We start from the raw sequence: 56,784 nt of genomic DNA, 5'->3' as shown, positions 1-56,784 counted from the left end.
CGTTCCTCGGCTTCAGCTTCCTGTCGAACAAGCAGGCAATGGTCCGGTTGGCTCCCAGGACGATTCAGCGTTTCAAGAAGAAAGTCCGGGAGATAACGGACCGCTCGCGCCCGCTGACGATGGAAGAGAGGATTCACCGACTGAACCGCCTCATGATGGGATGGATCGGTTATTTCCGTCTGGCTGCCGCCAAGAACCACTGTGGAGACCTCGACGCATGGATTCGCAGGCGACTGCGCATGTGTCTGTGGAAACAATGGAAGAGACCCAAGACCAGATTGTGTAATCTCCGTGCACTCGGCGTGCCCGAATGGGCGGCTCGGATGATGGCGAACTCACGCCGTGGTCCGTGGGAAATGTCCCGTAACACAAACAATGCCCTTCCGACCTCCTACCGGGAAGCGAAAGGGCTGAAAAGTCTGCTTTCTCGTTACCTGGAACTTTGTTAACCTTACGGAACCGCCGTATGCGGACCCGCATGTACGGTGGTGTGAGAGGCCGGGGGCTAGCCGCCCCCTCCTACTCGATTTACGCGTTCCGTTTGCCCAGCCGGATGACGTGCCACGAATGTTTCGGCAGTTCCGCCTCGAGCAGGCCGTCCCGCATCTGCGAGCGCCCGCCCGCATGCGGCTTCACCCGCTCGCCGTCGGGACCGTTCACCGCTTTCAGATCGTCGTGCTCCAGCACGAGATGCTCGAGCACGCCGTACCCCTCGAACCCGCGGATCGCGCACTTCAGTGTCAGCGCGTCGCCGAGGCTCCGGTTCAGCGCGAACACGGTCAGCTCGTCCTTCTCCGGATTGTGCACGGCGATGCTTTCGAGCGCCGGCACGTCCGTGAACTCCGCCGTGTCGTACTTCGGCGAGTCGATGACCGGCTGCAGCGCGATGCCCCGGCCGTATTTCGACGCATGCAGGAACGGATAGAAAATCGTCTGCCGCCATGCCCGGCCGCCGTTCTCGGTCATGATCGGCGCGATGACGTTGACGAGCTGCGCGAGGCACGCCATCCGCACGCGGTCGCTGTGCTTGAGCAGCGTGATCAGCATGCCGCCGACGAGCAGCGCGTCCTCGAACGTGTAGATGTCCTCGAGCTGCGGCGGAGCGATGCTCCACGGCTCGATCTTCTTGTCCGCCTCGTTCGAGTGGAACCAGACGTTCCATTCGTCGAAGCTGAGGTTCAGCGTCTTCTTGCTCCGCTTCTTCGCCTTGATGTAGTCGCAGGTCGCCTTCACCGTCCGGATGAAATGATCCATCTCGAGCGTCGAAGCGAGATAGGACGCGGTGTCGCCGCTCCGGTTGCCGAAATATTGGTGCAGCGACACATAATCGACGTGGTCGTAGGTGAAGTCGAGCGACACGGCTTCATATTCCGGGAACGTCGGCATCTTCGCGCTGGAGCTGCCGCAGGAGACGAGCTCGATCGTCGGATCGACCCACTTCATCACCTTCGCCGTCTCCTGTGCCAGCCGGCCGTATTCCGCCGCCGTCTTGTGGCCGATCTGCCAAGGTCCGTCCATCTCGTTGCCGAGGCACCACACCTTGATGTTGTGCGGCTGCTCATAGCCGTGCTTGCGGCGCAGATCGCTCCAATACGTGCCGCCAGGGTGGTTGCAATATTCGACCAGATTGCGCGCTTCGTCGATGCCCCGCGTGCCCAGGTTGACGGCCATCATCGCCTGGGCACCGGCGGCCTTCACCCAGTCCATGAACTCGTTCGTGCCGAATTCGTTCGTCTCGATTGTCCGCCAGGCCAGCTCGAGCCGGCGCGGCCGCGCTTCCTTCGGACCGATGCCGTCCTCCCAGTTGTACCCGGAGACGAAGTTGCCGCCCGGGTAGCGGACGATCGGGACGCCGAGCTCGCGGACGAGCCGCAGCACATCCTGCCGGAAGCCGCGCTCGTCGGCCTCCGGATGGCCGGGCTCGTAGATGCCGCCGTAGACGGCGCGCCCGAGATGCTCGATGAACGAGCCGTAGATGCGGGGATCGATCTCGGCGATGCGGAAGTCTCGGTCCAGTGTCATGCGTGCGTTCAGTGTCATGTCTCGTCTCTCCTTTTTTCTGGTTGCGGCCATGAGCGGCCGGCATTACGCCGGAATCGGCGTCAGCCCTTGATGCCGCCGGCGGTCATGCCTTCAATGAAGTATTTCTGGAAGAACAGGAACACGATCAGGATCGGTACGATGGCCAGCACCGCTCCGGATATCAGCATATCAAAATTGTTGCCGTATGGCGTAAGCAGCGTCGCCAGTCCGATCGGGATGGTGAGCTGCTCGTTCGTTCTCAGCACGATGAGCGGCCAGAGGAAGTTGTTCCATGAGAACAGCGACTGCAGAATGAACATCGACGAAAAAGCGGGCGCCATCAGCGGCACCATGATCCGGAAAAACATGCCGAACTCCGTGCATCCGTCCACCCGCGCCGCGTCGAGGAAATCCTTCGGCAGTCCGCCGGCGTACTGGCGGAAGAAGAAAATCGGCAGCGGCGCCACCATGAAGGGCAGGATGACGCCCCACATGTTGTTGATCAGCTTCAGCGAGATCGACAGCTTGTAAAGCGGCAGGATGATGATCTCCAGCGGGATCATCATCGTCACGAGCACCAGCGCAAACAGCGCGTTCCGGAATCTGAACCGGTAGACGGCGAGCGCATAGCCGACCATCGACGAGAACAGCAGGCACAGCACGGTGAAAATGGCGGTGATGACCAGACTGTTCTTGTACCAGGTCAGGTAGAGCGACTGATCCGAGAACAGGTAGGTGTAGTTCTTCAGCGACACCAGCTCCGGATCGAGCCGGAGGTTCAGACCGTAGCGCATCATCTCCTGCGCCGGCTTGAACGACGCGACGATCAGCGTGACGATCGGGAAGACCGCGAACAGGCCGAGCAGAACGAAGAGGATAACGAGCGCCGCGGTCAGAAAGCGGCGATGTTTTGCGTTGCCTGCGCTCATGTCAGTCCTCCCTCCGGAACATGCCCGTCAGCTTGAGCTGGATCATCGTGACGGTGAACGTGATGACGAGCAGGGCGATGCCGACCGCCGAACCGAGGCCGAGATTGTTCTGCTCCAGCCCGTTGCGGTACAGGTAGCCGACGATCGTCAGGCCGATGTCGTTCGGCGACCGGTTGCCGGCCCACAGCATGTAGCTTTCCGTGAACATGGCGTAGCCGCCGTAAATGCTGATCGTCAGCACGTAGATCGTGATCGGCTTCAGCAGCGGCAGCGTGATCCGGATGAACCGGTCCCAGGCCGTCGCGCCGTCGATTTCCGCCGATTCGTACAGTTCCCGCGGAATGTTCTGCAAGCCGGCGAGGAAGTACAGGATGTTGATTCCCATCCACCGCCAGGTCGCGAGCACGACGAGCGTGAACATCGCGAGCCCTTCGTGGCGCAGCCATTTCTGCGGTTCGAAGCCGAGGGCGGTGACGAACGTGTTCATGAGCGAGCCTTCCAGTTCGCCGAACGCCAGCCGGAAAACGGTGCCCGCCACGACGACCGACGTCAGCGCGGGAATGAACAGCGTCGACCGGAAAAAGTTGCGCAGCACCATCAGCTTCGAATTGAGAAACACCGCGAGCACAAGCGGCAGCGGAATGAGCACGAGCAGCGTGAAGACCGTGTACTCGGTGCTGTTCATCAGCGCCTTGCGGAACGTCGGGTTCCACAGGCCGCGGTAGTTTTCGAGGCCGATGTAGCGAACCTGGCCGGGCAGCACTTCCTGGAAGCTCATGTTCACGGCGGACAGCACGGGATAGGCGAAAAAGAGGGCGAACGACAGGATGAACGGCAGCACGAACAGCCAGGGCGCGGCCGTCTGCGAGTATGCCAGCCTCCGCAGCGGGGAACGCCGGACGGCCGTCTGCCGTTCCGTTGTCGGAACCGGGTGCGTCATCGCGTTATGCCTCCTTCCGTGAAACGGCGATGCACCGGTCCCGCTGTCCGGGCGGGACCGGCGCTGTGCCCGTTTCGGGCGTTACTGAATCTGCGACTGCGTCTCTTCCAGAACCTTGACCGGATCTTCGCCGTCCTGGAGAATCCGGACGAGCACCGAGGTCCGGAACGCGTCGGAGATGGGCGGCGTCTGCTCATTGACGATGACGCCTTCGATCTCGTCCTTCACTTCCAGCAGCACGTCGAAAATGTCTTCCCCGAAGTAGTCGGTGAATTTGTTCGGCTCGCGGAGCTCCGGCGCATCCCAGACATCCGAGCGCAGCGGGTCGAAGCCGAGGAACTTCCAGATTTCGATGTTGCCTTCGCGCGACAGCTTCGCGAACGCGAGGAACGCTTTCGCCAGATCCTGGTTCTTGGAGGTCGTCGTGATGACGGTGCCCGTGCCGCCCATGCCCGCCGAGCGCGGCTCGCCCGCGTTCCAGGCCGGCATCGGCTTGATGACGATCTTGCCCTTCAGGTCGGGCATGTAGTCGGTGAACCGGCCCATGTACCACATCGGCATCCAGACCGACGCGGCGCCGCCGTCGTTCATGAAACCGTAGTATTCCTCGGCGTGGTGGCCGCCGCCGGGCGCCGGAACCGCGATGCCCTGCTTCACAAGATCCTGCTGGAACGCGAGCGGTTTCACGACCACGTCGCTCGTCAGGTTCGGCTTGCCGTCCGCCGTCTGCAGGTCGTCGCTGCCGGGCGCCTGCGCCACCTGGGGCCAGATGGACCACATGTCGTTCAGCTCGACCGTCGTCATCGGCTTGCCGGTTGCTTCGAGCACTTTCTTGCCGGCCGCCGCGAAATCGTCCCAGGTCTTGATGTCATCGGGATTCACGCCGGCCTGATCGAGCAGCTCCTTGTTGTAATAGATGACAGACGCGCCGACGTGGAAGTCGATGCCGTAGTAGTTGCCGTCCTTCGCGTAAATGTCGAGCCGGGATTTGACGAGATTGTCCAGCTCGGGCTCGACGATGTCGTTGAGCGGGACGAGCTGCGGCGTGCCCTTCAGGAAGTTCGGGAACTTGTTCAGCTCCACGTCCGCCAGATCCGGCGCGCCCGTGCCGCTCTGCAGCGCGACGAGCAGTTTGTTGTGCATGTCGTCGTACGGGTAGACATTGGCTTTGAGCGTGATTTTCCGGTCGGGATTCTGCTCGTTCCACCGTTCGGCCATGTGCTGGTAGAACTGCTCGTGCAGTTCGTTGAACGTCCAGAACTCGAGCGTCGTGCCGTCGCCCGACGACTCTTCGCCGGATTTTCCGCCGCCGCCGGAGCAGGCGGCCAGGGCCAGCGACAGCGCAAGGATCAGCGCCATGAACAGGAATGAATGCCGTTTCACATGTCTTCCCCCTTCGAATCGGATGTTCATGCTATTGCTTAATCCCGCCCGGGCGGGACGTAAGCCGGAACTTGTGTGAGTCTTTTAATTTACAAATTACTAAAATAATTTATGGTTTCATGTTATTTGGGTGATTTTGTTTTGTCAATACCTAAATGAATGCGTTTACCTGGCGGTTTAACATTAAAAAACTTTAAAACAAAAGTCGAATCGCCGGGAAAACCGGCCATGATGCGGGCGGGAACGGCGGGAAGACGGGGGGAGAAAAATGTCGTTTGAAGGGGACGTCGTGAACGGATTGTCGGCATTTTGCGGAACACTTCTCAATCCGGCGGCTTTAATTTATAATAAGTTGAAACAAATTGCGGATGAGAGGATGCGACCCGTTGATTCATATCAAAGAGCTTAGGTCCGGCCTGAATCTGTTCAAGGCGCTCGGTTCCGAAATCCGGATCGAAATACTGGAGCTGCTGAACCGCTACAACAGTCTCAATCTGAACGAAATCGCCGAGAAACTGGGTCTGTCGAACGGCGCGGTGACGATGCACATCAAGAAGCTGGAAGAGAGCGGACTCATCGAAATCACCACTGCGGTCGGCAAGCACGGCATCCAGAAGATCTGCTACCTGAACGAGGATCTGCTGACGGTCGAGCTGCGGAGCAAAGGGCCGGAGAACGTCTACGAAGTCGAGATCAAGGTCGGCCACTACTGCGACTACCATGCGGAGCCGACCTGCGGTCTGGCGACGAAGGACAGCATCATCGGGGAGTTCGACAATCCGCGCTATTTCGCCGATCCGATGCGGATCGACGCGGAGATCATCTGGCTGACGCGCGGATTTTTCGAATACCGGATTCCGAATTACCTCAAGCCGAACCATCGGCTTACCGAGCTGCAGTTCATCATGGAGCTGAGCTCGGAGGCGCCCTGCTACAACAACGACTATCCGTCGGACATCGTGTTTCACGTCAACCGGGTCGAGGTGGGGACCTGGACGTCGCCCGGCGATTTCGGCGGGGAGAAGGGGACGAACAACCCGGACTGGTGGCCGCCGCACCTGAACCAGTACGGGCTGCTGAAGCTGCTCCGGATCAACGAGAACGGCACGTACATCGACGGATGCCCGATTTCGGACGTGAAGATCACCGACATTCCGTTCGACGGCCATTCGGACATCAAGTTCCGGATCGGTGTGTCCGAAAGCGGCCAGGTCGGCGGACTGACGATCTACGGGTCGCATTTCGGCAACTACAAGCAGGACATTGTCGCGCGCGTCCTGTACGAGGTCGTGGACAAAGGGTGACGCGAAGATGACAATCGGTGCGCGCATGCTCAAGACGGGGCTGGCGGTGGTGCTGGCCATTTACGTGAGCGGACTTTTCGGCTTCGGTACGCCGATCATCGCGACGGTCGCGGCCATCTTCACGATCCAGCCGTCGATCTACCGCTCCTGGCAGCAGGTCCACGATCAGATCCAGTCGAACATCATCGGCGCCGCGTTCGCGCTGGGCGCCGCCCAATGGCTTGGCGTGACGCCGATCTCGGTCGGCATCGTCTGCATCGCGGTTATTCTGCTCAATATCAGGCTCAAGACGACGAGCGCGATCGGCCTGACGCTCGTCACGGTCGTGGCGGTCATGGAGGCGCACGCGGAAGGGTGGCGATTCGCGCTCGAGCGGTTCGCCATGGTGCTGACGGGGATCATCTCGGCCTTCCTCGTGAACGTGCTCGTCCTCCCGCCGCGCCCGAAGCAGCAGTTCCGCGAACAGGTGCATGAAGCCTACAACATTCTGTCGCTTTTGCTCCGGACGGCCGTCTCGAATGAAATCCGGGAACGGGTGTTCAAGGAAGAGCATGAGCGGCTGGAGCAGATTTTCCGGCGGCTGGACGAGCAGTACACGCTGTTCAAGGAAGACCGGGTATTCCGGCCCGCCGGCCGGCGCAAGCGCGCGCGGCAGCTCTTGCTCTCGCGCCAGATGATCCGGACGCTGCGGCATGGTTCCCAGCTGCTGGATGCGGTCGAAGAGCATTTCTATTCGTCGCCGGACGCGGCGGAGTGGGCGGAGCGGTTCGACCGGCGGATCGAGGCGCTGACGAAATGCCACGAGCAATTGCTGCTCAAATGGGAAGGGAAGATCAAGCCGGTCGCGGTGATTCGTCCGGAACCGGCGGATGATCTCGCGAAGGATCTGTCCGCGTACATCGGCAAGCAGCCCGTGGAGCGAAGACGGCTCCTGTTCGTCGCGTCCGCGATGTTCGAGTACGCGTATCATCTGGACCGGCTCGGCAAGCTGCTGGATCGGATCATGCGGGACCAGTCGGCGGACGAAGGAGCGGAAGAAGGAGCGGACGAAGCGGCGGAAGAAGCGATGGGCGAAAAGCCCGGTCAGCGCGACGCGCGCGACAGATAGCGGGATTCAAGCTTCTTGCCGCCGAACCACATGGCGGCGATGACGACGACGGCCGTGACGATGCGCCAGGGCTGATGGGCGAGCTGGGTAATGTCGAACGACAGGAACGAAACCGAGAAAATCATGACCGCCTTGCCCATCAGGATCGCCAGCGCGAACGTGCCGAACCGCACGGTGCTCAGTCCGGAAGCCAGATTGACGAGGAAAGACGGCGCGAACGGGAAGCATGCGAGCAGGAAGATCGGCGTGAATCCCTTCCGTTCGATCCAGCGGAAGAACCGCCGGGTCGCGGGGAAACGGCGCTGCAGCCAGATGCCCGGCCGTCTGCCGATCAGCCGCGCGATCCAGAAGACGGAGAAGGCTCCCAGGCAGACCCCGATCCAAGAATAGAGGATGCCGAGCCCCAGGCCGTAAACATTCGCGTTGACCGCGATGAAGACGAACAGGGGCAGGAAGGCCAGAAACGCTTCCAGGAACGGCAGCAGAATGCCGGGCAGCGGCCCGTAGGCGGCATAACTCTGGATCGCCTGCCGGATTTCGGCTTCGTCCATTTGCTGCAGATCACGGAACCAGTCCATTATGCTTTCAAACATGGTGAATCAGCCGCTTTCTTGTTTTGACTTGCCGGTTATTTGCCTGCGGACACGCGGCCGGCAGGTTCCGCGGGCCGAAGCGGATACAGGAGATAGAACAGGCCGATCAGACCGAACAGGACGGCGCTCGTCCAGACGACGTCGGCTTCTGTGCCGAGCGACGCGATGATGCCGCCGGCCGCGGGGCCGATCATGATGCCGATCCCCTCCAGCGTGGAGAATATGCCCCAGCCGAGCCCCTGATGCGACTGCGGCAGATAGGATGCGAGCAGCGCGTTCCAGGCGGGCAGCACGGCGGAATAAGAGATGCCGAGCGCGCCTGCGATCAGCAGGCATTCCCAGAACGGCGGCGCCGTCGACAGCACGAGGAGCAGCGCGGAGAACGTGCAGAACCCGGCGGAGAGGAACGCCCGCTTGTGACCGACGCGGTCGGACAGCCGGCCCATCGGCATCAGCCCCAGCACGGTCAATCCGCCGGCGGCGAGGAGAATGAGGGAGTAGGTGCTGCTGCTGACGGACAACTCCTTCTCCGCGAACGCCGGCAGCACCGGCAGGAGCATGCCGGCTCCCGCCGTCTGCAGGATCATGCCGGGCAGAAGCGCCCGCATGCGCGACAGCTTCTCGCGCAGGAGCGCGACCTGCCGGGTGAGCGGAATCGTCTCGATCATGCGCTCGCGCCGGTTCGAAATGAACAGCGACAGCCCCCAGGACAGCGCCGTCACGAGGGCGATCAGACGGCCGGCCGCGGCAGGCGCGTGATCGAGCAGCAGATTGCATACGATCGGTCCGGAGCCGATGCCGATGAACCAGATCGTGTACAGCAGCCCCATCTGGGTGGCGCGCTTGTCTTCGGTCACTTTCATCAGGCAGACGATCCAGATCGGCGAGATGCCGATGCCGAACAGTGCGGCGGACAGGATGAACAGCCACGGAACGTCCGCAACTTGCATCAAGGCGACGCCGGCCAGCGAAACCAGCAGTCCCGCGTGGACGATCGTCCTTGTCGAGAACCGGTCCAGCAGCCAGCCGATGACCATTTTAAGCGCCGTATCCGTCAGAAAATGGGCCGTAATCGCCGTGCCGACAATGTCAAGCGACAGGCCCAGCATTTTCTCTCCATAGATCGGGATGAAACTTGCCGCGACCGCCCCCCGCACGAATTCGACAAGGAGCAGGATGACGCCCAGCAGCACGATTCCCCCCCGATTTGACCGATTGAACAGACCTTTCACCTCGCCTCTCCCGGTTCTGATTGAAAGCGTCCGCCCGGGCGGGAGGCTTCATTCAGCCGTCGGGATGGCAGTTTATGTCTTTCCGTACCATTATAGTCAAGATCGGTTGAAAAATCATCCGACGCGGGTCGGGGCGCGGCGATGTGCGGGGAAAGTCAGATCAGAAGGTTGAACAGATGCGGATCCTTGTTCAGCTCGATGAACTGGATGCCCTTCGCGCGCATGCGGCTCACGAGCGGCTCGTAATCCTCCGGCTGCTTCAGCTCGATGCCGACGAGCGCCGGACCGCTCTCCTTGTTGTTCTTCTTCGTATATTCGAACCGGGTGATGTCGTCCGTCGGTCCGAGCACGTCGTCGAGAAATTCCCGCAGCGCGCCCGCCCGCTGCGGAAAATTGATGACGAAATAATGCTTGAGCCCTTCGAAGATCAGGGAGCGTTCCTTGATTTCCTGCATCCGGTCGACATCGTTGTTCCCCCCGCTGATGACGCAGACCACCGACTTGCCGGCGATCCGGTCCCGGCAGGCATGCAGCGCCGCCACCGTCAGGGCGCCCGCCGGCTCGACGACGATGGCGCTCTCGTTGTACAGCTCGAGAATCGTCGTGCACACCTTGCCTTCGGGGACGGCGATGACGTCGTCGAGCAGTTCGCGGCAGATGGCGAACGTCAGGTCGCCGACCCGTTTCACGGCGGCGCCGTCGACGAACTTGTCGATCTGCTCGAGCGCCCGGACTTCGCCCGCCTCGATCGATGTCCGCATGGAGGGCGCGCCCTCCGGCTCGACGCCGATCACTTGCGTCTGCGGCGATACGCTCTTGATATAGGAAGCGACGCCGGCCGCGAGACCGCCGCCGCCGATCGTCACGAACACGATATCCGGCGGCGTCTCCGCGTCTTCCAGCAGCTCAAGACCGATCGTGCCGTTGCCGGCAATGATGCGCGGATCGTCGAACGGATGGATGAACGTCATGCCGTCCTTGACGCTGGCGTTCACCGCTTCCTTGTAGGCGTCGTCGAACGTGTCGCCGACGAGCACGATCTCGACGGCATCGCCGCCGAAGAACGCGACCTGCTTCACTTTCTGCCGGGGCGTCGTGCCCGGCATGAAGATCCGGCCTTTCACGCCGAGCGTGCGGCAGGAGAACGCCACGCCTTGCGCGTGATTCCCGGCGCTTGCGGCGACGACGCCGCGGCGAAGCGCTTCTTCGTCGAGCGTCCGCATCATGTGGTACGCGCCGCGGATTTTGAACGACCGCACGACTTGCAGATCTTCCCGCTTCAGACTGACGCGGGCGCCGAACCGCTCCGACAGCACGCGGCTGTACTGCAGCGGCGTCCGCACGATGACCTCTTTCAACAACTGGTGAGCCTTGACGATGTCAGCGAGCCCCGTGCCGTTTCCGGTCTGCGTCAACTTCTCCATTTGAATGCCCCCGCTCGTGCATGATCCTGCAATAATATTACAGTTATACGCGCGTCGGCGGCGAATGTCAACCGCGGCGATGTTCGTCTGCCCGGCGGCTGAGCAACGGAACGGCGCCTGCCCGCGACCCCGCATGCCCGGCGCGGCGCGAAAAGTCCGGCCCGAAAGCCGAAACCGATGGAACGGCGAGGCGGAATTCACGTATATATACCGTGGGATGCCAGCGAAACTTACGGTTTCCGGGGCGACAAACAATTGTCAATTGAAGCGCTTTCCAACGTCCGGTATACTGAATGCAGTCCGGATGTTTCGATGATTTCCAGATCCAGAAAGGCGGGAGACACCATGTCCGACATGTGGCTCACGTACACCGGCGTGCTGTTCGGCGTCGCGGTCGCCGCCGCAGGCGTGGTTGCCTATCTGCGCATGACCCGTGCGGAGAAGCGTTCGGACGAACAGGACGGCGGCCTGAATCCGCCCGGCTCGAATATGCCGAATCGGCGGGAAGATGGTTGAATTTTCGCAAATTTCTTTGCATATCGGCGCCCGCCTGCTATAATGGAAGCATGGGCGGCATATTCCCTCCCGGCAGACATGCAAGCCGCGGCTCTGAACGAAACGAGCGAGCGTCCGCGGATGTCCGCCGCAAACGGGTTCTCATATGCCGGCATCGTTCCGTTCCCGCAAGCGTATGTTGTACGGAACGGCCATTCAAGGATTCGGGAGGGATGCGGCTTGGCAAAACGCGGCCACAACGAAGTCAAGGAAAGCCTCAGGGAGATGGCGCGCATCTATCAGCCGAAGGACGCCCGGAAGTTCGTCCGGGAATACATCCGGAAATATCGGATCACCGGTGGTTACGAAGACGAGCTTACCATGATCGTCGAACACGAACTTGACAAAATCAATTCAGCAAGTTGATGCAGAAGACTTCAGCCAGGGACGCGTATGGACGCGTCCCTTTTTCGTCCCTGTGCGGGAAATCGCTTCCGTCAGCGGCGAAACGCTGGCAGCCGTCGTCCAGGAAGTCCTGAGATTCGTACAATAAATCTGAAATTCCAGTACTATTCTCTTGCATGATGCGCAAATTACAATGTAAGAAACCGAACAACTCTCGATTGGCTCGGTGGTTTGAAGCAATGGTTACAGTCGGCTGATACTGCACGAAAGGGATGATGAAGATGGGATGAACGCGCCTGCGGCTGAGACTATGAGAACGCTTCCAAAGAAAAAATGGAAAAGCCCGATCGGGAAAGAAACCCTTCCCGGGTATATTTTTATTTCCCCCTGGCTGATCGGCTTCCTGCTGCTGACGGCATGGCCGATCGGGCAATCGCTCTACTTGTCGTTCACCGAATACTCGATGCTCAGCGCGCCGCAATGGATCGGTACCGCGAACTACGAGCGGATGTGGAGCGACGCGACGTTCTGGAAATCGCTTCGCGTCACGTTCACGTTCGTCCTGTTCGCCGTGCCGCTGCGGCTCGCGTTCTCGCTGCTCGTCGCCATGCTGCTCAACCGCGCGATGCGAGGGATGAACCTGTACCGCACGCTGATCTATTTCCCGTCGCTCATCGGCGGCAGCGTGGCGGTCGCGGCGCTGTGGCGCAACATGTTCGGCGTCGACGGCTACATCAACTCGATTCTCGGCTTCTTCGGCATTCCGGGCATGGGATGGATCTCCCACCCGGATACGGCGCTTTACACGCTGATTCTGCTGAACACCTGGCAGTTCGGATCGACGATGGTCATTTTCCTGGCCGGTCTGAAGCAGATTCCGACGGAACTGTACGAAGCGGCTTCCGTGGACGGCGCGGGACCGGTGCGGAAATTCTTCAACGTCACGCTGCCGATGCTGTCGCCCGTCATGTTCTTCAACCTGGTGCTCACCGTCATCAACTCGTTCCAGATGTTCACGGCGGCGTTCATCATCACGAAGGGCGGCCCGGTGCAGTCGACGTACATGTACGCGCTGTTCCTGTACGAAAAAGCGTTCAAGCACTATCAGATGGGCTACGCTTCGGCGCTGGCGTGGGTGCTGCTCGCCATCGTCGGCATTCTGACGGCCATCAACTTCCTGGCCTCCAAGTACTGGGTATTCTATGAGAACGAAGGGGGCGGCAAACGATGAGAATCCGCGCGTCATCCGTTCTCAACCATGCATTCATGATTGCATTCTCCTTCATCATGATCTATCCTGTCATCTGGTGGATCGGCGCATCCCTCAAGAAGACGGAGGAACTCAGACTTCCGACCATCTGGCCGGAAGTGCCGATGTGGGAGAACTACACGAAAGGCTGGGAGTTCTCGGCGAACTATACGTTCGGCCATTTCTTCGCGAATACGCTGCTCATGGAAGTGGGCAACGTTGTCGGCGGCGTGCTGACGGCTGCGGTCGTCGCATTCGGTTTCGCGCGGCTGAACTTCCCGCTGCGGGGCTTCTGGTTCTCGCTCATGATGATGACGCTCATGCTGCCCGGACAAGTCACGATTGTCCCGCAGTATATTCTGTACAACACGTTCGGATTCGTCGACAGTTACGTGCCGCTGGTGCTGCCGCACTTCTTCGGCGGCGGGGCATTCTTCATCTTCCTGCTCGTCCAGTTCATCCGCGGCATTCCACGCGACCTGGACGAGGCGGCGAAGATCGACGGCGCCTCCATTTACGGCATTTTCGGCCGGATCATCTTCCCGCTGATCAAGCCGGCGCTGGTGACGGTCGGGATCTTCACGTTCATCTGGAGCTGGGACGATTTCTTCTCGCAGATGCTGTACCTCAGTTCGGTCGACAAATTCACGGTCGGTCTGGCGCTGCGGATGTTCATTGACCAGTTCGAAGTGCAATGGGGTCAGCTTCTGGCCATGTCGCTGCTCTCGATCGTGCCGTCCGTGCTCATTTTCTTCTTCGCGCAGAAACATTTCGTCGAGGGGATCGCGACCACCGGCTTGAAAGGTTGAGGCGAAGGGAGTGCGCTGCAGAAAAATGGGAAAAGCGACAGCCATGAGAAAAGCGGTCACATGGCTCGCTGCGGCCGTGCTGCTGCTGGCCGCGTGCAGCGCAGGAGAAGGCGATCGCGACAGATCTTCGGAAATGCGGCAGCCCGCCACCGGGCTGCCGGAAGCGGACATGAACCGCCAGGTCGAGCTGGGATTCATCTGGTGGGGACCGGAGGAACGCCACAAGGCGACGCTTGCGGCGCTGGAAGTGTACACGGCGCAGCATCCGAACGTGACGTTCAAGCCGGAATACATGGCTTGGGAAGCTTACTGGAAGAAGCTTCCCTCCCTTGCCGCGTCGAAAACGGTGCCGGACGTGCTGCAGATGGATGCGGCCTATATCCAGGACTACGTATCGCGCGGCATCATGGCCGATCTGTCGGACATTGATCTTACGGGCATCGTTCCTGATCAGATTCTGGAGAACGTCAAGATCAACGGCAAGCTGTACGGCGTTCCGCTCTCGTACAATGCCCAGGGCATCGCTTACAATCGCGCGGAACTTGAAGCGGCGGGCATTCCGCTGCCGTGGAAGGGCTGGACCTGGGAAGAGTTTTTCGACTGGGCGCGCGATGCGAAAACGAAGCTGCCTCCGGACCGCTATCCGATCGGCGACAGCACCAGCGCCTGGGACTGGTTCCAATGGTATCAGGCCTCGTACGGCGGCGGGGCGATCATGTCGCCGGACGGCCGGGAGTTCCATCTCGACCGGGAGCTGTTCTTCGAATACCACACGATACTGGCCGATCTGCGCCGCAGCAATGTCGTGCCCCCCGCGGACGTCTCGCTTACATTCCTCGAGAATGATCCGCTGGCCGATCAGATGACTTCGGGCAAGGTCTTGACCCGCGGCGCGACGGTCGGCTCGATTGAGACGCTCGAGCAGCTCATGCCGGGCAAGGTCGACGTCGTCAATGTGCCGGTCGGTCCGGCGGGCGGCGGCTGGGCGCAGCCGACAATCTTCCTTGGCGTCTATGCGGACAGCGACGAGCTTGCGCATGCGAAGCGGTTCGTCAAATGGTTCATCACCGACAGGGAGGCGGGCAGGACGCTCGGGCTTACCCGCGGCATCCCGATCTATGAGGAGATCTACAAGGAGCTGGAACCGAATCTCGAGCCGAAAGACCGGCTGGGCAAGGTGCTGGCGGACGTCGCTGCGGAATACGCGATGCCGTTCTACGCCGCCGGCGCCGGCTTCACGGAATGGGTGGACGCATATAAACTGACGATGGAAGCCGTCATGTTCGGCCAGAAGTCATTGGAGGACGCCTACGCCGAATTGAACGCGCTCGGCGAATCCATCGCGAAGCAGAACCGAAACCGGTAAGCCATTACCACACGGAAGGAAGATCGGACGATGAAGCTGGCGGAATTTTTGGGCACGAGACCGAATCAATTGTGGCGGCTGGGCAGACAGATGGGGCTGGATTATGCGGTGACGGGGCTTCCTTTTGATGAAAAGCACGAGAAGCCGTGGGACCTGATGCCGCTCATCCGGATGAAGCAGCGGTTCAAGGACGCGGGTTACGAGCTGCTCGTCATCGAGTCGATGCCGCCGTCCAACAACATCAAGCTTGGCACCGAAGGCCGCGACGAAGAGATCGAGATCTTCAAGCAGTTCATCACGAATATGGGCGCAGCCGGCATTCCGGTGCTCTGCTACAACTTCATGGCGCAGTTCAACTGGTTCCGCACGTCGACGACGACGGTGACGCGCGGCGGCGCGCTGGTCTCCAGCTATGACCATTCGCTGATGGAAGGCGCACCGCTGACCGAGGCGGGCGAAGTGTCGGAAGACCGGCTGTGGGAAAATCTGAAATACTTCATGAAGCAGATCGTTCCCGTGGCGGAGAAGGCGAAGGTCAAGCTGGCCCTTCATCCGGACGATCCGCCAATCTCGCCGATTCGCGGCGTGTCCCGCATTCTGCGCAGCGCCGACGCGCTGCAGCAGGCGATCGACCTGGTGCCGAGCGAGTACAACGGCATCACGCTGTGCCAGGGGACGCTGGCGACGGCCGGCGAGGACATTCCGGCGACGATCCGCCGCTTCGCGAAGCAGGACAAGCTGTTCTTCGTTCATTTCCGCGATGTGAAGGGAACGCCGGAGAAGTTCGAAGAGACGTTCCATGACGACGGCAAGACGGATATGTATGAAGCGATGAAGACGTATTATGAAGTCGGATTCGACGGCCCCGCCCGTCCGGACCATGTGCCGACGATGGACGGCGAGACGAACGAAAACCCGGGCTACGAGACGCTCGGCCGCCTGTATGGCGTCGGCTACATCAAAGGACTGATGGAAGCGGCGCAGAAAGAGCTCGGCCTGAACCGGTAAGTTGGCTTTGGGAGTGACAAGCGAAGATTCTTCCTTTATTTCGCGGATACGGGGCGTTCCGTCCGAGATTAGAGGAAGATTCTTCGCCTAATTTTTTGAAATCGTTTGATATGCGCCGATTCGGGAAAAATAAGCGAAGCTGCTTCTTCTATTTCGGCCGGATTGTTGAAATCCGACAAAATAGGCGAAGCTGCTTCGTTTATTCGCGGGCGCCGGCCATCCCGGCGTCCGGATCCGGCAAGTCTCTACCATTAAATATGATGTGCAGTCTGGTTTCATTGCGCGCCGCGGGCGGCTTTCCGGGCTTTCAGTTCCCTGAGCGGAGTCGGCATCGTCTTGCCGCCGGCGAACTGGTGTTTCACCAGTGTGTTGAACGCGTCGATCCAGGGCGCAAGCGACCGTCCGGCCCAGGCTTCCTTCGCGTATTCGTTCAGTTCGTTGACGAAATCCATGTTGGCGGAAATGTGCACTTCTTCGACCCGGGGCGCAAGACCGCGGGTGCGGCCCGCGATCGTCTGCTTCAGTTCCTCGGACAGTTCATGATGATCGTTCACGGTGAAATACGAATTGTAGGGCGTCGCAGCCTGGCTGCCGTTCCAGTACGGGCTCCCCGTGTCGAAGTTGTACACGCCTTCGCCGGAGCCGCCCATGTTCTGGTCGGTGCGCCTGTCGCCGCCGTTCTTGATCGTGCCGACGCCCGTCCAGTCCAGCATGATGCCGACATACGCGTTCTTGTCCGTCAGCATGACAATGGCGGCCGCCACGCCGTTCACCCGCGACACTTCGTTCGAAAGCAGGCTGCTGTATTCCACCCAACGGTTGTCGTGCTGCCGCGGGTCCGCGGTCTTCGAGCCGTACATGCGCGCGCCAAGCATCTTCGGATCGTTCGGCTTTCGGGAACCGTAGTCGTATGTGCTGCTCTCGAATTTGTTCTTGTAAGCCGTGCACCCGGCCGGAAGGACGGCGAGCGCCGCGGCCAGAACGGCATAAGCGAGCCTGAGGGTCATGCGTATGCACCTCCGGATATGGGCCTCATTCTTGGATGTAGGTTTCGCGGGCGGACAGGCGGAATATGCGCGGGGGCGGCATACATAATTCGCCATGAAAACAGCGATAATGGAACTGTTGAAAGGCGAGCCGGAGCGTCCTGTCCACGGCCGTTCGAGCAGCTTCCGGAGGGCTCGTCCGGATGTCCGGAAACGGCGCTGCGGCGCCATTTTTGACGGCTTTGAGAACAATTTGTGAACTTGCCCGGTATCGTTGACAATCGATGGACCAAACTCTTATATTTAATAAAGTGATTGGCCTGTGAGAATTGTCACAGAAATGCTGTGTGAATTATCACAGAATATCTGTGCGAAATGTCACAGAACGACGGGAAACACGCAGTTTGCCGCCAGCCGCGCCAAGACAGGCAACTGTGAATACGGAAGAAGCGGGGTTGATTTGTGTATGAAGAAACGGTGGCTTAAGTGGCTGCGCCTGACGACTCTGCTTGCGGGAGCCGCTCTGCTCCTGTCGGCATGCGGGCGCGCGGATCTGTCGGCGCTGAATCCGCAAGGTGCAGTGGCCAAAGAGCAGCTTGATCTCATGAAGCTTTCGATCGCGATCATGATGCTGGTCGTCGTCGTCGTCTTCACGATCGCGATCTACGTGCTGTTCCGTTTCCGCCGCCGTCCGGGGAACGACGGTATCCCCGTCCAGGTCGAGGGGAGTCATAAATTGGAAATCGTATGGACGGTCATTCCGCTGATTCTGCTTGTTATTCTCGGCGTTCCGACCGTGCAGACGGTATTCGCGCAGGCGCAGGATCACAGCAAGGACGAGAACGCGGTTGTCGTCAAAGTGACCGCGCATCAATATTGGTGGGAATTCGAGTATCCGGAAGAAGGCATCGTGACCGCGCAGGAGCTGGTCGTACCGATGAACAGCCGGATCGTCATCGAAGCGAAGACGGCAGACGTGCTGCACTCGTTCTGGATTCCCGCGCTGGCGGGCAAGATCGACACGAACCCCGCCGGCAACGTGAACCGCATGTTCTTCGATACGCCGGACAAGACCGGCATCTTCCTCGGCAAATGCGCCGAGCTGTGCGGTCCTTCCCACGCCTTGATGGACTTCAAGGTGAAGGTCGTGGATGATCAGTCGTACGCGAACTGGATCGCCGCAATGAAGGCGCCGGCGGTGCTGCCGGAAGATCCGGCCATAGCGGAAGCGTTCAAGAGTAAATGTCTCTCCTGCCACGCGGTGGGCGAGCTCGGCGGCCCGGTATTCCCGAACCTGACGGGCATCGGCGACCGCGAGACGATTGCGGGCATTCTGGTCAACACGGACAACCCGCAATATTGGAATGAAGGCTCCGTATATGAGAACATCTACAGATGGCTCGAAGATCCGCAAGGAATCAAGCCCGGCAACCTGATGCCGAAGGTGGAACTGACGCAGGAAGAGCTTGAAGGCATTGCCCGCTATCTCGCGGATTACAAGCTCAACTACGAGTCCGAGGAACTGAAGAACAACGACGCCACTTCCGACAAGGAAGAAAGGCAATAATACAGCGGGGATTCAAAGGAGGTTCTACCCTTGGCTCACGGTTCGCACGCGGTGAAGCGATATACCGGCATCATGGATTGGCTGACCACCGTTGACCACAAGAAGATTGGCATCCTGTACCTCATGGCGGGAGGCTTCTTCTTCCTGATCGGCGGTCTGGAAGCGGTCCTGATCCGGATCCAATTGTGGAAACCGTTAAACGATTTTGTCAGTCCCGACACCTTCAACCAACTGATTACGATGCACGGCACGACGATGATCTTCCTGGCGGTCATGCCGCTCATCTTCGGACTCATGAACTGCATCGTACCGCTCCAGATCGGGGCGAGGGACGTGGCGTTCCCGTTCCTGAACGCGCTCGGCTTCTGGACGTTCTTCTTCGGCGGCGTGCTGCTGAACGTCAGCTGGTTCCTCGGCGGTGCTCCGGACGCCGGCTGGACGTCTTACGTGCCGTTGGCGAGCACGACATTCAGCGACGGCCCGGGCGTGGACTACTATGTGCTCGGTCTGCAGATTTCCGGTATCGGTACGCTGCTCGGCGGCATCAACTTCCTGGTGACGATCATCAACATGCGCGCACCGGGCATGAGCTTCATGCGGATGCCGATGTTCACCTGGGCATCGTTCGTGACGTCCATGCTCATTCTGCTCGCCTTCCCGGCGCTGACGGTCGGTCTGGTCGCGCTGATGTTCGACCGGATCTTCGACGGCAACTTCTTCGACCCGAGCGCGGGCGGCAACATCATGATCTGGGAACATCTTTTCTGGATTTTCGGACATCCTGAAGTTTATATTCTGATCCTGCCGGCCTTCGGCATCATCTCGGAAGTTGTCACGACGTTCTCGCGCAAGCGGCTGTTCGGTTACAGCTCGATGGTGTTCGCCACGGTCCTGATCGGCTTCCTCGGCTTCATGGTCTGGGCGCATCACATGTTCACGTCGGGCCTCGGTCCGGTCGCGAACGCGCTGTTCTCGATCGCGACGATGCTGATCGCCGTTCCGACGGGCATCAAGGTGTTCAACTGGCTGTTCACAATGTGGGGCGGCTCGATCAAGTTCACGGCGCCGATGCTGTTCGCCATCGGGTTCATCCCGACCTTCGTCATGGGCGGTGTCACCGGGGTCATGCTGGCGGCAGCGCCGGCGGACTATCAATACCATGACTCGTACTTCGTCGTCGCGCACTTCCACTATACGATTGTCGGCGGTCTGGTGTCCGGCCTGTTCGCAGGGGTGCACTACTGGTGGCCGAAGATTTTCGGGCGCAAGCTCAATGAGACGCTCGGCAAGACGACGTTCTGGTTCTTCATCATCGGCTTCCATATGACGTTCCTGATCCAGCACTTCCTCGGACTGCTCGGCATGCCGCGCCGGATCTTCACGTATCTGGACGGTCTCGGCTTCAACGAGATGAACCTGATCAGCACGATCGGCGCGATGCTGATGGGCATCGGGGTCATCTGCTTCGTGATCAACGTCATCGTCACGTCGGCGAAGCCGAAACACGCGACGAACGACCCGTGGGAAGACGGACGGACGCTGGAATGGGCAATCGCATCGCCGGCTCCGGAGTACAACTTCGCGCAGCTGCCGCTTATCCGCGGGTATGATGCCTATTGGAAGGAGAAGCGGGAGGGCAACAAGGAAATGCAGCCGGCCGAGCCGCTCGGTCCGATCCATATGCCGTCTCCGTCGATCCTGCCGTTCATCATGTCGGTTGGCTTGTTCATCTCCGGCTTCGGCTTCATCTTCCACCAGTATGTCGTAGCCGGCATCGGACTCGCCATCACGCTGGGATGCATGTTCCTGCGTTCGGTCATTGAAGACCATGGTTACCATATCGAACCGGAAGAAATTCAGGCCAAGGGGGTTTAAAGCATGAGCGGACACTCGCATGCAGACGGCGTTCTGCCTCACGAACCGGAGAAGGCGACGCTTGAAGGCCGCAACAAGGTGCTCGGCTTCTGGCTCTTCCTTGGCGGTGAAACGGTCCTGTTCGGTACGCTGTTCTCGGTATTCATCGCCCTGCGCGATCAGGTGAACGGCGGCCCGACGGCCAACGAACTGTTCTCCCTGACGATCGTCGCCATCGCGACGCTGATCCTGCTCACCTCGAGCTTGACGAGCGTCTTCGCCATCCAGGCGATGCATCGCAATGAGCCGAAGGCCATGGTGGGCTGGCTGCTCGCAACGGTTCTGTTCGGCCTCGCGTTCCTCGGCCTCGAGATTTACGAGTTCGTCGAATATGCGCATGAAGGCCATACCTTCGCGGCCAGTGCCTTCAGTACCTCGTTCTATACGCTGGTCGGGTTCCACGGCGGTCACGTTGCATTCGGCATTCTCTGGATCTCGCTGCTGATCTGGCAAGTGCTGAGACGCGGACTCACCGTCGTCACCGCGCCGAAGATTTACATCGCCGGTCTGTACTGGCACTTCATTGACGTCGTGTGGGTTTTCATCTTTACCGTCGTCTATCTGATGGGTAAGGTGGGATGAGCAAATGACAGCCGAACATGCAGCTGCCGTCGAGCAGACGAAGAAGCGCGTCAAGCATGAAGGCCCGAAGAAACATATCATCGCCTACATTTTCTCGCTGATCCTGACGATTCTCGCGTTCGCGACCGTCATCACGGGCGAAGTGAGTGTCAACTTCGTTTACGTGATGCTGGTGCTGATGGCGGGCGTACAGGTGTTCATTCAAATGGCGTTCTGGATGCACATGAAAGACCGCGGACACCTGTTCCCGATCGTCGGGATTCTGAGCGGAGTCATCATCGTGTTTACGATGATCATCATGGCCGTCTACTGGGCATGGTGGTAATGCGGCAATGGAGAAGAGGCGCGTCTTGGCGGATCGCCTCTTCTTCTTTATTAAAACCCGCCCATGAGGACGGCGCCAGCCGTTTTTTCTTAGACAAGGAGGTGCGGATTTCCGATGTTGCCGGACCTGTCTTATTTCACCTTCGAAGAGTTGTGGAGCCCGTTCTTCTTTTTCGGGGTGGCCCTCACCGCAATCGGTTATCTGTACTGGATCGGCCCGTGGCGGGAGAAGCATCTGCCCGATGAGCCGGCGGTGCCCGCATCGCGGCGGATGCTTGCGCTGTGCGGATTTGCGCTCTTCTATCTCGCGCAGGGCGGACCGCTGGAACTGCTCGGCCATCTGAATTTCATGTTCCACATGATCAACATGTCGCTGTCCTATCTGATCGTGCCGCCGCTCATCCTTCTCGGCACGCCGGCGTTTGTATGGCGCAAGCTGTTCGGCGCCGTCTTCTGGCGCAGGTTCAGATGGGCCGCGAACCCGATTTTTACACTGCTGCTCTTCAACGGCCTGTTCTCGTTCTATCACGTTCCGGTTGTGCTTGACTACATTATGACGCATTACGCGGTGCACGCCGTCTATTACGCCGTCCTGCTCATCGCGGCTTTCCTTATGTGGTGGCATGTGACGAGCCCGGTTCCCGAGTGGAACCGCCTTTCCGATCTGCGCAAAATGGGCTACATTTTCGCGAACGGCCTCCTGCTCACACCGGCGTGCGCGCTGATCATTTTCGCCGGGGAGCCGCTCTACAGGGTGTATACGGATCCGGCCATCTGGGCCAGCGCCATGGGCTATTGCGTCAGCGGCAACGGCGAGGCGCTGCTCGCGCTGGTCGACGGTCCGTCAGCCTTCACGATGCTCGGACCGTTCGAGGACCAGCAGTCCGGCGGCATCATCATGAAGCTCGTGCAGGAAGTGATGTACGGCTCCATTCTGGCCTACGTGTTCTTCCAATGGTACCGGAAAGAGCGCGACGCGGAAGAAGGCGTGTCCGCCGCGGCTCCGGCCGGAAGCCGGGGGAATCGTTCCTGACCATTGCAACCGCAAAAGCCCTGTCAACCGCTGTTCCGGTTGGCAGGGCTTTTTGCATCTCCCGGATGGAAAAATTTCGAAAAGGGATTGACGAAAAGTGTGCTCTGCGTGTATAGTGTGTATAAGGATATACACAGTATACACGACAGAAGCAAAGGAGGTTGAACGGATACGGCATGTGGCAAGATGCATGGCGGATTGCAAAATACGAATTCCGCATATCCTGGCGCGGCTATCTGATCACGCTGCTCTTGCTTGCGTACACTTCGTTTTTCTCCAGCGTGATGCTGTACGGACACCTGGTCAACGATGAGGAATTCCGGATGGAATGGAATATTGATCTCGGCTATTTGTGCATGCTGCCGCTCTTCGGGTTTCTGATGAACCAGACCATGTTCCGCTACTGGAAAGAGGACACGTATTCCCGGAAGCTGGCGGAATGGCACACGATGCCGATCGGCGTCAGCCAGATCATCGCGGGCCGGATGCTGCTGCTCATCCTCGTGCTGCTTGTGAACTGGATCTTGTTCTTCGGCATTCAGTACGCGGTCCTTGAAGAACTGCGCGCACGGCTCGATCCGGCCGAATTTGTCATCTACGCCTTGATCTGGCTCGGCTACAGCCTCTTTGCGGCCGCTGTGGTTGTGTACATGGAGCTCGGCTTTCCCGGGCGCGTCTACTTCTTCCTGTGCTTCGTCTATGTGTTCGTCATCGGTCTGGTTACGCTGACCCTGGCGCTGAGCGGCAGAAGCGCAATCGTGATGAGCCTGGAGGCGGCTGCCGACCGAAGCTGGGAGACCGCCGCGCTGTCGCTGGCGGCCGCGGCAGTGGGAGTCGCCGGACTCGTCGCGCTGCTGCACCGCCGCATCCGCAGGCGAAGCCTCTGGACATGAAGGACGGTGAGCCGCGGTGTGGATGTCCATTCAATTGAACGAGTACAGCGCCGAACCGCTGTACCATCAGATTGAAGTCCAGCTTCGGGCGCTCATCGTGAGCGGCCAGCTGAGCGAAGGCACGATGTTGCCGTCCATCCGGGAGATGGCGCAGCATCTGAAATGCAGCGTCATCACGATCCGGCGCGTCTATCAGGATCTCGAAGCGGAAGGACTGCTCGTTACCCGTCAGGGTACGGGAACGTTCGTCGCGAAGGTCAACCCGGAGGAGCGCCGCCGGCATCGGCTGGATGCGGTGACGACGGCCATGCGCGAAGCGGTGGCCGCGGGGCTGCGGGTGCAGTGCAGCGACGACGAGCTGCGGGAATTGTTCGAGACCGTGCTGCATGAGGCGAGGGCGAATCGTTCCCCGCCGGGGGAAGAAGGATATGGAGACAGCGGGAAGGAGGATGAGGGATGAACGGACAAGGCGGAACGGCGGTGCGCATGACGGGCGTGAGGCTGAGACAGCCGCATTTTCAACTCGGACCGATTCATCTGGAGGTGCCCGCGGGCTTTGTCACGGCGATCGTCGGACCGAACGGCTCCGGCAAGAGCACGACGTTTCGGCTCATGCTCGATCTGACGAAACCGGACGAAGGCGGCATCGAAGTGCTCGGCCGGACGATCGGGAACGGCAAGTCGATCGAGCTGCTGAATCGCGTCGGCTACCTCCCCGAAGAGCCTTACCGCCACGACAACGTCATCCGGGGCATGGACAAGGCGGAATTCTACAAACATTGGTATTCCGACTGGGACGTCAACCATTACCGGGAGCTGCTGCGGCTGTTCGAGGTGGATCATTCGATCAGGCTCGGCAAAATGTCAAAGGGCATGCGGCGGAAATTCGATCTTGCGCTCACGCTCTCCCATCACCCGGACCTGCTGCTGCTCGACGAGCCTTCCTCCGGACTCGACCCGCTCGCATGGCGGACGATGATCGAGCTGCTGCATCGCTATATGGAATCCGGGGACCGCACGATTCTGATCGCCTCGCATGTCGTGGAAGAAGTGAAGCGGCTGGCCGACTACATCGTGTTCATGGTGAACGGCAAAGTGCTCGGCATGTTCGAGAAAGACGAACTGCTCACCGGCTGGCATCAATTCTACTTCCCGGGCGCCTATGAAGCGTGGCGCGGCATCCTGTCCGACATGCCGGGGCTGGCCGGACTGGAGGACGCCGGCGGCGTCGTTCGCGCGGTGACGAGCGCAGCGCGGGAAGCCGAAGCCTGGCTCGCCGCAAGGGATCTTGCGCCGGCCGGAAGGAAATCCATGGAACTCGACGATATCCTGGCCGTACTGGTTGACAGGGAGAAGCTGCAGAGACAACTGGGAACGAAAGGAGTCATGCAATGAGTACGTTGCAAGTCGAACGGATCGTAAAGCAATTCGGCGACAAGACGGCCGTGAACGGCATCAGCTTCAAGGCCGAAGCCGGCGAAATCTACGGTCTGCTCGGTGCGAACGGCGCGGGCAAGACGACGACGATGCGGATGGTGCTCGGGCTGATCATGCCGGACAGCGGCAGCATCCTGTATCACGGCAAGCCGTACAGCCGCGAGCAATTGCGGGACCTCGGCTATCTGCCGGAAGAACGCGGCCTCTATCCGAAAGTGAAAGTCAGCGACCAGGTGATCTATCTGGCGAGGCTCCGCGGCGTGTCCGCGAAGGAGGCGGACCGGCGGCTCAAGGAATGGCTCGAACGGTTCAATGTGCCGGAATACTTCGACAAGAAGGTCGAGGAACTGTCCAAGGGCAACCAGCAGAAGATCCAGTTCATCTCCGCCGTCATTCACGATCCTTCCATTCTCGTGCTGGACGAGGCGTTCAGCGGCCTCGACCCGGTTAACGTCGAGCTGCTGAAGGCGGCGGTGAAGGATTTGCGCGACAAGGGCAAGACGATTCTGTTCTCGACGCACCGGATGGAGCATGTGGAAGAGCTGTGCCGCAACATTACGATTTTGCACCGGTCGAACGTCGTGCTGCAGGGCAGCCTCCGCGAGATCAAGAAGCAGTTCCCGCGCGAACGGGTGATCGTGCGGCTGGAAGACGACCGGGCCATCGAAGGCCTGGAGACGATTGCGGGCGTCCGGAGCGCCGCGAAGCTGGAATCGGGCTACGAGGTGCTGATCGACCGGCCCGATGCCGCGCAGGCGATTCTCGATCACGCGCGGCAACAGGGAGATGTCGTGCGGTTCGAGCTGATGGAGCCGACGCTGAACGAAATCTTTATCCGATCGGTGGGTGAGAACATTGAATAATCTTTGGACGGTCATGTCCTTCAGCATGCGCAACAAGCTGAGGACGAAAAGCTTCATCGTCACGACGATCATCATTTCGCTCCTTCTGTGCATCGCGGTCAATCTGCCTTACATCATTTCGAAATTCGCGAAAAACGACGAGCCGGACCGCATCGGCTTCGTGGAAAATGAAGCACCCGCCGTGACGGAAAGACTGCAGGCTTATTACGGCAGCCAGGAGAAGCCGGATATCGAACTGGTCGGCTACCCGGACGCCGGTTCGGCCGAAGCGAACGACGCCGCGATGAAGGAGCGGGTCAAGAACAAGGAAATCAAGGGCTACCTCGACTTTGAAACGGAAGGACGGACGTTCCCGGCCGTCACCTACAAGTCGGAGAAACTGATGGACACGGGCAGGACGTCTTCCCTGTCGGGCGCGCTGCAGGCGATCAAGGCCGACATCATTCTGTCGGACGCGAATCTGACGGAAGAACAGCGCACGGCGCTGGCGGAGCCGGTTCGCGTCGAGACGGTGCAGATCACCACGGCTGAAGGCGCGGGCTCGATCGGGGATCAAGGCAAGACGGTGGAGGAACAGGCGCTGGCGTTCGGTCTGGTCTATGCGCTCATCATCGTGCTGTTCATGGGCATCATGATTACCGGCCAGCTGATCGCGACGGAGATCACCGCCGAGAAAAGCTCGCGCGTCATGGAAATTCTCGTGACGAGCGTGGCGCCGCTGACCCAGATGTTCGGCAAAATCTTCGGCATGTTTCTGGTCGGGCTGCTGCAAATCGGCATCTATGCCGCGGTCGTCGTCATCAACGTCATGCTGCCCCACAACCAGGAGATGCTCAAGGAGCTGGACCTCAATCTTTCCAGCGTGGACCCGATGCTGCTCGTCTTTGCCGTCATCTTCTATCTGCTGGGGTACTTCCTCTATTCGACGCTGTACGCCGCGGTCGGTTCGATCGTGAGCCGGACGGAGGAGCTCGGTCAGGCGGTCGTGCCGTTGACGATGCTGTCGCTTGCGGCATTCTACATCGGCATTTTCGGCATTCAGCAGCCGCAGTCGAGCTTCGTGGAAGTGACGTCGTTCATTCCGTTCTTCACGCCGTTCGTCATGTTCCTGCGGATCGGATTGGCCGACCCCGCCCTGTGGGAAGTGCTGCTGTCGCTGGGCCTCCTTCTCGCGTCGATTCTGGTGCTCGGCTGGCTGTCGGCGAAAATCTACCGCACCGGCGTGCTGATGTACGGCAAGCGTCCGTCCATCAAGGAGCTCATCAAAGCGATGAAGGCCTACAAAGTCTGACGGCGAAAATGTTGCAGCCATTCGGCAATCGCCAACGGCCGGCCCCCTTCGCGGGGGCCGGCCGTTTCACGTTTTGTTATGAATCTGATGTTTTTGTTATCTACCGGGAGCATGGGGGCAGATATAATGAAATTATGAAGGCTCGCGGTCAGTAGACGAACCCGCCGAACAGGAAGCGGTACTCCCAATGGGTGCCCGCGATGCTGTCGACCCGGACGCCGCCGGATTTCTCGGAATAGGTGTGCAGCACTTGGCCGTCGCCGAGGTAGATGCCGACATGGGTGATGCGGGCATTGGTTTTGTCGACGTTCGCGTAGTCGGCTGCCTTGCTTCCCTGGTAGGACATGAAGAACATCAGGTCGCCTCGGTTCAAGGCTAGCCAGTCGTCCTTCGTCTTGCCGACCTCCTTCACGTAAGCACCCTGGCTGCGGGAGTCGCCGGGCAATCGGAGGCCGATGCCGTCCAGGTATGCCTGGCGGACGAAGTCGGAGCAGTCGAACGTGCTCGTGTCGCTGCGGCTCGAGCCGAATTCGTACGGCGTACCGAGGTATTTGAGACCTGCGTTGATGGCCTGTTCGGCTGCAACGGCGCGGTCCAGCTTCTTGTAGGGCTCGACATAGCTGGTCGAGATATATTTGGCGCTCGTGCTGACATAGCCGTAGACGCCGCCTGCGTCTTGCACGTAATACCAGTAATCGTTGTGTTTGTTCACGACGGCCAGTTTCTCGCCCGCATACATATAGCGGATGCGTTCCGCGGACGTGCTCGGGCCCTTCCGGAACGTGACCGTGCTGACGATCACCGCGTTCGGCTCGAACTTGTATGCCGGTTCTTCCGGCTGATCGATCAGGTCTTTGTCCGTCTCATCGGGATCGGCCGGAACGGAAGGCTCGTCCGGCAGGGCGGGACCCGGGTCCTCAGGCGTATCGACCGGCGGCACGAACGATGTGCGGATATATTTCGGGTTCGTGCTGGCGTAGCCGATGACCTGGTCCCGGTCGGCGACACGGTACCAGTACTTGTTGACCTGCTCGAGAATCCAGACCGGCTCTCCCTTCTTCAGCATCCGGATGACGTCCGAATCGGTGGACGGACCGGTGCGCAGATTGACGCCGTAGATCACTTCGCCGTTCGGATCGGTCGTCACGGCGGCAGTCCTGATCTCCACATATTTGTCCAGGGAGGAGATATACCCGACCGTGCCGGACGCATCGCGGACCTTGAGCCAGTAGGCGTTCGTCCGCTCGATCAGATCCAGCACTTCGCCTTTGCGGAGATAGCGGATCCGTTCTCCTGATGTGGAGGGAAGGGTGCGGAAATTGACGGTGTCGATGACATGGACTTGCTCCGCGTTGTATGTATGGGCCAAAACCGCGAGCGGCATCGAAGCCAGCGCGATGCATGCGGCAAGCGCCGCAACCAGCAGGTTCCTTTTCATGGCGAACCTCCGTCACACAGGATGATTTTGCCGCGGCAAGACAATCTTAGCATAGCTGAATTTGCCATAAGCGTTGTAAAACTTGCCAGATACATTTCGTATCCGAACGAAAAATGGTAAACCATTCGCTGGATTTTGGCTGCGGATAGTCCGATATTCGCACGCTTCGAGCATGTTCTTCGGCAAAGAATAGGACGATCGCAATAACGAACGAAAACCGGCGGCGACCGGGCGGGGCAGGAGCATGAGAGGAAAATAAGCCTAACGGCACGGTCGGAAATTCGGCGGGGAAAGCGAGCGGAAGGCGTTTGTGCCGCATTTTGGAGCATGAGAAGGATACAGGGGGAGTTCACGGGATGAGCAGGATGGGCAGGACGGCGGGATGGATCTTGAGCCTGATGCTGATGTTCGGACTTGCGTCCGGATGTGCGGACGGCGGGAACGAGGCGGAGCGCGCGCCGGAGCATGCGGAGGCGGCCGGTTCCGCGGGCAGCGGATCGGATGCCGGCGATGCGGCGGGCGGAGAGGATGGCGAAGGAATGTGGAATGCCGGGGAGCTGGTCTATGACGGCGAGGATATCAAGGTCAACCAGGTCGGCTATCTGCCCGACGCGCCCAAGGTGGCGGTGCTCGAAGGCGAGGCTGAGGCCGAGCGGTTCCAGGTCGTCGATGCGGAGACGCGGGCGGTCGTCTTCGAAGGAGAGGTCGGCCGGGCCGAAATCGACGCGAATTCGGGCGAGCGGGTGCGGCATCTGGATTTCAGCGCCCTGCGGGAAGAAGGCGAGTATGCGGTCGTCGTGCCCGGGGCGGGGTCGTCGCGGAAGTTCCGCATCGCCCGGAACGTCTATTACGCGCCGTTCTTTGACGCGCTGCGCTCCTATACGCTTGGCCGCGCAGGGCTGGCGATCGACGACCCGATAACCGGGCTGAAGCACGAAGCCGGACATCTGCAGGATGCCGAGGCGCGGCTCGACATCGACCATCCGCACGCGCCGGCGGGCACGCCGGTCGACGTCAGCGGCGGATGGTACGATGCCGGCGACTACGGCAAGTACGTGACGCCGGGCGCGGTGACGGCCGCCCAGCTCCTGCTCGCGTACGAGCTGAACCCGGAGAAGTTCGCCGCCGGGCAGCTCAAGTTCCCGGCCGGGTTCGCGAGCGATGTGCCGGGGCTGCCCGACGCGCTGGCGGAAGTGAAATACGAGCTGGACTGGCTGCTCAAGATGCAGCGGCCCGACGGCGCCGTCTACCACAAGGTGTCGGGCATGACATGGCCGGGCATGATCCGGCCGGAGGACGACACGCAGCCGCGGTACGTCTTCGGCATGACGACTTACGGCACCGGCATGTTCGCCGGCGCCATGGCGTTGGCGGCACGCGTCTACGAGCCGTTCGATGCCGAATACGCCGGAAGGCTGCTCGAAGCAGCCGAGCGGGCCTGGCGCTTCCTCGAAGCGCATCCGGAGCCAATCGTCCTGAAGAGCGAGCGCCAGGACAACGGTTCGGGCGGCTACGACAAGAACGGCGACCAGGACGACCGGTTCTGGGCGGCGGCCGAGCTGCTGAAGACGACCGGCGATGCGCGGTACGCGGCGTACATCGGCGAGAAGCTGTCTCATCAGCTTCAGCGCGAGCCGGTCATCATCGGCTGGGGCTCGACGCTGGCGCTCGGACAGTTCGCCTACGCGACGGCGGAAGCGGGCGATCCGGCCGTCAAGGCGTCGCTCAGGCAGAAGCTGGTGAAGGCGGCGGACGACATCGTCGGCCGGATCGAGCGGGACGGCTACCGTTACGCGCTGTCGCCGAACGAGTACACGTGGGCGTCCGCCAAGAACGGCATGGCGAAGGCCGAGCTGCTCCTGCTTGCGCATGAGCTCGAGCCGAAGGAAGCCTATGTGCACGGAGCGCTCGACCAGTTGCATTACACGCTGGGGCGCAACGCGCTCGGCACGACGTATTTGACCGGTTCGGGGACGGAAATGCCGGACTATCCCCACAGCCGGATGATTACGGGAACGGGCACGTACATTCCGGGGCTGCTCGTCGGCGGGCCGAACAAATTCGGCGGCGATCCGGAGCTGGACAAACTGCTGGAGCGCGAGTCGCCGCCGCCGGCGAAGGCTTACCTGGATTCGCCCGGATCATGGGCGACGAACGAGTACGCGATCGACTACAATGCGCCGCTCGTATTCGTGCTGACATACTTTGCAGAGCCTTGAACAAGCATAAGGACGGCCGGTCGGGTGTCATACCCGGCCGGCCGTTCGGCGTCTTGCGGCGGCGGCGTCAAGCCTTTGGCGGCGCGGCCGACGTTCCCGCCACCGGCACGGTGGCCAGCCGGATATGCTCGATGGGCCGATCCGGCTGCGCCATCCGCAGGGCGAGCTGTTCGAACGCGCGGGAGCCGACGCGCACCGCGTCGATCCGGACGGACATGAGCTGCAGGCCGTCCGGCAGCGGGTCGGTGTCCGTCTCGATGGCGTCAAAGCCGGTGACGGACAGGTCTTCCGGGACGGTGAGTCCCATCCGCCCCAGCGTCTGGATCGTCCGGACGGCGACGACATCGTTCGCGCAGACGAAGGCGGTCGGCAGAGCCGGCATGGCGGCGAGCGCCTCGGCGATCTCCGCGCCGTCGTAATAGTGGCCCGGCTTCGGTGCCACGGCGCAGCAGGCCGGATCGACGGGGAGCCCGGCGTCCATCATCGCCCGCCGGAAGCCGTTCCATCGTTCCCTGAACGACAGGCAGTCGGCGATGTCCCCGATGAAGCCGATGCGGCGGTGTCCGAGCTCGATGAGCCGCGCGGTCAGATCGCAGACGCTCTGCTCGCTCTCCATCAGCACCGTGTCGAAGAGGGCGTCTTCGGCCCGCGCCGCGCTGTCATGATCGATCAGCACGGCCGGCATGCCGAGTTCGGCGACGGCCCGCACGTAGGCCAGGCGGGTGATGCCGGCCATGATGACCCCGTCCACATGCGCTTCCGTGAGCGAGCGGGGCAGGCGCAGCGACTCCAGGTCTTCCTGGTGGACAAAATGCAGCACCATGTTCCAGCCGCGGCGCCGCGTCGATTCTTCGATGCCCTGCAGCACGTCCACCCAGTAGCCCTTGCTGCCCGAACGGGCGAGGCTCGACCGGATCAGACAGGCGATCGTGCGCATGGCGGCGCCGGCCGCTTCGCGCTGCTCCGCACGGTTTGCCTGGTCGGCCGGCCGGTAATGCTTGTAGTGAAGCTGCGCGGCCATATCGAGTACCCGCTGCCGCGTGGAAGGCGGCACGGTCGGATGGCCGTTCAGCGCCTTCGACACCGTCGTGCGCGACAATCCGAGCATCCGGGCGATGTCGCTGGTGGTTGCTTTTCGTTTCATGGGAGCGCAAAATTCACCTGCCAGTTTTCCGCGGAGGGTATTGTCAACAAGAATGATCAATTTGTTCATTTTGTTAAAATTATAGCACAGGCATCGGAAGAATACCAGTAAAGATCAAAATTTTCTGCGCAAAAGTGAACAAAATGAACAAAAATTGCCCGGAATTCAATTTACCTATTGAACAAGCTCGTGTATAATGTGTGTGAAAATCAGCAGAATCTGATCTGCCGGGAGGACGTTATGAACGCGGTTCAACGATTGACAAGCAACTGGCAATTCCGGGGCGTCGGCGACAAGGATTGGCTGCCGGCCGTCGTGCCGGGCTGCGTCCACACCGATCTGCTCAAGAACGGCAAGATTCCGGACCCGTTTCACGGGACGAACGAGCGCGATCTGCAGTGGATCGACAAGCAGGACTGGGTATACGAGACGACGTTTGACGTGTCGGCCGAGGTGCTCGGCGAGTCCAGGGTCGATCTCGTGTTCGACGGTCTCGACACCTATGCCGATGTGACGCTGAACGGCGAACATGTGCTGTCTGCGGACAACATGTTCCGCACATGGCGCGTCGAAGTGAAGCGGCTGCTCAAGGCCGCGGGCAACAAGCTGCACATCCGGTTCCGTTCGCCGATCAACGAGGATCTGCCGAAGCTGGAGAAGCTGGGCTACGCCTTGCCGGCGGTGAACGACCAGTCGGAGAACGGCGGCCTCGGCGACAAGAAAGTGAGCGTCTTCGCGCGCAAGGCGCCGTATCATTACGGCTGGGACTGGGGTCCGCGGTTCGTGACGAGCGGCATCTGGCGTGAAGTGCGGCTCGAAGCCTGGTCCGGTGTGCGCATCGCCGACCTGTTCATCCGCCAGCGCAGCGTAACGGCGGCAGAAGCAAAGCTGACCGCCGTCGTCGAAGTCGAAGCCGAGAGCGCATGGAGCGGCACGCTCCGGCTGTCGGCGGACGGGCGCGTCTGGGAGCGGGAAGTGGCGCTTGCGCCCGGCACGCAGACGATCGAGCTGGATGCGGCGATCGAGCGCCCGAAGCTGTGGTGGAGCCGCGGGCTCGGGGCCCAGCACCTGTACACGTTCCGCGCGGAGCTGCTGGCATCCGGCCGGCAGGCGGCGGCGCGGCAGGTTCGGACCGGCCTCCGCTCGATCCGTCTCGTGCGCGAGAAGGACGAATGGGGCACGTCGTTCTATTTTGAACTGAACGGGGTCAAGGTGTTTGCCAAAGGCGCGAACCATATCCCGCTCGACAGCTTCGTCACCAGAGTGACGCGGGAGCGTTACGAACATGAGATCGCGTCGGCCGCGCTCTCGAACATGAACATGCTGCGCGTCTGGGGCGGCGGCATCTACGAGGACGACACGTTCTACGAGCTGTGCGACGAGTACGGCATTCTCGTCTGGCAGGACTTCATGTTCGCATGCAGCCTGTACCCGGGCGACGAAGCGTTCCTGGCGAACGTGCGCGCCGAAGCGGAGCAGAATGTGAAGCGGCTGCGCAATCATCCGTGCATCGCGCTCTGGTGCGGCAACAACGAGATCGACACCGCCTGGTCGCACTACATCGAGGACGCGGGCTGGGGCTGGAAGAAGGAGTATTCGCCGGAGCTCCGGGAGAAGCTGTGGGCGGATTATGAGGCGATTTTTCACGAGCTGCTTCCGGAAGTCGTCGGCCGGCTGGCGCCGGAGGCGGACTACTGGCCGTCTTCGCCGATGCAGGGACTGACGCGCGACGCGAACCAGCATGCCGGCAAGCGGACGACGTCCGGCGATATCCACTACTGGGGCGTCTGGCATGAAGTGGAGCCGTTCGAGCGCTACACGCTCAACCTCGGCCGGTTCATGAGCGAATACGGATTCCAGTCGTTCCCGGAAGAGCGCACCGTCCGCTCGTATGCGCAGGATCACGAGATGGAACTGCTCTCCGACGTCATGCTCAGCCACCAGCGGCATCCGTCCGGCAACAAGCTGATCAAGCAATATCAGAGCATGTATCTGCCCGAGCCGAAGGATTTCGTCTCGTTCCTGTCCGTCAGCCAGGTGCTGCAGGGCGAAGCGATGAAGTTCGCGATCGAGGCGCACCGCCGCCGCAAGCCGTTCTGCATGGGCACGCTGTATTGGCAAATGGACGACTGCTGGCCGGTGGCGTCGTGGGCGTCGATGGACTACTACGGCCGCTGGAAAGCGATCCAGTACTACGCGAAGAAGAGCATGAAGGACATCATGGTGTCGATCGACGGCACGAAGGAAGGCGAAGTGGACATTCATATCGTCTCCGACGTCCTGCAGCCGATCGACGGCACGCTGCACGCAGCGCTGTATGATTTCGACGGCAAGCTGCTCAAGCAGTTCAGCGTACCGGCGAAGGTGGAGGCGAACGCGACCGCGGTCGTCTGGTCGTCTTCCGTCGACGGTCTGCTCGAAGGAGCGGATCCGAAGCGCACGGTGCTGAAAGCCGATCTTGCGGCGGACGGTCAAGTGCTCGACAGCAAGCTGCACTACTTCGTCCCGGCCAAGGACATCCAATTGTCCAGGGCGAAAGTGACGATCCGGGAAGTGGCAGGTTCGAACGGAACGGCGTTCACGCTCGAGACGGACACGCTCGCGAAGCAGGTCGCGCTGTTCGCCGAAGCGGAAGGCGTCTTCAGCGACAACTGGTTCGACCTCATCCCGGGCATTCCGGTCACGGTCGAGTTTCTCGGCCGGGGCGCAGCCGGACGGGCGTTCGCGCCCGCTGCGCCGGGACGGATCACCGTCCAGTCGTTCGCGGACTGGATCGGGCTGTAAAACCGATGATCATAAGGCCCCTTGCCAGGCAAGGGGCCTTGTTTTACACTGAACCCGAACCCACCGTCTGGAGAGGAGATGCTCGACGTGGCTCAACCTTACGATCTTCCATTAAGCGAGCTGGAGAAGTACAAGCCCCCGCTTACGCGGCAGCCCGATTTCGACGCGTTCTGGGATCGGACGCTCCGCGAACTGGCGGAAACGCCGCTGTCGTATGAACTGACGCCGCATGATTACCCGGCGCGGGGCGTGCGTATGTTCAAGGTCGTCTATTCGGGCTTTCGCGGCGCGACCATTCAAGGCTGGCTGGCGCTGCCCGAAGGCGAAGGTCCGTTCCCGGGGCTGATGCTGTACCACGGCTACAACTGGGCGATGGAAGGCCAGATTCACGACACGGTGAATTGGGCGCTCCACGGCTATGCGGCGTTCCTCATGCTGTGCCGCGGTCAGCAGGGCGAAAGCGCTGACAACACCGTCTACAGCCACGGCGCCCAAGCGGGATGGATGTCGAAAGGCATTCTGTCCGAGGATGAATATTACTACCGCGGCGTCTACATGGACGCGGTCCGGGCGCTTGAAGTGCTCGCATCGCTCGATCAGGTGGACCGCACGCGCATCGGCGTGAGCGGCGGCAGCCAGGGCGGCGCATTGACGCTGGCCGCTGCGGCGCTGTCGGACATTCCGGTCGTCGCGGCCGCGGATTATCCGTATCTGGCGCATTTCGAGCGGGCGATCGACATTACGCCGAGCGGTCCGTACCTGGAGTTGAACGAATTTTTCCGCCGCAACGGCGATCCGGAGATTGAAGCGCGGGCGAAGCGGACGCTGTCCTACTTCGACGTCATGAACCTGGCGCCGCGCGTCAAGTGCCGGACATGGGTGTCGATCGGCCTCGTCGACACGATCACGCCGCCGTCGACGGTGTTCGCGGCGTACAACCATCTGAACTGCGAAAAATCGATCTCCGTGTTCCGCTACTTCGGCCATGAATACATTCCGCGCGCGCACGAGCAGCGGCTGCGGCTGCTGCTGGAAACGCTTCAGCCGTAAGCGCCGCGCGGGAAGAAGCCTTCCGTCCATCCGTCGGGCGGGAGGCTTTTTTTGGTTCATTCCGGAAGTTCCGCCGCCTGAAAACCGCCCGCGGCGGCAGATGACAGCCTCCGGCGCGCCGACACGGTCCGGGGCGGGGTTATTTCCGCGTATTTCGCCTTTTCCGCCGTTTGACGCGTGTTTACGCCAGGCCTACACTTGGTCTAACGCACTTTTGGACCCGGAAGGAGACGCATTTCATTGAACACAGCCGTTCAAACCCGCATGGCCGTGCAGACCGCGACGGTCTATTCGATCCTGTTCGCCGTCAGCGCAATCCATATGCTCAACGACTCGATGCAGACGGTCGTGACGGCGTTGTTCCCGGTGCTGCGCGATTCGCTGGCGCTGACGTTGTCGCAGATCGGGTGGCTCAGCTTTGCCCTCAATATGACCTCATCCGTCATGCAGCCCGTGGTCGGCCTGTATTCCGACCGGCATCCGACGCCCGGCATGCTGCCGGTCGGCATGGGGATGAGCCTGCTCGGCATCGCCGGGCTGGCGTTCGCGCCGAATTACTGGACCTTGCTTCTGGCAACCGTCTTCATCGGCATCGGTTCGGCGGTCTTTCACCCGGAAGGTTCGCGGGTTGTTTATTTCGCCGCGGGCGAGCGGCGAAGTTTCGCCCAATCGATCTATCAGATGGGCGGCAACGCCGGTTCCATGCTGGCGCCGCTCATGACGATCGCGATCTTCATTCCGCTCGGCCAGCGCGGCGCGGCCTGGGGGATGCTGCTCGCCGCCGCGGCCATCGCCGTCGCGCTGTACGTCGTGCCGTGGTATCGCACGCAGCTCGCCGCATACGGGGTGCCGGTGAAGCGCAAAGGCAAGGCGGCGGACGGCCGGACCTTGCACGACGGTCTGTCCGGCCGCACGGTCGCCTTCGCGCTGACGCTGCTCGTCCTGATCGTGTTCGCGCGTTCGTGGTACGCCGCGGGCATCAACAATTTCTACCCGTTCTATCTGGAAGACAAATTCGGGGTGTCGAAGCAGACCGCCCAGCTCGCCCTGTTCCTCTATCTGGGGGCCGGCGTGGCGGGCACGTTCTTCGGCGGCATCTGGGGCGACCGGTTCGGCCGCAAAAATATGATCATCTTCTCGATCGTCGGCTCGGCTCCGTTCGCGCTGGCGCTGCCGTATCTGCCGCTTGAGGCGATTTTCCCGGTCGTCACGGTGCTCGGCTTCATCATGATGTCCGGATTCTCCGTCAGCGTCGTCTACGCGCAGGAACTCATGCCGCGCAACGTCGGCATGGCGTCCGGCCTGATCGTCGGCCTCGCGTTCGGCATGGGAGCGCTCGGCGCCGTCGTCCTCGGCGAATGGATGAGCGCGATCGGCGAGAACCCGATCCCGGTCATCGACGCGGTCAGCTATCTGCCGCTGATCGGGCTGCTGGCGTTCCTGCTGCCGAAGGACCGGCGCCGTTGAGGCCGGGAAGCCGCGGGACTCCCCGGACATATATAAGCCCGTCTGCCGCATTCGGTGACAGACGGGCTTTCCGCATGCTTGTCAGGCCATCAACTGTTCCCACTCCGCGAACGCGGCTTCCAGCGCGGCGCGCTTCTCGTCGAGCTGCTGCTGCTTTTCCTGCACGAGCGTGTAATCCAGATACACGGCCGGGTCGGCGAGCTCCGCTTCAACGGCCGCGATGGCCGCCTCCAGCGCTTCAATCTCCGCTTCCAGCTGCTCGATCCGCCGCTGGCGCTGGCGCTCCTGCCGCTTCGCCTGCTTCTCGGCTTCGTAGGATGACCCGCCGCCCGCGCCGCTGCGTGCCCCGGCGGCATCCGCCGCTCCGCCGCCGTCCGTCCGATCCGCCGTACGCTCCGCCGTCTCGCCGGCCAGCCGCAGCTCCTCCTGCTCGCGCTTTTTCTCCAGCATGTCGTCGTAGTTGCCCAGGTAAACCCGCACGCCGTCCGGCGTCAGCTCGATGATGCGCTCGGCCATCTTGTTGAGAAAATAGCGGTCGTGCGAGATGAACAGCAGCGTCCCCTCGAAATCGATGAGCGCCGTCTCGAGCACTTCCTTGCTGTACAGGTCCAGATGGTTCGTCGGCTCGTCCAGAAAGAGCACGTTCGCCCGCTCGAGCATCAGTTTCGCCAGGGCGACCCGCGCCTTCTCGCCGCCGCTCAGCGAGGAAATCTTCTTCAGCACGTCGTCGCCGCTGAACAGGAAATTGCCGAGCACGGTGCGGATGCGCACTTCCTCCAGATGGGGAAAAGCGTTCCACACCTCGTCGAGCACGGTGTTGTCGGGATGGAGCTGCGACTGCTCCTGATCGTAGTAGCCGATTTTCACGTTGGCGCCGAACCGGACCGTGCCGGTCTGCGGCTTGATCCGCCCGAGCAGCGCCTTCAGCAGCGTCGACTTGCCGATGCCGTTCGGGCCGGCGATGGCGACGGTCTCCCCGCGCTTCAGTTGGAACGAGACGTTCCGGAACAGCGGACGGTCGCTGCCTTCGAACCGGACCGACAGATCCTCCACGTCCAGCACGTCTGCGCCCGTCTGGCGGTCGATCTCGAAGGCGAACGACGCCCGCTTCACATTCCCGGCCGGCCGCTCGATCCGTTCCATGCGCTCGAGCATTTTGCGCCGGCTTTGCGCCCGCTTCGTCGTCGAGGCGCGGACGATGTTGCGCCGGATGAAATCTTCCATGCGCGCGATCTCGTCCTGCTGCTTCTCGTAGGCTTTGAGCGCGGACTCGTATTCGGCCGCCTTCCGTTCGATGTATCGGCTGTAATTGCCGGTGTACCGCTTCGCGGCGTGCCGTTCGATCTCGATGATGCTGTCCGCCAGCGCATCGAGGAAATAGCGGTCGTGGGACACGGCGAGAATGGCGCCCGGATAGCCGCGCAGATAGTCTTCGAGCCAGGAGAGCGTCTCGATGTCGAGATGGTTCGTCGGTTCGTCCAGAATGAGCAGATCGGGCGCCTGCAGGAGAATGCGCGCCAGCGCGAGGCGCGTCTTCTGCCCGCCGCTGAGCGAGGCGATCGGCGTGTTCGGCGGATACTGACCGAACCCCATGCCGTGCAGGACGCTGCGGATACGGGTTTCGATCTCGAATCCGCCGCGCTCGCGGAACGTATCGGACAGCGCCGCATACCGGGCCAGCAGCTCCTCGTAGCGGGTTTTATTTTCCATCTCCTTCGGATCGGCGATGCGGACTTCCATCTCCCGAAGCTCCCGCTCCATCTCGAGCAAATCCGCGAACACGGCGCGCATCTCCTCGTCGATCGTCCGGTCGGACTGCAGCCCGCTGCTTTGGGCCAGATACCCGATCCGCATGCCCTTGCGCCTGCTCACCACACCGTCATCCGGCGACAGCTCGCCGGCAATGATCGCGAGCAGCGTCGACTTGCCCGCGCCGTTCACGCCGACGATGCCGATCCGCTCGCGTTCATTCACGTGAAACGAAATATTGGACAGCACCGGTTTGGCGCCGAAACTTTTCGCGATTCCCGATAGTTGCAGCAACATGTCGATCCTCCGCAGCCTTCTCCCATGCAGGCCGTTCTCATGCGCCGCGCAACTCGCGGCCACACAGAACAGTGTACATGATTCCGGCGCGGAGCGGAACCTGCGTGTCGAATGCGGATGCGCCCGATCTATTCGTCCTTGTCGTGCAGCGTCAGCAGATAGTGAATGAGCGCATCCTGCTCCCGGCGCGTGAAGCCGGTCGTCTCATCGACCCAGTAGTTGTGGCCGATCCCTTCGACATTCGCTTCGCGCAAGTCCTTGTCGGCCTGGTTCGCCTTGACGACCCGCTCGCGCAGCCGCTTGTCGACCAGCGCGCGCAGGCTTTCGGCCGGGTCGGGCAGGATGCCGGCCTTGAACGTGCCGGGGATGCCGTATTGTCCCGGCTCGGGTCCGGCCGCGACGCCGCCGTCGTGCAGGTACGGAGCCGACCAGTAAAGTCCGTACAGGCTCGGCGTCTTGTAGCCGCCCGGCGAATTGCCGTGCGCGAATGCCAGCTTGATCTGTTCTTCGGACATGCCGTTCAGCGGCATCCGGTGCAGCTTCATCTTCTTGGGCAGCGGCACGGGCGTATCGTAATCGTACATGAGCGGCGGTCCCCAGAACTTCTCCGTCTTCTTGAACGACCGGGCGCGCGACGGGTTCGTGCCGAGGACATCGGTCGCGACAATCCGGTTGTTCGTGAGGTACGGTCCGGCATGGCAGGTGATGCACCCGGCCCGCCGGAACACCGCTTTGCCCTCCGCCGCGAGTTTCGCGTCCCTTTTCAGGTGCGAACGCGGCGGCTTGAGCGTATTCTGGTAGGCGGACATCGCCAGCGTATGCCGGTTGATCGGGTATCCGGGAACGGATGACAGGACGCCGGATACCGATACGAAGGATGAACGCGGATGGGCGGGCGACGGCACCGACTGGATGATGCCCGGCGAGTCCGGCGTCGGGTCGACGGCCGCGAACTGTTCGGACGGCTTCGTTCCCTTGGCCGGGTCGTAACGATATTTGGACGAGGCCGCCCGCTGCAGCAGAATCCCCATGTACACTTCCTTGTCGAGCCCGAAGAGCGGCTTGCTCAGCCCGGCCTGCGCCAGCGCGTCCATATTCTGCGCGTTCGGGACGCCGGAGAACGTCATGAGCCCTTTGAACGGACCGGCGAAAGCCGTGCCGTTCCAGTTGTACGGGTGATCGCCGAGCGTGAATGAATCGGGAATCTGGACCGGGTTGTTCTCCATGTCGATGGTTGTGTCGATGGAACCCGGCGGCCATTTCATGAGTTGTTCGTCGACCAGCCGTTCGAGCTCGTCCGGATCCGGCAGCGGCGTGCGCTTCCCTTCGCTGTCCGTTACCCAGCTTTTGGCCTGTTCCTTGAAGCGGATGAGGCCGCGGATCTGCTCCGTCGTCACGCCCGTGTGGGTGAAAAACGCGGCCGAGTTGTTGCCCATGGCGAGGAGGAGGCCGACGTTCAGATCGGTGTTCGGCGGACCTTCGACGACCTTGCCGCTCACCGGATCGTAGACGGCGTGACAGGCGATGCAGCCGACGCCGACCCGCGGCTTGCCCTTGTCCAGCGAGACTTTCAGGCCAAGCGGCACATACGACCCCTTCGCGACGTCCAGGCCGGTGTCGAGGAGATCGCCCTTGCGGATCGTTCTTCCGCCGATGACGGCGTCCTTCTCCGCCGCCACCCGCAGATTCGTCGTGCCTTCGCCTTTCAGCGCCGCCGTCGCCTTCAGAATCCCGCGTATCGTCAGCGGTCCGTCCAGCAGCCCCATGATATCCATAAGAAAATGTTCATTGCCGAACGTCTCGCCGTAGAACGCCCGCCTGCCGAGATCGAGCGTTTCCTCGTCCGTCGGCTCCGGGTTTTCCGGCGTCTGCGCCGTGCGAACCGTCGCGGCGGGACGGCGCGGGTTCAGGACGTGCTCCCGATCCGGTATGTAGATGTAACTCGGATGTGTATATAACAAAAGGATTGCAGCCAGACCGATGCCTACGGTCGAAAGCAGGATGCCGGCTGCCAGCCGTCTGCTTCTTCGCTTTTTGTTCCGTTCCAACTTCAGTCACCGCCTTCGAAATCCGGCCTTCGTCTCCCCGGGGGAGCGGCCGGAAAATATACGCATAGTATCCGCCGCGCTGCGGGTTTACATGCGCGCCGCGCCATTGGCGAATTGCGCGGCGGAATGGTAAACTGATGACAGGATTACCGCAAGATGACGGGAAAGGCGGATGTCTTTCGTGAAATACGGCAGCCGGCATGCCGGCAAGGCGGCGCTGCGTCGGGAAATGGCCGCGCTGCGGGACCGCATTCCGGAACCCGAACGGCACCTGCGGTCCGAACGGGCCTGCCGCCATGCCGCGGAGTGGCTCCGGGAGCGGGGTGCGGACTGCTTCCTCGCCTACGCCTCGTTCCGCTCGGAGCTGGACACACGGCCGCTTCTCGAGTGGGGCTGGCGCAGCGGACTGGCTGTCCTGCTCCCCGTCTGCAACACGGCGGACCGGTCGCTCGAACTGTACCGGGTGCGAAGCTTCGATGAACTGAAGCGGGGCGCTTACGGCGTGCCGGAACCGGATCCGGCGCAAGCGGAGCGATGGCAGGATGCGCGGAGCATCGGAGCCGTCTTCGTCCCGGGGCTTGCCTTCGCGCCGGACGGAAGCAGGCTCGGCTACGGCGGCGGCTATTACGACCGGTTCGCCGGGCGGATGCGCGCCTCGGGCGGCGCTGCGCGATGGATGGGACTGGCCTTCGGGGTGCAGATCGTGCCCGAAGTGCCGGTCGAACCGCACGACGCCCGGCTGGACGGTTACATAACGGAAGACGGCGTCTACAGGTTGCCGAGGCGGGGAGGATGTTCGGATGGCGGACGGGAAGCTGACGCATTTCAATGAGCAGGGCCGGGCGAGGATGGTCGATGTGACGGACAAGGACGTGACGGCGCGGGCGGCCGTGGCCGAGACGACCGTCAGGATGCGCCCGGAGACGCTGGAGGCGATCCGTTCCGGCCGGGTCGGCAAAGGCGACGTGCTGGCCGTCGCGCAGGTGGCGGGCATCATGGCGGCGAAGCGGACGGCCGAATGGATTCCGATGTGCCACCCGCTGCAGCTGACCGGCATTGATATTCAATTCCGCGAAGCCGGGAACGACCGGCTGATTATTGAAGCAACCGTGAAGACGACCGGCAAGACCGGCGTCGAGATGGAGGCGCTCACCGCCGTATCGGCGGCGGCGCTGACCGTCTACGACATGTGCAAGGCGATGCAGAAAGACATGGAGATCGGCCCGACGCGGCTCCTCCGCAAGACGGGAGGCAAAAGCGGCGATTACGCAAGACCGTCCGAACAGGCGTGAAGATCCGCGGGGCTGATGGATTTGCGGATGTCGGATTTTCTTTGCTGTCGGTTTTTCCTTACAGGAGGGGGAAACGGATGCGTTGGAAGGTTGCGATTCTGACGGCGAGCGACAAGGGGGCCGCGGGAGAGCGGGAAGACACGAGCGCACAAGTGATCCGCGAATTGATGGAAGAAGAAATCGGCGGCGAAATCGTCGAATACCGCGTCGTGCCGGATGACCAGGATGAGATAACGGCGGCGTTGATTGAAATCACCGAGTACTACCGTCCGGATCTGATCGTGACGACGGGCGGCACGGGACTCGGGCCGCGCGATGTGACGCCGGAAGCGACGGAGCGCGTCATCGAGCGGAAGGTCCCGGGCCTTGCGGAAGCGATGCGGATCGGGGCGATGCACAAGACCCGCGCGGCGATGCTCTCGCGCGGCATCGCCGGCATCCGCGGCCGCACGCTGATCATCAATCTGCCGGGCAGCCCGAAGGGCGTCCAGGAGAGTCTGATGGCGATCATCGACCAGCTGCCGCACGCGCTGGCGATTCTGACCGGACGGGAAACGGAACATGTGTGAAGCGGAGGCGGAGCATGAAGACGAGACTGCGCGAAGTGCCGGTCGAGGAAGCCGTGGGCCTGGCGCTTGCCCACGATCTGACGCAGATCATACCCGGGCAGTTCAAGGGCCGCCTCTTCCGAAAAGGGCACGTGGTCACCGAGGAATACATTCCGAAGCTGCTGGACATCGGCAAGGCGCACATCTACGTGCTGGAGCTCGGCGAAGGCGATCTGCACGAGGATGATGCCGCGCTGCGGCTGGCCTCGGCGCTTGCCGGCGACGGGATCACGTTCGGCGAGCCGGGCGAAGGCAAGGTGACGCTGAGGGCCGAGCGGCGCGGCCTTGCCGTCCTTGACGAGGCGTTCGTGCGCAGCGTGAACCGGATCGGCGACATCGCGCTCGCGACGGTCCGGCGCGACCAGGTGCTGCAGCCCGGCGGCGCGATCGCGGCGGTGCGCGCCATCCCGCTCATCGTGCCGGAGCGGAAGATCGCGGAAGCCGAGGCGCTGGCCGCGGATTGGCGGGCGCGGCACGGGAGCGCGCCGCTCGCCGTGCGGCCGCTCCGCTCCGTACGCGCCGGTCTGCTCGTGACCGGAGGCGAAGTGTACAGCGGCCGGATCAAGGACAAGTTCGGCCCGGCCGTCCGCGCCAAGCTGGAGGCACTCGGCTCCACGGTCGCCGAGCAGCGCTTCGCGCCGGACGATCGACAAAGAATTGTCACGGAGATTCACTATTTGCTGGAACGCGGGTATGATATGATATTGGTAACCGGGGGCATGTCCGTCGACCCGGACGACCGGACGCCCGGGGCAATCCGGGAAGCCGGAGCGGACATCGTCAGCTACGGGACGCCGATGCTTCCGGGTTCCATGCTGCTCGTCGGGTATCTCGGAGATGTTCCGATCCTCGGATTGCCCGGCTGCGTCATGCACGATCCGTACACATCGTTCGACGTCCTGTTGCCGCGCATTCTCGCCGGAGACCGGATCACGCGGGAAGAGATCGCCGGCATGGGCTGCGGAGGATTGCTTCACGGATAGCCGGCGCCGCTTGACAAGCGCCGGAACACACGAACATTCGGCCCGGCCGAATCCGCCTGGAGAAGCGGATGGACGCGGCTTGAAGGAGGAACGACAGACCAATGGCCAGTGGTATTGGAGTGACGGGGTTCATCCTGCTCATCATCGTCGCGCTGCTGCTCTTCGGTCCGAGCAAGCTGCCCGAGCTCGGCAGAGCGTTCGGACGGACGCTGCGCGAGTTCAAGATGGGCGCGCGCGAGATCGTGGACGACATCGAGCGCGATGAGAGTAAAGGCCGCCTGGAAGCGGGGCGCCCGGAGAATCAGGATTCAGCGGACAAGAAGCGGCTTCCGGAATAACCGGAATACGCTTTTTTTATGGAAGATGATGCGGATTTGAATGGGCCTGAAGGAGGGGGACAGGCATTGGCGGATCACGGCGTTCGGCCCTTGGGAAGGCCTCAGGCTTCCAAGCCGGACGAAGAGAAACAGATGCATCTGCTTGAACATATCGGCGAACTCCGGCGCAGGCTGATTTACGTGCTGGCGGCGCTGTTCATCGGACTTGTCCTGGGACTGCTCGCCGCCGAACCGGTCTACGACTATTTGATGAGTGTCGAGCCGGCCAGCAGACTGACCGAACTGCATGCGTTCTCACTGTGGGACGGCATCGGCATGTACATGAAAATCGCTTTCGTGATCGCGCTGCTGATCGTGCTGCCGTTCGCGTTCTATCAACTGTGGGCGTTCGTCAGTCCCGGCCTCAGAGCGCGCGAGCGGAGAGCGGCGCTGGGCTATGTGCCGCTTGCGTTCGTCATGCTGGCGGTCGGGCTTGCTTTTTCCTATTTCGTCGTCTTTCCGCTGGCCTTCGATTTCACCACCCATGTCTCGCGTCGGCTCGGCCTGGAGGAGACCTACGGAATCGCGCAATATTTTTCGTTCATGTTCAACATCATTGTGCCGATCTCGCTCCTCTTCGAGCTGCCGATTCTCGTCATGTTCCTGACGCGGATCGGCATTCTGAACCCCGCGCGGCTGCGCAAGATGCGCCGGTACGCTTATTTCGGGCTCATTTTCGTCGGCGTGCTCGTGACGCCGCCGGATTTCATCTCGGACATGCTTGTCGCGCTGCCGCTCATCTTGTTGTATGAATTCAGCGTCTACATGGCGTCGTCGGTGCACCGCAGAATGCAGCGCCGGGAAGGGCGTCTGAAGGAAGACGAAAACTGAAATTTTTTGCGGTCCCGACGTCGGATCCCCCCTTGCATTGGAATATCAACTTGAGTATTATAAGAGTTGGTTGTTAGCACTTGAGCATGTCGAGTGCTAACCTGCAGCATATCTTTCATTACGAAGGAGGCGCATTTACATGATCAGACCTTTGGGTGACCGCGTACTGGTCGAACCGATCGCAAGAGAAGAAACGACTGCAAGCGGCATCGTTCTGCCCGACACGGCGAAAGAAAAGCCGCAGGAGGGCAAAGTCGTCGCCGTCGGCAAGGGTGCGTACAAAGATGGCGTGCTTGTTGCTCCCGAAGTGAAAGTCGGGGACCGCGTGCTGTTCTCGAAGTACGCCGGCACGGAAATCAAATATGAAGGCAAAGACTATCTGATCATGAGGGAAAGCGACATCCACGCGATCTTCGAATAATTCGGATCGTCTGGATTCCCATGCATGGGCCGCCTGACGGCCGCATATACGGACGGATTTCGATCCGCTGTCCGGATGCGTTATGCATCGTACACAACGTGCAAGTCGATTCTGAACGGTTCAAGGAGGTAATCACGCTATGGCCAAAGAGATCATTTTCGGTGAAGACGCCCGCCGCGCGATGCTCCGTGGTGTGGACGCGCTCGCCAATGCCGTTAAAGTGACGCTCGGTCCGAAGGGCCGCAACGTCGTGCTCGAGAAGAAATTCGGCAGCCCGCTGATCACGAATGACGGCGTCTCGATCGCGAAAGAAATCGAGCTCGAAGATCCGTTCGAGAACATGGGCGCCCAACTGGTGAAGGAAGTCGCCACGAAGACGAACGACGTGGCCGGCGACGGCACGACGACGGCTACCGTTCTGGCTCAGGCGATGATCCGCGAAGGTCTGAAGAACGTAACGGCCGGCGCGAACCCGATGGTCATCCGCCGCGGTATCGAAAGAGCGGTCAAGACGGCTGTCGAAGAGCTGAAGAAGATTGCGAAGCCGATCGAAGGCCGTCAATCCATCGCGCAAGTTGCGGCCATCTCCGCAGCCGACGAAGAGCTCGGCCAACTGATCGCGGACGCCATGGAGAAAGTGGGCAACGACGGCGTTGTCACGGTTGAAGAGTCGAAAGGCATCCAGACGGAACTGGAAGTTGTCGAGGGCATGCAGTTCGACCGCGGCTATACGTCCGCTTACATGGTAACGGACACGGACAAGATGGAAGCCGTGCTCGACAACCCGTACATCCTGATCACCGACAAGAAGATCTCGAGCATCCAGGAAATTCTGCCGATCCTCGAGAAAGTTGTCCAAACGAGCAAACCGCTGCTCATCATCGCGGAAGACGTCGAAGGCGAAGCGCAAGCAACGCTCGTCGTCAACAAGCTGCGCGGCACGTTCACCTGCGTTGCGGTCAAGGCTCCGGGCTTCGGCGACCGCCGCAAGGCGATGCTGGGTGACATCGCGGCGCTGACGGGCGGCCAGGTCATCACGGAAGAACTCGGCCTCGACCTGAAATCGGCGACGCTGGATCAACTCGGCAGCGCGCGTCAAGTCCGCGTATCGAAGGAAAACACGATCATCGTGGACGGCGCGGGCGACAAGAAGGACATCGACGCTCGCATCGCGCAAATCAAAGCCCAACTCGAAGAAACGACGTCCGACTTCGACCGCGAAAAACTGCAAGAGCGCCTCGCGAAGCTGTCCGGCGGCGTAGCCGTCATCAAGGTCGGCGCCGCTACGGAGACGGAGCTGAAAGAGCGCAAGCTGCGCATCGAAGACGCGCTGAACTCCACGCGCGCTGCGGTTGAAGAGGGCATCGTATCCGGCGGCGGCACGGCGCTGATCAACGTGTACAACGCGGTTGCCGCGCTGAAAGCGGAAGGCGACGAGCAGACGGGCATCAACATCGTGCTGCGCGCGCTCGAAGAGCCGGTGCGCACGATCGCGGCGAACGCGGGCAAGGAAGGCTCCGTCATCGTCGAACGGCTGAAGAAAGAGCCGGTGGGCATCGGTTACAACGCGGCTACGGACGAGTTCGTCAACATGTTCGAAGCCGGCATCGTCGACCCGGCGAAAGTGACCCGTTCCGCGCTGCAAAACGCGGCTTCGGTTGCGGCCATGTTCCTGACGACCGAAGCGGTCATCGCCGACAAGCCGGAGAAAGAGAAAGCAGCTCCGGGCGGCATGCCGAACATGGACATGATGTGATCGGCGCAGACTTAAGCCGACAATCAGAAGGTCTCTCCTCGCGGAGAGGCCTTCGCTTTTTTTTTTTTTGCGCTTTCCGGGAAGGACGGTCGCAAGCCGTTTTTGCTTGCCGGAAGAACTGCTATAATAGATTGAAGTTATTTTCAACCGCGGCGCCATGAAGGAGTGAAGCGGCTTACGTGATCATCGGCATCGGACATGACCTGGTGGAGATCGCGCGGATCGAGCGGATATTGCAGGGGCATACGGCGGAGATGTTCATCCGGCGCATTTTGACGGAAGAGGAAATCGCGCTGGCGCCGGCCGGAGGCAAGCGGATGGCGGAATATGCGGCCGGACGGTTCGCGGTGAAAGAGGCGGTGTCGAAGGCGCTCGGCTGCGGCATCGGGGCGGCGGTCCGTTTTATCGATATCCATGTGCTGCCCGACCGGCTGGGAAAACCGACCTGCACCCTGTCCGCGCGGGCGTGGGAACGGCTCGGACTGGACCCGTCGGCGACCCGCATCCACGTGACGATCACCCACGAGCGCGGTTTCGCATCGGCGTTCGCACTCGCCGAACGACGCTGAGAAATCGAGTGCATCAGACAATCCTGAACTTCTGGGAGCGACTATGGAACGAATTTATCGGATCATCCTGCAGCAGCATCTGAGAAGACTGAACGCAGAAGTGACGTTGGCCGCATGGAGTTCCTTCGCTCCCGGTTTCAGCCTGGGGCGTTCGCGGTCTCACGGCTTCCGGCTCGTCTATATCAGCAAAGGCACGGGCTGGATTGAAGTGAACGGAAAGCGATACGGCACCAGGCCGGGCTGCCTGTCCCTGCTGCCCGCCGGAATCGAGCAGTCGTGCGGCGTGGCGGGGACGGAGCCGGTCGAAGCCTATTGGGTCCAATTTGACGCCAATCTCGGCGATGCCGAGCTGATCGATATGCTGAAGCTGCCCGTCTGCGTCGACATGTCCGGGCGCTCCGACATCATCCGTCTGTTCGAAGCGATGGTCGATTCGTACAATGACCGGTCCATCACGAGCGTGCTGCGTTCGAAAGCCGCGCTGTACGAGGCGCTTGCCTGCTTCCTCGAACAGTGCCAGGTGGATGAGGGAGCGTTCGGCAACATCGATGTTTACGTCAAGCTTGGGAAGGTGCTGGACTACATCGACCAGCATCTGGCGGAGAATCTGACGCTCGAAGAGCTGGCGAAAATCGCCTATCTGCATCCGAACTATTTCATCAGCCTGTTCAAAAATTTGATCGGCTACCCGCCCATCCAGTACGTCAACATGCAGCGGTTGGAGAAGGTCAAGAAGCTGCTGGAAGAGACCGATATCCACATTGCCGATATCGCCGCTTCCGTCGGGATGCGGAATCATTATCTGTCCCGTCTGTTCAAGCAGCACACGGGCATTTCGCCGACGCGCTACCGCAAGCTCTACGGCGAACGGAAGGCGATGGCGGACCGGGCCGCCGCGAAGGGCGGGCGGATTTCGGAAGTTCAGGCCGCGGCGGCTGACGCCGGCACAGGGGGAAGCGGATATGAGCAGGGAGAAGACTGAAGCGGCTGCCGCTTTTTTCGCCGCGGAGCTGCTGAACTGGTACGATGCGAACAAGCGCGATCTGCCGTGGCGGCGGGATCGGGACCCCTACCGCATCTGGGTATCGGAAGTGATGCTGCAGCAGACGCGGGTCGATACGGTGATTCCGTATTATGAACGGTTTATGGAGCGCTTCCCGACGGTGCGGCATCTGGCGGAAGCGCCGGAGGAAGAGGTGCTGAAATGCTGGGAAGGCCTCGGCTACTATTCGCGGGCGCGCAATCTGCAGGCGGGCGCGCGGCAGGTGGTCGAGCTGTACGGCGGCGTCGTGCCGGACGACAAGGCGGCGATCTCGTCGCTGAAGGGGATCGGCCCCTACACGGCAGGCGCGATTCTGAGCATTGCCTATAACAAGCCGGAACCGGCCGTGGACGGCAATGTGATGCGGGTGATGTCGCGGTATTTCCTATTGGAGGACGACATCTCGAAGCCGTCCGCCCGGACGAAGATCGAGCGGCTGGCGGCGTCGATCATTCCCGAAGGGCGGGCCGGCGATTTCAATCAGGCCGTCATGGAACTCGGCGCGCTGGTCTGCACGCCGAAGTCGCCGGGCTGCCTGCTCTGCCCGGTGCTCGCGCAATGCGCCGGCCGGGCCGCCGGACGGGAGCGGGAGCTGCCCGTGAAATCGAAGCCGAAGCCGCCGCGCCCCGAGCTCCGGCTTGCCGCCCTCGTCGAGGGGCGGGGCGAGCACGCGGGCAAGGTGCTCGTCCGGCGGCGGCCGGACAGCGGGCTGCTCGCCCGCATGTGGGAGCTGCCGCATATGCTCGCGCCGGATGAGGCGGCGGCGGTGGAGGCGGGGGCCGGGCACGGCCGGTTCGATGCGCTCAGCCGAGGGCTCGCGGAGGAGGCGGGGCTGCTCGTCCGCCCCGAGCGGCTCTGGACGGAGGAAGAGCACGTCTTCAGCCATATCCGGTGGAAGGTGGACGTGTATCTCGCCGAATTCGGCTTTTTCCTGGAAGGCGGGCGGGAAGCGGCCGCCGGCGCCGTCTCCGAAACAGTCTCTGAAGCCGCCTCCGAAGCTGCATCCGGCGTTGCCGCCGAAACCGGCGCGCCGTATGGCGGGCGGTCGTGCGGGGAAGAGCCGCCGGACGGCTGGCTGTGGATCGGCCCCGGGGACATGGCGTCGCTGGCGTTTCCGAATGTTTTTCTCCGGATATTGAACGATTACTTCGCGCGGCGGACGTGAAAACAGCCGGGAGAATGCTCCCGGCTGTTGTTGGCAGGGGCTGCCTCGCAATATGGTGCAAATGATGCACCAGATTTTGCCCGGTGCGGGTCCGCCCGGTTCAAATGCAGCTCACGGCTCGACGAGGAAGGCGTCGCGCACCCTTCGCCAGAACGGAAACGGCCGGTACCGGGCGAAGCAGATCTTCTTGTCCGACACGGTGCAACGCAGCGAGCGGATGTCGTTCCGTTCGATGGTGATGTGGTCGACGACGAGCGCCAGCCGCTGCGACTCCTTCGCGGAGACGATGTCGCAATGATGGTGCTTCGGCAGGACGACGGACGAACCGAGCGTCCGGTAGACCCGGTTGTTGATCGACGCGATCTCGGCGATCTGCAGCGATTCGATCGACGGGTGGATGACCGCGCCGCCGAGGCTTTTGTTGTAGGCTGTGCTGCCGGACGGGGTCGACACGACGATGCCGTCGCCGCGGAACATCTCGAACAGCTCGTCGTTGATGTGGATGCTCGCGACCAGCGTGCCCTCGACGCCTTTGAGCGTGAATTCGTTCAGCGCCAGGTACCGGTCGCTGCCGTCGGGCGTGTTGGACACGACTTCGATCAGCGGATAGCGGACGTACTGCGGCTTGTCTTCTGCCATTTTCATAACCAGCGTGTCCAGCTCATGGGCCTGCCAGTCGGCATAGAAGCCGAGATGGCCGGTATGCACGCCGATGAAACTGACCTGGTCGAGCAGGTGGACGTATTTGTGGAACGCCTCCAGCAGCGTGCCGTCGCCGCCGATCGAGATGACGATGTCCGGGCGATGCTCATCAAGGGTAAACCCCTGGGCCGCGGCCAATGTGTGGAACCGCTCGGACAATTGTTTCGAATGGTCGTCGCCCCGGTCAATCACGACATATCTCAACGGACAGTCTCCTTCCGCATCATTCTCCCTCGATCATAGCGAAAAATGACGCGATAGACAAACATGCCCGCTTCAACCGGTCAAGGCCCGAGCAGCCCCCACAGCAGGTAGACGAGCGCGAAACTGATGATGCCGTGTGCCGCTCTGGCCGCAAGGAACGGCGGATAGCGGATATCCGTCGCGCCGATGATGCTGGCGATCTGCGCATGCACGGACAGCCCGGCCCAGGACAGCACCCACGCCGCGGCGGCCGCCCGATGCAGCAGCGTCGCGTCCGGTTCTCCGGCCGCTTTCGCGCCCAGCGTCACTTCGAACAGCCCGTTCGCGAATGCGGCGGACATTTGCGGCGGCAGTCCGGCCGCATGCAGGAACGACTGCAGCATGCCGACGAGCAGATCGAGGACATTCGCCCGGGCGAGCAGTTCCATTACGACGGAGAAAAAAACGACCAGACCGCCCACCACGATGTTGAGCCGCAGCGCCGAACCGATCGCATCCTGCAGCAGCCGGCCGAACGGGCGGCCGTCGGCCGTCCGGGCTTCATGCATGGCGGTGAGCGCGGCGGGCAGCAGCCGCGCGCCGTCCTTCGCGGCGGCGCGGGTGACCGGTTCCCGCCGTCTGTACTGGCGGAAGCTCAGCCCGATGATGAGAGCGCCGCCGTAGTGCGCGGCCGCCAGCAACGGCGCCAGGGCGGCCTGGTGAAAGAAGCCGACCGAGACGGCGCCGATGAGGAAGATCGGGTCGGACGTCGTCACGAAAGCGACGAGCCGCTCACCCTCCGTCCGGCTGATCTGTCCCTGTTCCCGCAGCCTGGACGTCAGCCGGGCGCCGACGGGGTAGCCGGAGATCAGTCCCATCGTGACGACGAAGCCCGCGATGCCGGGCAGACGAAAGACGGGGCGCATCAGCGGATCGAGCAGCGTGCCGAAGAAATGGACGACGCCGAAACCGAGCATAAGCTCGGCCATGACGAAGAACGGGAACAACGCAGGGAACAGAACGTCCCACCAGACGGCGATGCCGCGCAACGACGCGCTCAGCGAAGCGGCGGGATGCGCCGCCATCAGCGCGGCCAGCAGCAGACAGCCTAATGCGGCGAGCGGAGCCGGCCGCACCAGGAACCGAACCATTCGCGCCACTCCGCTTCCCTCCCGCAAGTGGACTCCTTCTCATAGATATGCTTGTCTGCCGCCGAACATCCCCACGGAAATGACGCCGGGCATCGACGGGCCATCCGGCCTGTCGATATCCCGTCCAAAGTATGGTATAATGCTGACTGTACTACTGAAGTGTTGACATCTTGGCGTTTGGAGTGAAACACAATGCTGCGTGAATACGGCACCCTGTATGACGCGATCGGCGGAGCGCCGGTTCTGCGCCGCATTGTCGAGGCTTTCTATCCGAAGGTCCAGGCGCATCCGCTGCTTGGACCGCTGTTCCCGGAAGACATCCGGCCTGTCATGGAGAAACAGTTCATGTTCCTCAGCCAGTTCTTCGGCGGACCGCCGTTGTATTCGGAAGCCTACGGGCACCCGATGATGCGCGCCCGGCATCTGCCGTTTCCGATTACGCGCGAACGGGCGGACGCGTGGCTCGATTGCATGCGCCGCGCTCTTGAAGAAGTCGGGCTTGCGCCGGAGCTCAGGGCAATGATGCTGGAGCGGTTGTCCGGTCCGGCCTATCATTTTGTGAATACGGTCGAACAAGGAGAGGCTGAGTCATGATCGATCCTTTATTCCAGGTGAAGGTCCAGTGTCCGTGCTGCGAGAACACCTTCTCCAGCTCCCGCGTCCGTCCGAGTTTCCGGAAGGTGACCCGCACCGATTCAGACTTCTGCAGCCACTATCGGGACGAAGTCAATCCGGATTTCTACGTCGTGCGCGTGTGCCCGAACTGTGGTTACGCATCCACCGAGAATTCGCTGCAGGAACTGACGCCCAGACAGAAGGAATTGTACAAGAACCGCATCGGCAAAAGCTGGGTGCGTCGCGATTACGGCGGACAGCGGACATGGGAAGAGGCGCTCGACTGCTACAAGCTGGCGCTGCTCTGCGCGCAGACGGTGGGAGACAAGGATCGCGTCATCGCCGGTCTTCTTCATCATATTGCCTGGATGTACCGGCTGCGGGATAACCAGGAGCAGGAGCGCCGGTTCCTGCGCTATGCGCTGGAAGCGTACATCCGCGTGTACGAACTGGAAGGCGTGAACATCGACAACGCGCGGCTGATGTATCTGATCGGCGAGCTTTACCGCCGGCTGGACGAGCCCTATGAGGCGGTGAGATGGTTCTCCCGCGTCGTCAACGACAAGCGGATCATGGACGCCGGCATGATCAAGGCTTCGCGGGAAGCGTGGCAGAATATCCGCCAGGAGATGTTGGAGAAGAAGATGGAATTGCCGGACGAGGTCGAGCTGCTGTAACCGAAGCGAGAGATCGAAAAAGCCGATCGATTCCGCATGCGCGGGATGATCGGCTTTGTTGCATTTGTCCGGGCGGTTTCATTTTCCGCGCAGCACGGTGTCGGTCAGCAGGTAATCCGGATCGGCGTCGATGACGGTCACTTTGTTGCGGCAGCAGGGGAACACGAGCAGTCTCCGGCGTCCCGTGCGGATGTCGTCCAGATCTTCCGGGCGGATCGGCAGAATGACGTTGCCGGTCTTGCAGAACGGGCACTCCTGCACATAGAGGTCGCCCATGATCCGATCATACGGCCAGGTGCGTTCGAACGGGATCATCGCGATTCGTCCCCTCCGGGCTTGTCCGAAGCTTCGGAGTTCCGTCCGGCAGGAGGTCCGCTCTTCGGATCTTCCGTCCTGTCGCTTGCCTGTCCCCGGTCATTTTCCTGGTTTTGCGCCTGCTCCTTCGCGGCCATCTCGGCCAGCTTCTGCAGCAGAATGTGGCGAGGCATATGCATCAGATGCTCGAGCGGCACGCCGAGATACTTGGACAGTTTGATTGCGGTGTCGGGAGAGATAGGCAGCGGTCCGGGCATCGGATGTCCTCCTTCAGCGGGCTGAAGCCGCCGGTCGTGGTATAATTAAGGTTATACTACAACGTCAGCGGCGGCAAATCAATGCGCGGGTTGGGAAAGGAGCGTGTCACGGTATGGAAAAAACAGAAATGCGTTGGAGTCTGGAGAATATTTATCCCGGCGGGGCCGAATCCGGGGCGTTCGCGGCGGAGCTGGAAGGCCTTCAGCGGGATATTGAAGCGTTCGAACGTTCGCTTCGCGATGCGGAGGATGCGCCGGTGACCGCGGACCGGCTTGAGCAGTGGACGCAGGCTGCGCAATCGATTCTGGCGCGCCTCAGGGAAGCGGAATCGTTCACGGCCTGCCTGACGGCGGCCGACGTGAACGACCGCCGGGCCGCCGCATTGGATGACAGGGTGAAGAACCTGGCTGCGGCTTATCAGGCGGCGCTGACGCTCTATGACCGCGTGCTGGGCGCGGCCGATGAGGAGACGTGGAACGGCTGGCTGTCATCCGGAACCGGTCCCGGAGCGGCGGCATTCTATGTGGCCGAGCGGCGTGAGCGGGCGAAGGAGAAGCTGCCGCCCGAGCAGGAGGCGCTCGCCGGCGATCTGGCGGTGAACGGCTACCACGGATGGGGCGAGCTGTATCATACAGTCGTCGGGCGGACCCGTTTTCGGGCGGCGGATGAGACGGGAGAGACGAAGACTTATTCGGCGGGGCAGATGCAGAATCTGCTCTCGCACGGCGACCGCGGCGTGCGCCGGACGGCATTCGAAGCCTGGGAAGCGGAATGGGGGCGCCAGGCCGACCTGTGCGCCGAGGCGTTGAACCGGATCGCGGGCTTCCGGCTCAAACTGTACGGCCGGCGCGGCTGGAACAGCGTGCTGAAAGAACCGCTCGACATGAACCGGATGCGGCGCGAGACGCTGGAAGCGATGTGGGCGGCGGTCGACGAGAGCCGGCCGGCGCTGGTCCGGTATCTGAACCGCAAGGCGGAGCTGCTCGGAGTGGAGCGCCTCGACTGGCACGACGTCGAAGCGCCGATCGGCGCATCCGCGCGGACCGTGCCGTATGGGGAAGCGGCCGCGTTCATCGTCGACCGATTCCGGCAGTTCAGCCCGGACATGGCCGCTCTGGCGGAACGAGCGTTCCGCGAGCGATGGATCGAGGCGGAAGACCGCGGCGGCAAGCGCCCCGGAGGCTTCTGCACATCGTTCCCGATCGCCGGCGAGACGCGCATCTTCATGACGTATTCGGGTACGGCGTCCAACGTCTCGACGCTCGCGCACGAACTCGGCCATGCTTACCATCAGCATGTCATGAACGATCTGCCGCCGTTCGCGCAAGAGTACGCGATGAACGTCGCCGAGACGGCGTCGACGTTCGCCGAATGGATCGTGTCCGATTCGGCGGTGCAGGCGGCGTCCGATCCAGCGGAGAAGCTGGCGCTGCTCGATGACCAGCTGCAGCGTGCCGTCGCGTTCTTCATGAACATCCGCGCGCGGTTCCTGTTCGAGACGCGTTTCTATGAGCGGCGCAGGGAAGGCCTGCTGTCCGCGGACGAACTGTGCGCCTTGATGGAAGAAGCGCAGCGGGAAGCGTATGCCGGCGCGCTCGGCGTGTGGCATCCGCATTTCTGGGCGTCGAAGCTGCATTTCTATCTGACGGACGTGCCGTTCTACAATTTCCCGTACACGTTCGGCTTCCTGTTCAGCAGCGGCATCTATGCGCGGGCGGCGGCGGAAGGGCCGGCGTTCGCGAACCGGTACGCCGCGCTGTTGCGCGACACCGGCAGCATGACCGTCGAGGATCTGGCCTGGAAGCATCTCGGCGTCCGGCTGGACGACATGGCCTTCTGGCGCGAAGCTGCGGCCGTCCCGCTCAAGGACATCGACACGTTCCTGGCGCTGGCGGAGTGAGCTGCGGCCCGCTCATGAGACTATCATTCGCATAAGCGAAGAAACTTCTTCTCAATTGGTCGAAAACCGGCCGAAGCGCTGATTTGGAAGAAGTTTTTTCGCTTATTTTTTTGAAATCGGGCATTTCGGCTTCCAGATATCCTTGCATCCGAAGCCGGTGCAGCATCGGGCCGACGGTGCGTTTGGACAGGCCAGTCCACTCGGCGGCATCGTCCGGCGTGAACGGACGCCCGTGGCGCATGGCGCGGCGGATCAGCTCCCGCTGCCAATCTCCACACCTCCGCTTGAAAAAAAGAAAACACCGCCCAGCCCGTTGTCGGGTATGGACGGTGTGCTTCACCAGATTCATCGTAGCAAAGCTGGCAGCAAAAGGCAAGTGGCGGGGCAGCCCGGGTCTGAGTCAAGTCAGCGTGGGCACCTTATTGGGGATGCTGGATCACAACCGAAAAAAGAGCCAATCCCTTGTTAGCGGTTTCAGTTTTTCTTCCTTCAGGAACTGCTCCAGATCCCTGGTATCAGTATCCTCTAAGTCCTTTTAATGCCATTCCAGTCGGGCGACTTTGCCATTGGCTTCTGAGCAGTCGGA

54 protein-coding genes are annotated in these 56,784 nt (G+C 61.5%); 37 read left to right on the top strand and 17 right to left on the bottom strand.

The window, feature by feature from the left end; genetic code table 11:
• Window positions 1-449, top strand: a 449-nt coding sequence (locus C6W55_RS13780) for a group II intron maturase-specific domain-containing protein (RefSeq protein WP_286893235.1), incomplete at its 5' end; no start/stop codon positions are given.
• Window positions 450-528: 79 nt separating this feature from the next.
• Here C6W55_RS13780 and arfA read toward each other — a convergent pair.
• From arfA to C6W55_RS13760, 4 genes are all read right to left on the bottom strand, one after another.
• Window positions 529-2,040, bottom strand: a complete 1,512-nt coding sequence (gene arfA / locus C6W55_RS13775) for an arabinosylfuranosidase ArfA (RefSeq protein ID WP_015253502.1) — start codon at window positions 2,038-2,040, stop codon at window positions 529-531.
• 62 nt (window positions 2,041-2,102) lie between these two features.
• Window positions 2,103-2,951 (bottom strand): carbohydrate ABC transporter permease, encoded by an 849-nt coding sequence (locus tag C6W55_RS13770; RefSeq protein ID WP_015253503.1) that lies wholly within the window; start codon window positions 2,949-2,951, stop codon window positions 2,103-2,105.
• Window position 2,952: 1 nt separating this feature from the next.
• Window positions 2,953-3,891 (bottom strand): carbohydrate ABC transporter permease, encoded by a 939-nt coding sequence (locus C6W55_RS13765; protein WP_213483055.1) that lies wholly within the window; start codon window positions 3,889-3,891, stop codon window positions 2,953-2,955.
• An 81-nt stretch (window positions 3,892-3,972) separates the two neighbouring features.
• Window positions 3,973-5,274 (bottom strand): ABC transporter substrate-binding protein, encoded by a 1,302-nt coding sequence (locus C6W55_RS13760; RefSeq protein ID WP_213483056.1) that lies wholly within the window; start codon window positions 5,272-5,274, stop codon window positions 3,973-3,975.
• A 386-nt stretch (window positions 5,275-5,660) separates the two neighbouring features.
• On the opposite strand from C6W55_RS13760, the gene C6W55_RS13755 reads away from it, so the two are divergent.
• Both C6W55_RS13755 and C6W55_RS13750 read left to right on the top strand, forming a co-directional pair.
• The gene (locus C6W55_RS13755) at window positions 5,661-6,578 is read left to right on the top strand and encodes an ArsR/SmtB family transcription factor (RefSeq protein ID WP_015253506.1); all 918 of its coding nucleotides are present in this window, start codon (window positions 5,661-5,663) and stop codon (window positions 6,576-6,578) included.
• 7 nt (window positions 6,579-6,585) lie between these two features.
• On the top strand, window positions 6,586-7,686 hold the full coding sequence (locus C6W55_RS13750; protein ID WP_286893231.1) for an FUSC family protein: 1,101 nt from the start codon (window positions 6,586-6,588) through the stop codon (window positions 7,684-7,686).
• Here the strand turns inward: C6W55_RS13750 and C6W55_RS13745 are convergent.
• The 3 genes from C6W55_RS13745 to ilvA form a co-directional block, all read right to left on the bottom strand.
• Window positions 7,662-8,279, bottom strand: coding sequence for a TVP38/TMEM64 family protein (locus C6W55_RS13745; protein ID WP_015253508.1), 618 nt, complete (start codon window positions 8,277-8,279; stop codon window positions 7,662-7,664). The two genes, C6W55_RS13750 and C6W55_RS13745, sit on opposite strands and share 25 nt — an antisense overlap.
• Window positions 8,280-8,314: 35 nt before the next feature.
• A complete protein-coding gene (locus C6W55_RS13740; RefSeq protein WP_213483058.1) occupies window positions 8,315-9,511 on the bottom strand; it encodes an MFS transporter in 1,197 nt (398 codons plus the stop codon).
• 155 nt (window positions 9,512-9,666) lie between these two features.
• Window positions 9,667-10,935, bottom strand: coding sequence for a threonine ammonia-lyase IlvA (gene ilvA / locus C6W55_RS13735; protein WP_015253510.1), 1,269 nt, complete (start codon window positions 10,933-10,935; stop codon window positions 9,667-9,669).
• A gap of 345 nt (window positions 10,936-11,280) precedes the next feature.
• Here ilvA and C6W55_RS13730 point away from each other — a divergent pair, with 345 nt between their 5' ends.
• The 6 genes from C6W55_RS13730 (at window position 11,281) to C6W55_RS13705 (ending at window position 16,267) form a co-directional block, all read left to right on the top strand.
• Complete coding sequence (locus C6W55_RS13730; protein ID WP_015253511.1) at window positions 11,281-11,451, top strand: hypothetical protein; 171 nt, start codon at window positions 11,281-11,283, stop codon at window positions 11,449-11,451.
• 219 nt (window positions 11,452-11,670) lie between these two features.
• The gene (locus tag C6W55_RS13725; RefSeq protein WP_015253512.1) at window positions 11,671-11,856 is read left to right on the top strand and encodes a hypothetical protein; all 186 of its coding nucleotides are present in this window, start codon (window positions 11,671-11,673) and stop codon (window positions 11,854-11,856) included.
• A 289-nt stretch (window positions 11,857-12,145) separates the two neighbouring features.
• Window positions 12,146-13,066: a carbohydrate ABC transporter permease gene (locus C6W55_RS13720; protein WP_286893223.1), complete on the top strand. Its 921-nt coding sequence runs from the start codon at window positions 12,146-12,148 to the stop codon at window positions 13,064-13,066.
• Window positions 13,063-13,893, top strand: a complete 831-nt coding sequence (locus C6W55_RS13715; protein ID WP_015253514.1) for a carbohydrate ABC transporter permease — start codon at window positions 13,063-13,065, stop codon at window positions 13,891-13,893. Before C6W55_RS13720 ends, C6W55_RS13715 begins: the two co-directional genes overlap by 4 nt.
• 43 nt (window positions 13,894-13,936) lie before the next feature.
• Window positions 13,937-15,259: an extracellular solute-binding protein gene (locus C6W55_RS13710; RefSeq protein WP_232427728.1), complete on the top strand. Its 1,323-nt coding sequence runs from the start codon at window positions 13,937-13,939 to the stop codon at window positions 15,257-15,259.
• A gap of 30 nt (window positions 15,260-15,289) precedes the next feature.
• On the top strand, window positions 15,290-16,267 hold the full coding sequence (locus C6W55_RS13705; protein ID WP_286893219.1) for a mannonate dehydratase: 978 nt from the start codon (window positions 15,290-15,292) through the stop codon (window positions 16,265-16,267).
• A gap of 275 nt (window positions 16,268-16,542) precedes the next feature.
• Here C6W55_RS13705 and C6W55_RS13700 read toward each other — a convergent pair whose 3' ends face one another.
• Window positions 16,543-17,274 carry a hypothetical protein gene (locus C6W55_RS13700; protein WP_286893217.1) on the bottom strand — a complete coding sequence of 244 codons (732 nt, stop codon included), beginning with the start codon at window positions 17,272-17,274 and terminating at the stop codon, window positions 16,543-16,545.
• Window positions 17,275-17,719: 445 nt separating this feature from the next.
• Between C6W55_RS13700 and coxB the strand changes: the two genes are divergently transcribed.
• The 10 genes from coxB (at window position 17,720) to C6W55_RS13650 (ending at window position 27,157) form a co-directional block, all read left to right on the top strand.
• Window positions 17,720-18,820, top strand: a complete 1,101-nt coding sequence (coxB, locus tag C6W55_RS13695) for a cytochrome c oxidase subunit II (protein ID WP_286893215.1) — start codon at window positions 17,720-17,722, stop codon at window positions 18,818-18,820.
• Window positions 18,821-18,850: 30 nt separating this feature from the next.
• A complete protein-coding gene (ctaD, locus tag C6W55_RS13690; protein ID WP_483316365.1) occupies window positions 18,851-20,695 on the top strand; it encodes a cytochrome c oxidase subunit I in 1,845 nt (614 codons plus the stop codon).
• Window positions 20,696-20,698: 3 nt separating this feature from the next.
• Complete coding sequence (locus C6W55_RS13685) at window positions 20,699-21,316, top strand: cytochrome (ubi)quinol oxidase subunit III (protein WP_286893214.1); 618 nt, start codon at window positions 20,699-20,701, stop codon at window positions 21,314-21,316.
• A gap of 4 nt (window positions 21,317-21,320) precedes the next feature.
• Window positions 21,321-21,641, top strand: a complete 321-nt coding sequence (locus tag C6W55_RS13680; RefSeq protein WP_286893212.1) for a cytochrome C oxidase subunit IV family protein — start codon at window positions 21,321-21,323, stop codon at window positions 21,639-21,641.
• 114 nt (window positions 21,642-21,755) lie between these two features.
• Complete coding sequence (gene ctaG / locus C6W55_RS13675) at window positions 21,756-22,673, top strand: cytochrome c oxidase assembly factor CtaG (RefSeq protein ID WP_286893210.1); 918 nt, start codon at window positions 21,756-21,758, stop codon at window positions 22,671-22,673.
• A 176-nt stretch (window positions 22,674-22,849) separates the two neighbouring features.
• Entirely contained in the window at window positions 22,850-23,566 is a 717-nt protein-coding gene (locus C6W55_RS13670; RefSeq protein ID WP_286893208.1) for a hypothetical protein, read from the top strand.
• Between the two features lie 16 nt (window positions 23,567-23,582).
• A complete protein-coding gene (locus C6W55_RS13665; protein WP_015253524.1) occupies window positions 23,583-24,026 on the top strand; it encodes a GntR family transcriptional regulator in 444 nt (147 codons plus the stop codon).
• Window positions 24,023-24,961 carry an ABC transporter ATP-binding protein gene (locus C6W55_RS13660; RefSeq protein WP_286893206.1) on the top strand — a complete coding sequence of 313 codons (939 nt, stop codon included), beginning with the start codon at window positions 24,023-24,025 and terminating at the stop codon, window positions 24,959-24,961. Before C6W55_RS13665 ends, C6W55_RS13660 begins: the two co-directional genes overlap by 4 nt.
• The gene (locus C6W55_RS13655; protein ID WP_286893204.1) at window positions 24,958-25,866 is read left to right on the top strand and encodes an ABC transporter ATP-binding protein; all 909 of its coding nucleotides are present in this window, start codon (window positions 24,958-24,960) and stop codon (window positions 25,864-25,866) included. The genes C6W55_RS13660 and C6W55_RS13655 overlap by 4 nt, the downstream gene beginning before the upstream one ends.
• Window positions 25,859-27,157, top strand: coding sequence for an ABC transporter permease (locus C6W55_RS13650; RefSeq protein WP_213483070.1), 1,299 nt, complete (start codon window positions 25,859-25,861; stop codon window positions 27,155-27,157). The genes C6W55_RS13655 and C6W55_RS13650 overlap by 8 nt, the downstream gene beginning before the upstream one ends.
• Before the next feature lie 148 nt (window positions 27,158-27,305).
• On the opposite strand, the gene C6W55_RS13645 is transcribed toward C6W55_RS13650, so the two are convergent.
• On the bottom strand, window positions 27,306-28,595 hold the full coding sequence (locus C6W55_RS13645; RefSeq protein WP_286893199.1) for a C40 family peptidase: 1,290 nt from the start codon (window positions 28,593-28,595) through the stop codon (window positions 27,306-27,308).
• Window positions 28,596-28,951: 356 nt separating this feature from the next.
• Here C6W55_RS13645 and C6W55_RS13640 point away from each other — a divergent pair, with 356 nt between their 5' ends.
• On the top strand, window positions 28,952-30,814 hold the full coding sequence (locus C6W55_RS13640; RefSeq protein ID WP_286893197.1) for a glycoside hydrolase family 9 protein: 1,863 nt from the start codon (window positions 28,952-28,954) through the stop codon (window positions 30,812-30,814).
• A 67-nt stretch (window positions 30,815-30,881) separates the two neighbouring features.
• Here the strand turns inward: C6W55_RS13640 and C6W55_RS13635 are convergent, their stop codons facing one another.
• Window positions 30,882-31,958, bottom strand: coding sequence for a LacI family DNA-binding transcriptional regulator (locus C6W55_RS13635; protein ID WP_286893196.1), 1,077 nt, complete (start codon window positions 31,956-31,958; stop codon window positions 30,882-30,884).
• 240 nt (window positions 31,959-32,198) lie between these two features.
• Between C6W55_RS13635 and C6W55_RS13630 the strand changes: the two genes are divergently transcribed.
• The 3 genes from C6W55_RS13630 (at window position 32,199) to C6W55_RS13620 (ending at window position 37,259) form a co-directional block, all read left to right on the top strand.
• Window positions 32,199-34,742: a beta-mannosidase gene (locus C6W55_RS13630; protein ID WP_286893193.1), complete on the top strand. Its 2,544-nt coding sequence runs from the start codon at window positions 32,199-32,201 to the stop codon at window positions 34,740-34,742.
• An 87-nt stretch (window positions 34,743-34,829) separates the two neighbouring features.
• The gene (locus C6W55_RS13625; RefSeq protein ID WP_286893192.1) at window positions 34,830-35,792 is read left to right on the top strand and encodes an acetylxylan esterase; all 963 of its coding nucleotides are present in this window, start codon (window positions 34,830-34,832) and stop codon (window positions 35,790-35,792) included.
• A gap of 240 nt (window positions 35,793-36,032) precedes the next feature.
• Complete coding sequence (locus tag C6W55_RS13620) at window positions 36,033-37,259, top strand: MFS transporter (RefSeq protein WP_286893191.1); 1,227 nt, start codon at window positions 36,033-36,035, stop codon at window positions 37,257-37,259.
• An 81-nt stretch (window positions 37,260-37,340) separates the two neighbouring features.
• Here the strand turns inward: C6W55_RS13620 and C6W55_RS13615 are convergent, their stop codons facing one another.
• Window positions 37,341-39,305 (bottom strand): ABC-F family ATP-binding cassette domain-containing protein, encoded by a 1,965-nt coding sequence (locus tag C6W55_RS13615; RefSeq protein ID WP_286893188.1) that lies wholly within the window; start codon window positions 39,303-39,305, stop codon window positions 37,341-37,343.
• Window positions 39,306-39,433: 128 nt separating this feature from the next.
• On the bottom strand, window positions 39,434-41,353 hold the full coding sequence (locus C6W55_RS13610) for an electron transport protein (RefSeq protein WP_286893185.1): 1,920 nt from the start codon (window positions 41,351-41,353) through the stop codon (window positions 39,434-39,436).
• A 181-nt stretch (window positions 41,354-41,534) separates the two neighbouring features.
• Between C6W55_RS13610 and C6W55_RS13605 the strand changes: the two genes are divergently transcribed.
• From C6W55_RS13605 to mutY, 11 genes are all read left to right on the top strand, one after another.
• Window positions 41,535-42,185 (top strand): 5-formyltetrahydrofolate cyclo-ligase, encoded by a 651-nt coding sequence (locus C6W55_RS13605; RefSeq protein ID WP_286893183.1) that lies wholly within the window; start codon window positions 41,535-41,537, stop codon window positions 42,183-42,185.
• Window positions 42,154-42,645 (top strand): cyclic pyranopterin monophosphate synthase MoaC, encoded by a 492-nt coding sequence (gene moaC / locus C6W55_RS13600; RefSeq protein ID WP_286893181.1) that lies wholly within the window; start codon window positions 42,154-42,156, stop codon window positions 42,643-42,645. Before C6W55_RS13605 ends, moaC begins: the two co-directional genes overlap by 32 nt.
• Window positions 42,646-42,722: 77 nt before the next feature.
• Complete coding sequence (locus tag C6W55_RS13595) at window positions 42,723-43,214, top strand: MogA/MoaB family molybdenum cofactor biosynthesis protein (RefSeq protein WP_015253538.1); 492 nt, start codon at window positions 42,723-42,725, stop codon at window positions 43,212-43,214.
• Between the two features lie 14 nt (window positions 43,215-43,228).
• The gene (locus C6W55_RS13590) at window positions 43,229-44,236 is read left to right on the top strand and encodes a molybdopterin-binding protein (RefSeq protein ID WP_286893179.1); all 1,008 of its coding nucleotides are present in this window, start codon (window positions 43,229-43,231) and stop codon (window positions 44,234-44,236) included.
• A 101-nt stretch (window positions 44,237-44,337) separates the two neighbouring features.
• Complete coding sequence (gene tatA, locus C6W55_RS13585; protein ID WP_286893177.1) at window positions 44,338-44,574, top strand: twin-arginine translocase TatA/TatE family subunit; 237 nt, start codon at window positions 44,338-44,340, stop codon at window positions 44,572-44,574.
• Window positions 44,575-44,640: 66 nt separating this feature from the next.
• Window positions 44,641-45,444 (top strand): twin-arginine translocase subunit TatC, encoded by an 804-nt coding sequence (gene tatC / locus C6W55_RS13580; protein ID WP_286893175.1) that lies wholly within the window; start codon window positions 44,641-44,643, stop codon window positions 45,442-45,444.
• A 139-nt stretch (window positions 45,445-45,583) separates the two neighbouring features.
• Window positions 45,584-45,865, top strand: coding sequence for a co-chaperone GroES (groES, locus tag C6W55_RS13575; RefSeq protein ID WP_286893174.1), 282 nt, complete (start codon window positions 45,584-45,586; stop codon window positions 45,863-45,865).
• 139 nt (window positions 45,866-46,004) lie between these two features.
• Window positions 46,005-47,621 carry a chaperonin GroEL gene (groL, locus tag C6W55_RS13570; RefSeq protein WP_286893172.1) on the top strand — a complete coding sequence of 539 codons (1,617 nt, stop codon included), beginning with the start codon at window positions 46,005-46,007 and terminating at the stop codon, window positions 47,619-47,621.
• A 179-nt stretch (window positions 47,622-47,800) separates the two neighbouring features.
• Window positions 47,801-48,190 carry a holo-ACP synthase gene (gene acpS / locus C6W55_RS13565; RefSeq protein ID WP_286893171.1) on the top strand — a complete coding sequence of 130 codons (390 nt, stop codon included), beginning with the start codon at window positions 47,801-47,803 and terminating at the stop codon, window positions 48,188-48,190.
• Between the two features lie 43 nt (window positions 48,191-48,233).
• Window positions 48,234-49,172 carry an AraC family transcriptional regulator gene (locus C6W55_RS13560; protein WP_286893169.1) on the top strand — a complete coding sequence of 313 codons (939 nt, stop codon included), beginning with the start codon at window positions 48,234-48,236 and terminating at the stop codon, window positions 49,170-49,172.
• Window positions 49,153-50,397: an A/G-specific adenine glycosylase gene (mutY, locus tag C6W55_RS13555; protein ID WP_286893167.1), complete on the top strand. Its 1,245-nt coding sequence runs from the start codon at window positions 49,153-49,155 to the stop codon at window positions 50,395-50,397. Before C6W55_RS13560 ends, mutY begins: the two co-directional genes overlap by 20 nt.
• 111 nt (window positions 50,398-50,508) lie before the next feature.
• On the opposite strand, the gene C6W55_RS13550 is transcribed toward mutY, so the two are convergent.
• On the bottom strand, window positions 50,509-51,303 hold the full coding sequence (locus C6W55_RS13550) for an NAD kinase (protein WP_286893166.1): 795 nt from the start codon (window positions 51,301-51,303) through the stop codon (window positions 50,509-50,511).
• Between the two features lie 80 nt (window positions 51,304-51,383).
• Complete coding sequence (ylbJ, locus tag C6W55_RS13545; protein ID WP_286893236.1) at window positions 51,384-52,433, bottom strand: sporulation integral membrane protein YlbJ; 1,050 nt, start codon at window positions 52,431-52,433, stop codon at window positions 51,384-51,386.
• A 192-nt stretch (window positions 52,434-52,625) separates the two neighbouring features.
• Here ylbJ and C6W55_RS13540 point away from each other — a divergent pair, with 192 nt between their 5' ends.
• Complete coding sequence (locus tag C6W55_RS13540; RefSeq protein ID WP_015253549.1) at window positions 52,626-53,027, top strand: globin domain-containing protein; 402 nt, start codon at window positions 52,626-52,628, stop codon at window positions 53,025-53,027.
• Entirely contained in the window at window positions 53,024-53,725 is a 702-nt protein-coding gene (locus C6W55_RS13535; RefSeq protein ID WP_015253550.1) for a DUF2225 domain-containing protein, read from the top strand. The genes C6W55_RS13540 and C6W55_RS13535 overlap by 4 nt, the downstream gene beginning before the upstream one ends.
• A 78-nt stretch (window positions 53,726-53,803) precedes the next feature.
• Here the strand turns inward: C6W55_RS13535 and C6W55_RS13530 are convergent, their stop codons facing one another.
• Complete coding sequence (locus C6W55_RS13530; protein WP_286893163.1) at window positions 53,804-54,040, bottom strand: hypothetical protein; 237 nt, start codon at window positions 54,038-54,040, stop codon at window positions 53,804-53,806.
• Complete coding sequence (locus tag C6W55_RS13525) at window positions 54,037-54,297, bottom strand: YycC family protein (protein WP_213483090.1); 261 nt, start codon at window positions 54,295-54,297, stop codon at window positions 54,037-54,039. The genes C6W55_RS13530 and C6W55_RS13525 overlap by 4 nt, the downstream gene beginning before the upstream one ends.
• A 113-nt stretch (window positions 54,298-54,410) precedes the next feature.
• Between C6W55_RS13525 and C6W55_RS13520 the strand changes: the two genes are divergently transcribed.
• Window positions 54,411-56,198, top strand: coding sequence for a M3 family oligoendopeptidase (locus C6W55_RS13520; protein ID WP_015253553.1), 1,788 nt, complete (start codon window positions 54,411-54,413; stop codon window positions 56,196-56,198).
• Here the strand turns inward: C6W55_RS13520 and C6W55_RS18155 are convergent.
• Window positions 56,161-56,547, bottom strand: coding sequence for a DNA glycosylase AlkZ-like family protein (locus tag C6W55_RS18155; RefSeq protein ID WP_353682040.1), 387 nt, complete (start codon window positions 56,545-56,547; stop codon window positions 56,161-56,163). The genes C6W55_RS13520 and C6W55_RS18155 overlap by 38 nt on opposite strands.
• Window positions 56,548-56,784 lie beyond the last annotated feature (237 nt).

It is taken from the genome of Thermobacillus sp. (genome assembly GCF_003390775.1).
In the GTDB taxonomy this organism is placed as follows: domain Bacteria; phylum Bacillota; class Bacilli; order Paenibacillales; family Paenibacillaceae; genus Thermobacillus; species Thermobacillus xylanilyticus.
This window is presented reverse-complemented; position numbering and strand designations above follow the sequence as displayed.

Bases quoted from the DNA above. Each gene is read 5' to 3' on its own strand.
- arfA (WP_015253502.1), bottom strand. From the start codon at position 2,040: ATGACACTGAACGCACGCATGACACTGGACCGAGACTTCCGCATCGCC.
- C6W55_RS13770 (WP_015253503.1), bottom strand. From the start codon at position 2,951: ATGAGCGCAGGCAACGCAAAACATCGCCGCTTTCTGACCGCGGCGCTC.
- C6W55_RS13765 (WP_213483055.1), bottom strand. From the start codon at position 3,891: ATGACGCACCCGGTTCCGACAACGGAACGGCAGACGGCCGTCCGGCGT.
- C6W55_RS13750 (WP_286893231.1), top strand. From the start codon at position 6,586: ATGACAATCGGTGCGCGCATGCTCAAGACGGGGCTGGCGGTGGTGCTG.
- C6W55_RS13745 (WP_015253508.1), bottom strand. From the start codon at position 8,279: ATGTTTGAAAGCATAATGGACTGGTTCCGTGATCTGCAGCAAATGGAC.
- ilvA (WP_015253510.1), bottom strand. From the start codon at position 10,935: ATGGAGAAGTTGACGCAGACCGGAAACGGCACGGGGCTCGCTGACATC.
- C6W55_RS13730 (WP_015253511.1), top strand. From the start codon at position 11,281: ATGTCCGACATGTGGCTCACGTACACCGGCGTGCTGTTCGGCGTCGCG.
- C6W55_RS13720 (WP_286893223.1), top strand. From the start codon at position 12,146: ATGAGAACGCTTCCAAAGAAAAAATGGAAAAGCCCGATCGGGAAAGAA.
- C6W55_RS13715 (WP_015253514.1), top strand. From the start codon at position 13,063: ATGAGAATCCGCGCGTCATCCGTTCTCAACCATGCATTCATGATTGCA.
- C6W55_RS13710 (WP_232427728.1), top strand. From the start codon at position 13,937: ATGAGAAAAGCGGTCACATGGCTCGCTGCGGCCGTGCTGCTGCTGGCC.
- C6W55_RS13705 (WP_286893219.1), top strand. From the start codon at position 15,290: ATGAAGCTGGCGGAATTTTTGGGCACGAGACCGAATCAATTGTGGCGG.
- C6W55_RS13700 (WP_286893217.1), bottom strand. From the start codon at position 17,274: ATGACCCTCAGGCTCGCTTATGCCGTTCTGGCCGCGGCGCTCGCCGTC.
- coxB (WP_286893215.1), top strand. From the start codon at position 17,720: ATGAAGAAACGGTGGCTTAAGTGGCTGCGCCTGACGACTCTGCTTGCG.
- C6W55_RS13685 (WP_286893214.1), top strand. From the start codon at position 20,699: ATGAGCGGACACTCGCATGCAGACGGCGTTCTGCCTCACGAACCGGAG.
- C6W55_RS13680 (WP_286893212.1), top strand. From the start codon at position 21,321: ATGACAGCCGAACATGCAGCTGCCGTCGAGCAGACGAAGAAGCGCGTC.
- ctaG (WP_286893210.1), top strand. From the start codon at position 21,756: ATGTTGCCGGACCTGTCTTATTTCACCTTCGAAGAGTTGTGGAGCCCG.
- C6W55_RS13670 (WP_286893208.1), top strand. From the start codon at position 22,850: ATGTGGCAAGATGCATGGCGGATTGCAAAATACGAATTCCGCATATCC.
- C6W55_RS13660 (WP_286893206.1), top strand. From the start codon at position 24,023: ATGAACGGACAAGGCGGAACGGCGGTGCGCATGACGGGCGTGAGGCTG.
- C6W55_RS13655 (WP_286893204.1), top strand. From the start codon at position 24,958: ATGAGTACGTTGCAAGTCGAACGGATCGTAAAGCAATTCGGCGACAAG.
- C6W55_RS13645 (WP_286893199.1), bottom strand. From the start codon at position 28,595: ATGAAAAGGAACCTGCTGGTTGCGGCGCTTGCCGCATGCATCGCGCTG.
- C6W55_RS13640 (WP_286893197.1), top strand. From the start codon at position 28,952: ATGAGCAGGATGGGCAGGACGGCGGGATGGATCTTGAGCCTGATGCTG.
- C6W55_RS13635 (WP_286893196.1), bottom strand. From the start codon at position 31,958: ATGAAACGAAAAGCAACCACCAGCGACATCGCCCGGATGCTCGGATTG.
- C6W55_RS13630 (WP_286893193.1), top strand. From the start codon at position 32,199: ATGAACGCGGTTCAACGATTGACAAGCAACTGGCAATTCCGGGGCGTC.
- C6W55_RS13615 (WP_286893188.1), bottom strand. From the start codon at position 39,305: ATGTTGCTGCAACTATCGGGAATCGCGAAAAGTTTCGGCGCCAAACCG.
- moaC (WP_286893181.1), top strand. From the start codon at position 42,154: ATGGCGGACGGGAAGCTGACGCATTTCAATGAGCAGGGCCGGGCGAGG.
- C6W55_RS13595 (WP_015253538.1), top strand. From the start codon at position 42,723: ATGCGTTGGAAGGTTGCGATTCTGACGGCGAGCGACAAGGGGGCCGCG.
- C6W55_RS13590 (WP_286893179.1), top strand. From the start codon at position 43,229: ATGAAGACGAGACTGCGCGAAGTGCCGGTCGAGGAAGCCGTGGGCCTG.
- tatA (WP_286893177.1), top strand. From the start codon at position 44,338: ATGGCCAGTGGTATTGGAGTGACGGGGTTCATCCTGCTCATCATCGTC.
- groES (WP_286893174.1), top strand. From the start codon at position 45,584: ATGATCAGACCTTTGGGTGACCGCGTACTGGTCGAACCGATCGCAAGA.
- groL (WP_286893172.1), top strand. From the start codon at position 46,005: ATGGCCAAAGAGATCATTTTCGGTGAAGACGCCCGCCGCGCGATGCTC.
- C6W55_RS13560 (WP_286893169.1), top strand. From the start codon at position 48,234: ATGGAACGAATTTATCGGATCATCCTGCAGCAGCATCTGAGAAGACTG.
- mutY (WP_286893167.1), top strand. From the start codon at position 49,153: ATGAGCAGGGAGAAGACTGAAGCGGCTGCCGCTTTTTTCGCCGCGGAG.
- ylbJ (WP_286893236.1), bottom strand. From the start codon at position 52,433: ATGGTTCGGTTCCTGGTGCGGCCGGCTCCGCTCGCCGCATTAGGCTGT.
- C6W55_RS13540 (WP_015253549.1), top strand. From the start codon at position 52,626: ATGCTGCGTGAATACGGCACCCTGTATGACGCGATCGGCGGAGCGCCG.
- C6W55_RS13535 (WP_015253550.1), top strand. From the start codon at position 53,024: ATGATCGATCCTTTATTCCAGGTGAAGGTCCAGTGTCCGTGCTGCGAG.
- C6W55_RS13530 (WP_286893163.1), bottom strand. From the start codon at position 54,040: ATGATCCCGTTCGAACGCACCTGGCCGTATGATCGGATCATGGGCGAC.
- C6W55_RS13525 (WP_213483090.1), bottom strand. From the start codon at position 54,297: ATGCCCGGACCGCTGCCTATCTCTCCCGACACCGCAATCAAACTGTCC.
- C6W55_RS13520 (WP_015253553.1), top strand. From the start codon at position 54,411: ATGGAAAAAACAGAAATGCGTTGGAGTCTGGAGAATATTTATCCCGGC.
- C6W55_RS18155 (WP_353682040.1), bottom strand. From the start codon at position 56,547: ATGAATCTGGTGAAGCACACCGTCCATACCCGACAACGGGCTGGGCGG.